Annotated in this window: 56 protein-coding genes and 1 pseudogene (2 of these 57 cut by a window edge); 32 read left to right on the top strand and 25 right to left on the bottom strand. The window is 60.6% G+C overall.

What is annotated here, in order from left to right; translation table 11 throughout:
- The 3 genes from ACQUTP_RS03645 to ACQUTP_RS03635 all read left to right on the top strand — a co-directional run.
- Positions 1-855 carry the 3' portion of an ABC transporter substrate-binding protein gene (locus ACQUTP_RS03645; RefSeq protein WP_004203017.1) on the top strand. Its footprint begins 234 nt before the window's first position, so only the last 855 of its 1,089 coding nucleotides appear in the window; its start codon lies off the left edge, out of view; its stop codon occupies positions 853-855.
- A gap of 74 nt (positions 856-929) precedes the next feature.
- On the top strand, positions 930-2,699 hold the full coding sequence (locus ACQUTP_RS03640; protein WP_049115566.1) for an ABC transporter permease: 1,770 nt from the start codon (positions 930-932) through the stop codon (positions 2,697-2,699).
- Entirely contained in the window at positions 2,692-3,762 is a 1,071-nt protein-coding gene (locus tag ACQUTP_RS03635; protein WP_049115564.1) for an ABC transporter ATP-binding protein, read from the top strand. The genes ACQUTP_RS03640 and ACQUTP_RS03635 overlap by 8 nt, the downstream gene beginning before the upstream one ends.
- A 7-nt stretch (positions 3,763-3,769) precedes the next feature.
- Here ACQUTP_RS03635 and ACQUTP_RS03630 read toward each other — a convergent pair whose 3' ends face one another.
- Positions 3,770-4,141, bottom strand: a complete 372-nt coding sequence (locus ACQUTP_RS03630; RefSeq protein WP_017899590.1) for a VOC family protein — start codon at positions 4,139-4,141, stop codon at positions 3,770-3,772.
- Positions 4,142-4,642: 501 nt separating this feature from the next.
- Here ACQUTP_RS03630 and ACQUTP_RS03625 point away from each other — a divergent pair.
- From ACQUTP_RS03625 to ACQUTP_RS03560, 14 genes are all read left to right on the top strand, one after another.
- Positions 4,643-5,398: a gluconate 2-dehydrogenase subunit 3 family protein gene (locus tag ACQUTP_RS03625; protein ID WP_017899589.1), complete on the top strand. Its 756-nt coding sequence runs from the start codon at positions 4,643-4,645 to the stop codon at positions 5,396-5,398.
- Positions 5,399-5,400: 2 nt separating this feature from the next.
- Positions 5,401-7,185: a GMC family oxidoreductase gene (locus tag ACQUTP_RS03620; protein ID WP_428902348.1), complete on the top strand. Its 1,785-nt coding sequence runs from the start codon at positions 5,401-5,403 to the stop codon at positions 7,183-7,185.
- A 10-nt stretch (positions 7,186-7,195) separates the two neighbouring features.
- Entirely contained in the window at positions 7,196-8,536 is a 1,341-nt protein-coding gene (locus ACQUTP_RS03615) for a c-type cytochrome (RefSeq protein WP_004184337.1), read from the top strand.
- 83 nt (positions 8,537-8,619) lie between these two features.
- Entirely contained in the window at positions 8,620-9,243 is a 624-nt protein-coding gene (ccmA, locus tag ACQUTP_RS03610; protein WP_135711920.1) for a cytochrome c biogenesis heme-transporting ATPase CcmA, read from the top strand.
- Complete coding sequence (gene ccmB, locus ACQUTP_RS03605; protein WP_017899585.1) at positions 9,240-9,899, top strand: heme exporter protein CcmB; 660 nt, start codon at positions 9,240-9,242, stop codon at positions 9,897-9,899. The genes ccmA and ccmB overlap by 4 nt, the downstream gene beginning before the upstream one ends.
- Positions 9,900-9,948: 49 nt before the next feature.
- Entirely contained in the window at positions 9,949-10,686 is a 738-nt protein-coding gene (locus ACQUTP_RS03600) for a heme ABC transporter permease (protein ID WP_060655971.1), read from the top strand.
- On the top strand, positions 10,683-10,913 hold the full coding sequence (gene ccmD / locus ACQUTP_RS03595) for a heme exporter protein CcmD (RefSeq protein WP_004203001.1): 231 nt from the start codon (positions 10,683-10,685) through the stop codon (positions 10,911-10,913). Before ACQUTP_RS03600 ends, ccmD begins: the two co-directional genes overlap by 4 nt.
- The gene (gene ccmE / locus ACQUTP_RS03590; protein WP_285754915.1) at positions 10,897-11,355 is read left to right on the top strand and encodes a cytochrome c maturation protein CcmE; all 459 of its coding nucleotides are present in this window, start codon (positions 10,897-10,899) and stop codon (positions 11,353-11,355) included. Before ccmD ends, ccmE begins: the two co-directional genes overlap by 17 nt.
- Positions 11,352-13,304 (top strand): heme lyase CcmF/NrfE family subunit, encoded by a 1,953-nt coding sequence (locus tag ACQUTP_RS03585; protein ID WP_114465611.1) that lies wholly within the window; start codon positions 11,352-11,354, stop codon positions 13,302-13,304. The genes ccmE and ACQUTP_RS03585 overlap by 4 nt, the downstream gene beginning before the upstream one ends.
- A complete protein-coding gene (locus ACQUTP_RS03580) occupies positions 13,301-13,855 on the top strand; it encodes a DsbE family thiol:disulfide interchange protein (protein ID WP_004202997.1) in 555 nt (184 codons plus the stop codon). Before ACQUTP_RS03585 ends, ACQUTP_RS03580 begins: the two co-directional genes overlap by 4 nt.
- A gap of 11 nt (positions 13,856-13,866) precedes the next feature.
- Positions 13,867-14,313, top strand: coding sequence for a cytochrome c-type biogenesis protein (locus ACQUTP_RS03575; RefSeq protein WP_074377610.1), 447 nt, complete (start codon positions 13,867-13,869; stop codon positions 14,311-14,313).
- Complete coding sequence (gene ccmI / locus ACQUTP_RS03570) at positions 14,310-15,152, top strand: c-type cytochrome biogenesis protein CcmI (RefSeq protein WP_285754911.1); 843 nt, start codon at positions 14,310-14,312, stop codon at positions 15,150-15,152. Before ACQUTP_RS03575 ends, ccmI begins: the two co-directional genes overlap by 4 nt.
- Positions 15,153-16,375: 1,223 nt before the next feature.
- A complete protein-coding gene (locus tag ACQUTP_RS03565; protein WP_043519868.1) occupies positions 16,376-16,849 on the top strand; it encodes a GNAT family N-acetyltransferase in 474 nt (157 codons plus the stop codon).
- A gap of 339 nt (positions 16,850-17,188) precedes the next feature.
- The gene (locus tag ACQUTP_RS03560; protein WP_043519870.1) at positions 17,189-17,578 is read left to right on the top strand and encodes a hypothetical protein; all 390 of its coding nucleotides are present in this window, start codon (positions 17,189-17,191) and stop codon (positions 17,576-17,578) included.
- Between the two features lie 504 nt (positions 17,579-18,082).
- Here the strand turns inward: ACQUTP_RS03560 and ACQUTP_RS03555 are convergent.
- On the bottom strand, positions 18,083-18,268 hold the full coding sequence (locus tag ACQUTP_RS03555; RefSeq protein WP_126065640.1) for a hypothetical protein: 186 nt from the start codon (positions 18,266-18,268) through the stop codon (positions 18,083-18,085).
- Between the two features lie 74 nt (positions 18,269-18,342).
- Here ACQUTP_RS03555 and ACQUTP_RS03550 point away from each other — a divergent pair, with 74 nt between their 5' ends.
- Positions 18,343-18,705 carry a TonB family protein gene (locus ACQUTP_RS03550; protein WP_130944646.1) on the top strand — a complete coding sequence of 121 codons (363 nt, stop codon included), beginning with the start codon at positions 18,343-18,345 and terminating at the stop codon, positions 18,703-18,705.
- Between the two features lie 174 nt (positions 18,706-18,879).
- On the opposite strand, the gene ACQUTP_RS03545 is transcribed toward ACQUTP_RS03550, so the two are convergent.
- Genes ACQUTP_RS03545 through budA form a run of 3 tightly spaced genes read right to left on the bottom strand, consistent with a single transcriptional unit; the run spans position 18,880 to position 22,142 of the window.
- Positions 18,880-19,650 carry a (S)-acetoin forming diacetyl reductase gene (locus ACQUTP_RS03545; RefSeq protein ID WP_004151179.1) on the bottom strand — a complete coding sequence of 257 codons (771 nt, stop codon included), beginning with the start codon at positions 19,648-19,650 and terminating at the stop codon, positions 18,880-18,882.
- Between the two features lie 23 nt (positions 19,651-19,673).
- Positions 19,674-21,353, bottom strand: a complete 1,680-nt coding sequence (gene alsS, locus ACQUTP_RS03540; RefSeq protein WP_004202990.1) for an acetolactate synthase AlsS — start codon at positions 21,351-21,353, stop codon at positions 19,674-19,676.
- 9 nt (positions 21,354-21,362) lie between these two features.
- Complete coding sequence (gene budA / locus ACQUTP_RS03535; protein WP_002908205.1) at positions 21,363-22,142, bottom strand: acetolactate decarboxylase; 780 nt, start codon at positions 22,140-22,142, stop codon at positions 21,363-21,365.
- 106 nt (positions 22,143-22,248) lie between these two features.
- On the opposite strand from budA, the gene ACQUTP_RS03530 reads away from it, so the two are divergent.
- The gene (locus ACQUTP_RS03530) at positions 22,249-23,121 is read left to right on the top strand and encodes a LysR family transcriptional regulator (protein WP_004145376.1); all 873 of its coding nucleotides are present in this window, start codon (positions 22,249-22,251) and stop codon (positions 23,119-23,121) included.
- Positions 23,122-23,140: 19 nt separating this feature from the next.
- Here the strand turns inward: ACQUTP_RS03530 and ACQUTP_RS03525 are convergent, their stop codons facing one another.
- Genes ACQUTP_RS03525 through ACQUTP_RS03500 form a run of 6 tightly spaced genes read right to left on the bottom strand, consistent with a single transcriptional unit; the run spans position 23,141 to position 28,886 of the window.
- Positions 23,141-23,911 (bottom strand): 3-hydroxybutyrate dehydrogenase, encoded by a 771-nt coding sequence (locus tag ACQUTP_RS03525; protein ID WP_004202988.1) that lies wholly within the window; start codon positions 23,909-23,911, stop codon positions 23,141-23,143.
- Positions 23,912-23,934: 23 nt separating this feature from the next.
- Positions 23,935-25,329, bottom strand: a complete 1,395-nt coding sequence (locus tag ACQUTP_RS03520) for a GntP family permease (RefSeq protein ID WP_196531944.1) — start codon at positions 25,327-25,329, stop codon at positions 23,935-23,937.
- Between the two features lie 44 nt (positions 25,330-25,373).
- The gene (locus ACQUTP_RS03515) at positions 25,374-26,318 is read right to left on the bottom strand and encodes a 3-hydroxyacyl-CoA dehydrogenase family protein (protein ID WP_306738562.1); all 945 of its coding nucleotides are present in this window, start codon (positions 26,316-26,318) and stop codon (positions 25,374-25,376) included.
- Positions 26,319-26,329: 11 nt separating this feature from the next.
- Complete coding sequence (locus ACQUTP_RS03510) at positions 26,330-27,511, bottom strand: acetyl-CoA C-acetyltransferase (protein WP_017899572.1); 1,182 nt, start codon at positions 27,509-27,511, stop codon at positions 26,330-26,332.
- A gap of 9 nt (positions 27,512-27,520) precedes the next feature.
- Positions 27,521-28,177, bottom strand: a complete 657-nt coding sequence (locus tag ACQUTP_RS03505) for a CoA transferase subunit B (RefSeq protein WP_064183301.1) — start codon at positions 28,175-28,177, stop codon at positions 27,521-27,523.
- 1 nt (position 28,178) lies between these two features.
- Positions 28,179-28,886 (bottom strand): CoA transferase subunit A, encoded by a 708-nt coding sequence (locus ACQUTP_RS03500; protein WP_004202983.1) that lies wholly within the window; start codon positions 28,884-28,886, stop codon positions 28,179-28,181.
- A 140-nt stretch (positions 28,887-29,026) separates the two neighbouring features.
- Here ACQUTP_RS03500 and ACQUTP_RS03495 point away from each other — a divergent pair, with 140 nt between their 5' ends.
- A complete protein-coding gene (locus ACQUTP_RS03495; RefSeq protein ID WP_048295005.1) occupies positions 29,027-29,917 on the top strand; it encodes a LysR family transcriptional regulator in 891 nt (296 codons plus the stop codon).
- Positions 29,918-29,960: 43 nt separating this feature from the next.
- On the opposite strand, the gene ACQUTP_RS03490 is transcribed toward ACQUTP_RS03495, so the two are convergent.
- The gene (locus ACQUTP_RS03490) at positions 29,961-30,101 is read right to left on the bottom strand and encodes a hypothetical protein (RefSeq protein WP_002908189.1); all 141 of its coding nucleotides are present in this window, start codon (positions 30,099-30,101) and stop codon (positions 29,961-29,963) included.
- 289 nt (positions 30,102-30,390) lie between these two features.
- Here ACQUTP_RS03490 and ACQUTP_RS03485 point away from each other — a divergent pair, with 289 nt between their 5' ends.
- Entirely contained in the window at positions 30,391-31,299 is a 909-nt protein-coding gene (locus ACQUTP_RS03485; protein ID WP_004202981.1) for a DUF535 family protein, read from the top strand.
- 60 nt (positions 31,300-31,359) lie between these two features.
- Here the strand turns inward: ACQUTP_RS03485 and ACQUTP_RS03480 are convergent, their stop codons facing one another.
- Both ACQUTP_RS03480 and ACQUTP_RS03475 read right to left on the bottom strand, forming a co-directional pair.
- Positions 31,360-32,577, bottom strand: a complete 1,218-nt coding sequence (locus ACQUTP_RS03480; RefSeq protein ID WP_285754900.1) for an MFS transporter — start codon at positions 32,575-32,577, stop codon at positions 31,360-31,362.
- 236 nt (positions 32,578-32,813) lie between these two features.
- On the bottom strand, positions 32,814-33,275 hold the full coding sequence (locus ACQUTP_RS03475) for a winged helix-turn-helix transcriptional regulator (protein ID WP_135721873.1): 462 nt from the start codon (positions 33,273-33,275) through the stop codon (positions 32,814-32,816).
- Between the two features lie 60 nt (positions 33,276-33,335).
- Between ACQUTP_RS03475 and ACQUTP_RS03470 the strand changes: the two genes are divergently transcribed.
- From ACQUTP_RS03470 to chrA, 4 genes are all read left to right on the top strand, one after another.
- Positions 33,336-33,572 (top strand): tautomerase family protein, encoded by a 237-nt coding sequence (locus tag ACQUTP_RS03470; RefSeq protein ID WP_004202976.1) that lies wholly within the window; start codon positions 33,336-33,338, stop codon positions 33,570-33,572.
- A gap of 197 nt (positions 33,573-33,769) precedes the next feature.
- A complete protein-coding gene (locus ACQUTP_RS03465; protein WP_227667259.1) occupies positions 33,770-34,963 on the top strand; it encodes an MFS transporter in 1,194 nt (397 codons plus the stop codon).
- Positions 34,964-35,092: 129 nt separating this feature from the next.
- A complete protein-coding gene (locus tag ACQUTP_RS03460) occupies positions 35,093-36,052 on the top strand; it encodes a chromate resistance protein ChrB domain-containing protein (RefSeq protein ID WP_306738563.1) in 960 nt (319 codons plus the stop codon).
- Positions 36,021-37,388, top strand: coding sequence for a chromate efflux transporter (gene chrA, locus ACQUTP_RS03455; RefSeq protein ID WP_094311864.1), 1,368 nt, complete (start codon positions 36,021-36,023; stop codon positions 37,386-37,388). The genes ACQUTP_RS03460 and chrA overlap by 32 nt, the downstream gene beginning before the upstream one ends.
- A 136-nt stretch (positions 37,389-37,524) precedes the next feature.
- Here the strand turns inward: chrA and ACQUTP_RS03450 are convergent, their stop codons facing one another.
- The 10 genes from ACQUTP_RS03450 to ACQUTP_RS03405 all read right to left on the bottom strand — a co-directional run bounded on the left by ACQUTP_RS03450 (position 37,525) and on the right by ACQUTP_RS03405 (position 47,440).
- Entirely contained in the window at positions 37,525-38,007 is a 483-nt protein-coding gene (locus ACQUTP_RS03450; protein WP_004202969.1) for a hypothetical protein, read from the bottom strand.
- 108 nt (positions 38,008-38,115) lie between these two features.
- Complete coding sequence (locus ACQUTP_RS03445; protein ID WP_428902347.1) at positions 38,116-39,480, bottom strand: patatin-like phospholipase family protein; 1,365 nt, start codon at positions 39,478-39,480, stop codon at positions 38,116-38,118.
- Between the two features lie 274 nt (positions 39,481-39,754).
- On the bottom strand, positions 39,755-41,176 hold the full coding sequence (locus tag ACQUTP_RS03440; RefSeq protein WP_285754892.1) for an FAD-binding oxidoreductase: 1,422 nt from the start codon (positions 41,174-41,176) through the stop codon (positions 39,755-39,757).
- A 26-nt stretch (positions 41,177-41,202) separates the two neighbouring features.
- Positions 41,203-42,018 (bottom strand): ABC transporter permease, encoded by an 816-nt coding sequence (locus ACQUTP_RS03435; protein ID WP_004202964.1) that lies wholly within the window; start codon positions 42,016-42,018, stop codon positions 41,203-41,205.
- Between the two features lies 1 nt (position 42,019).
- Complete coding sequence (locus ACQUTP_RS03430) at positions 42,020-42,850, bottom strand: ABC transporter ATP-binding protein (RefSeq protein ID WP_032431880.1); 831 nt, start codon at positions 42,848-42,850, stop codon at positions 42,020-42,022.
- Positions 42,847-43,830, bottom strand: coding sequence for an ABC transporter substrate-binding protein (locus tag ACQUTP_RS03425; protein WP_285754890.1), 984 nt, complete (start codon positions 43,828-43,830; stop codon positions 42,847-42,849). The genes ACQUTP_RS03430 and ACQUTP_RS03425 overlap by 4 nt, the downstream gene beginning before the upstream one ends.
- Complete coding sequence (locus ACQUTP_RS03420; protein ID WP_017899559.1) at positions 43,830-44,711, bottom strand: creatininase family protein; 882 nt, start codon at positions 44,709-44,711, stop codon at positions 43,830-43,832. The genes ACQUTP_RS03425 and ACQUTP_RS03420 overlap by 1 nt, the downstream gene beginning before the upstream one ends.
- Entirely contained in the window at positions 44,708-45,187 is a 480-nt protein-coding gene (locus ACQUTP_RS03415) for a RidA family protein (protein WP_285754889.1), read from the bottom strand. Before ACQUTP_RS03415 ends, ACQUTP_RS03420 begins: the two co-directional genes overlap by 4 nt.
- Entirely contained in the window at positions 45,177-46,460 is a 1,284-nt protein-coding gene (locus tag ACQUTP_RS03410; protein WP_285754887.1) for an amidohydrolase family protein, read from the bottom strand. Before ACQUTP_RS03410 ends, ACQUTP_RS03415 begins: the two co-directional genes overlap by 11 nt.
- Before the next feature lie 11 nt (positions 46,461-46,471).
- The gene (locus ACQUTP_RS03405) at positions 46,472-47,440 is read right to left on the bottom strand and encodes a PDR/VanB family oxidoreductase (RefSeq protein WP_004202954.1); all 969 of its coding nucleotides are present in this window, start codon (positions 47,438-47,440) and stop codon (positions 46,472-46,474) included.
- A gap of 207 nt (positions 47,441-47,647) precedes the next feature.
- On the opposite strand from ACQUTP_RS03405, the gene ACQUTP_RS03400 reads away from it, so the two are divergent.
- The 4 genes from ACQUTP_RS03400 to ACQUTP_RS03385 all read left to right on the top strand — a co-directional run bounded on the left by ACQUTP_RS03400 (position 47,648) and on the right by ACQUTP_RS03385 (position 52,271).
- The gene (locus ACQUTP_RS03400) at positions 47,648-48,547 is read left to right on the top strand and encodes a LysR family transcriptional regulator (protein WP_004202952.1); all 900 of its coding nucleotides are present in this window, start codon (positions 47,648-47,650) and stop codon (positions 48,545-48,547) included.
- 294 nt (positions 48,548-48,841) lie between these two features.
- Positions 48,842-49,831, top strand: coding sequence for an ABC transporter substrate-binding protein (locus ACQUTP_RS03395; protein ID WP_043519923.1), 990 nt, complete (start codon positions 48,842-48,844; stop codon positions 49,829-49,831).
- Between the two features lie 11 nt (positions 49,832-49,842).
- Positions 49,843-51,261 (top strand): amidohydrolase family protein, encoded by a 1,419-nt coding sequence (locus ACQUTP_RS03390; protein WP_285754886.1) that lies wholly within the window; start codon positions 49,843-49,845, stop codon positions 51,259-51,261.
- Between the two features lie 20 nt (positions 51,262-51,281).
- Positions 51,282-52,271: an isopenicillin N synthase family dioxygenase gene (locus ACQUTP_RS03385; protein WP_285754885.1), complete on the top strand. Its 990-nt coding sequence runs from the start codon at positions 51,282-51,284 to the stop codon at positions 52,269-52,271.
- Between the two features lie 73 nt (positions 52,272-52,344).
- Here the strand turns inward: ACQUTP_RS03385 and ACQUTP_RS03380 are convergent, their stop codons facing one another.
- On the bottom strand, positions 52,345-53,262 hold the full coding sequence (locus tag ACQUTP_RS03380; protein WP_285754884.1) for a LysR family transcriptional regulator: 918 nt from the start codon (positions 53,260-53,262) through the stop codon (positions 52,345-52,347).
- A 116-nt stretch (positions 53,263-53,378) separates the two neighbouring features.
- On the opposite strand from ACQUTP_RS03380, the gene ACQUTP_RS03375 reads away from it, so the two are divergent.
- From ACQUTP_RS03375 to ACQUTP_RS03365, 3 genes and pseudogenes are all read left to right on the top strand, one after another.
- Positions 53,379-54,911 carry an MFS transporter gene (locus ACQUTP_RS03375; protein ID WP_285754882.1) on the top strand — a complete coding sequence of 511 codons (1,533 nt, stop codon included), beginning with the start codon at positions 53,379-53,381 and terminating at the stop codon, positions 54,909-54,911.
- A gap of 159 nt (positions 54,912-55,070) precedes the next feature.
- Positions 55,071-55,184: pseudogene (locus tag ACQUTP_RS03370) on the top strand (helix-turn-helix transcriptional regulator); the annotation flags it as partial.
- 156 nt (positions 55,185-55,340) lie between these two features.
- Positions 55,341-55,565: the 5' portion of a helix-turn-helix transcriptional regulator gene (locus ACQUTP_RS03365; RefSeq protein ID WP_306235107.1), read on the top strand. 579 nt of this gene lie beyond the right edge of the window; 225 of the gene's 804 nt are visible here — the first part of the coding sequence; it begins with the start codon at positions 55,341-55,343; the stop codon falls past the right edge of the window.

The raw sequence follows: 55,565 nt of genomic DNA, 5'->3' as shown, positions 1-55,565 counted from the left end.
AGCACCGAGCTGTATAACCGCTATATCAGCGAGCAGGCCGCCGGGGGCGGCAGCGGGGACGTGGTGTGGAGCTCATCGATGGATACGGCGCTGAAATTAGCCACCGAATACGCGGAACAATATGCCTCGCCGGAGGTGAAGCAATTGCCCGACTGGGCGGTGTGGCAGCAGAAAGCCTATGGCACCACCTACGAGCCGGTGGTATTTATCTATAACAAACGGCTGATCCCGCAGAATGAGGTTCCGGATTCGCATACCGCGCTGGCAAAATTGATCGCCAGCCAGGCCGATAAATTTAAAGGCAAAGTCACCACCTACGATATCGAAAAATCGGGCCTCGGCTTTATGCTGGCGGTGCAGGACAGCCAGGCCGACGCGAACTATTTTACCGACCTGGCGAATATCGCCAAAGGCGGCCTGACGGTGCAGTCTTCCACCGGAACGATGATGGAGCGCGTCTCCTCTGGCGAAAACCTGATCGGCTATAACATCCTTGGCTCCTATGCGGAAGCGCGGGCGAAAAACGATCCCTCTTTAGGCATTGCCTATCCGAAAGATTACGTGCTGGTGCTCTCCCGCGTCTCGTTTATTAGCCAGGAGAGCGAACATCCCAATGCGGCAAAATTGTGGCTGGACTATGTCCTGTCGGAAAAAGGCCAGCAGATCCTCGCCAGCCAGGCGGATATTCCCTCTATTCGTCGCGATATTGAAGGCAAAAATGATATCGACGGCATGACCGCGCTGCTGGGCAAAGCGTTAAAACCGATCCCGGTCAACGAAACGCTGCTGGATTATTTACAGCCGCAAAAACGTCTGCAGTTTATTAAACAATGGCGCAGCGCCGCCGCGAAATAATCCTCCCCCGGGGCATCGCCGATGCCCCTTATTCACACCCGGCGGGTTTATTCACCTGACCAAAGGGATGAACCATGAATGTATTACGCAGAAAGTGGCAGGGGCTGCCGCGCGGCGTGGTGGTGTGCATCACGGCGCTGGTGATTTATGTCCCGCTGTTATTTATTGTGGTGCAGAGTTTTCTCTCCGCGCCGTTCTTTTCCCGCTCCAAATCCTGGAGCCTGGAAGCGTTCACCTTTATTTTTACCGACCCGGATTTTTATCTGGCGTTAAGGTCAGGCTTTATTCTGGCCTTTGGCCTGGTGATTATCGCCATTCCACTGGGCGGTATTTTGGCCTTTCTGATGGTACGCACCGATTTACCCGGCCGGCGTTTCATTGAGCCGCTGATCCTGGTGCCGATCTTCGTCTCGCCGATGGTGCTGGGCTTTGGCTACGTGGTGGCCGCCGGGCCGGTAGGCTTCTTTTCCCAGTGGGCGCAGCAGCTGATCGGCTTTGTGCCGTGGAATATCTACTCGATGTTCAGTATTGTGGTCATCGCCGGCTTAACCCACGTGCCGCACGCCTATCTCTATATCTCCTCGGCGCTGCGCAGCGTCGGCTCGGACGTGGAAGAGGCGGCGCGCACCGTCGGCGCCACGCCGCTGCAGGTGATGACCTCGGTGAGTCTGCCGATGGTGCGGCCGTCCATCCTTTACGCCTGCGTGCTGCTCTTTTTCCTCGGTCTGGAAGTCTTCGGTCTGATGCTGGTGCTGGGCGACCCCGAGGGCAACATGGTGCTGGCGACCTATCTCTACAAGCTGACCAATAAGCTCGGCACCCCCTCCTACCATCTGATGGCGGCGGTGGCGGTGGTGCTGATCTGCATCACCATCCCGCTGGTGATGCTCCAGCGGCGGCTGATGCGCACCGCCAACCGCTTTGTCACCATGAAGGGCAAGGCGTCGCAGGCGCGGGCGCTGCCGCTGGGCAAATGGCGCTGGGTGGCCGGGGCGGTGGTGGTGGCCTGGCTGACGGTGACCATCGGCGTGCCGCTGCTCGGCGTGGCGCTGCGCGCCTTTATCTCCAACTGGGGCGTCGGGGTGTCGCTGTGGGATGAGCTGTCGCTGGCGACGTTCCACAATATCTGGCAGCAGCCCAACCTGCTGCGGGCGATCGTCAACTCGATGGCTATCGGCATCGTCGGCGGCGCGCTGGCGGTGATCTGCTATCTGTTTGTCGGTATCGCCATGCACCGCAAAGCGGACAACGTCACCCGCTTTCTTGACTACAGCGTGCTGGTCCCGCGCGCGGTCCCGGGGCTGCTGGCCGGTCTGGCCTTTCTGTGGGTGTTCCTGTTTGTGCCGATGTGGCTCGATCAGTCGCTGAAGCACGGCTGGCTCTCGGCGCTGCCGGTGGCCGACTGGCTGCGGGAGCACCTTATCGTGCAGCTGCGCGCGCTGCGCAACACCATCTTCAGCGTCTGGTTGGCCTACACCGTGGTATGGATGGCTTATGGCCTGCGGCTCATCTCTTCGACGCTGCTGCAGGTGGGCCCGGAGCTGGAGGAGGCGGCGCGCAGCACCGGCGCCTCGCGGGGGCAGATCACCCGCCACGTCACCGTCCCGCTGTCGCGCTATGGGCTGATTGGCTCCTGGCTGCTGATGTTCCTGATCTTTGAGCGCGAATATTCCACTGGCGTCTATCTGCTGTCGCCGGGTACCGAAACCATCGGCTCGATGCTGGTGTCGCTGTGGGCGGCGGGGGCCATCGATATCGTCGCGGCGCTCTCCTTTATCAATATTCTGCTGGTGGTGATTGGCCTTGGCATCGCCCTGCGCTTTGGAGTGAAATTACATGATTGAGTTATCGGTAGAAAATCTGCATCTCACCTATGGCGACAACCCGGTGCTGAAAGGGGTGTCGATGACGCTCGGCCGGGGAGAGGTGGTGTCGCTGCTGGGGCCGTCGGGAAGCGGCAAAACCACGCTGCTGCGGGCGGTGGCCGGGCTGGAGAAGCCGACGAGCGGACGGATCGCCATCGGCAACCGCACGGTGTACGACGGCACGCCGCGCAGCGAAATCCCGGCCGAAGAGCGTAACCTCGGGCTGGTGTTCCAGTCCTATGCCCTGTGGCCGCACAAAACGGTGTTCGACAACGTGGCCTATCCGCTGAAGCTGCGTAAAGTGGCCGCCGGGGAGATAAAAGAGCGGGTGCAGCGCGTGCTGGATCAGCTGGGGCTCGGGCACCTTGGCAACCGCCATCCGCACCAGCTCTCCGGCGGCCAGCAGCAGCGGGTGGCCATCGGCCGGGCGTTGGTCTACAACCCGCCGGTGATCCTGCTGGATGAGCCGCTCTCCAACCTTGACGCCAAGCTGCGCGAAGAGGCGCGGGTGTTTCTGCGCGAGCTGATCGTCAAGCTGGGCCTGTCGGCGCTGATGGTCACCCACGATCAGAATGAGGCGATGGCCATCTCGGATCGTATTCTGCTGCTGAACAATGGCGTCATCGAGCAGCAGGGGACGCCGCAGGAGATGTACGGCAGCCCGGCGACGCTGTTCGCCGCCGAGTTTATGGGCAGCAATAACCGCCTGCACGGCAAGGTAATGGCGCTGGAGAACGGCAGGGCGCGGATCGAAGGCGCCAGCTGGAGCCTGTGGGGGCGAGCGGGCGAGGGGGTTAGCGTCGGCGAGCCAGCGACGGCGGTGATCCGCGTCGAGCGCCTGCGTCTGGACGGCGCGGCGCAGGATAACAGTCTCCAGCTACCGCTGCTGACCAGCATGTACCTCGGCGACCGCTGGGAGTACCTGTTCCGCACCGAAGGCGACGACTTCCCGCTGCGCGCCTACGGAACGGCGCTGCGCGATGCCGAACACTGTCATCTGACGCTCCCGGCGGAGGATGTGTGGGTTTTTCCGCAGCGGTAACCGCTGGTTAAGACGCCAGATGGCACACGGCTTCAATATTGTGCCCGTCTGGCGCAATCACAAAGGCGGCGTAGTAACTGGCGTGGTAGTTTGGCCGTAACCCCGGCGCGCCGTTGTCCTTTCCTCCGGCGGCCAGCGCCGCCTGCCAGAAGGCATCGACCTGCTCGCGGCTGTCGGCGCGAAAGGCAATGTGCAGCGGCGCCGGTTTTTCCGTACTTTGATAGAGGCATAGAGAGACATCGCCGCTGCCGGCCAGCTCTGCGCCGTAGGTCGGCTCGCCTTCGCCGACCAGCGTTACGCCAAGCGGGGCAAGGGCTTGTAAAAAGAACGCTTTGCTCGCGGCATAATCACTGACGCCGAATTTCACATGATCGAACATATCTTCTCTTCTCCTGCGGATGGGATATCGCCAGCCGAACGCGTTAGCCGAGAAATAGATGCAAAATAGTTAACAACGGTTATTAACTTTTTTAACAGCTCAAAATGTTTAATTATTCCTAATACGAGTATTTACAGACGTTTAATCTGCCATGTACCATAAACAAAAAATAACATTTGTGATACAAGTCACTCTTTTTTGGCGCATGGGTAAGCTCAGCGCGGTGTGAACGCCGCCGGTTTACCGCCTCAAGGTTATGGCAGCACCCTTCTCACGATGACATTCCGGTGAATTTCTCTCCGATTTCCCGCGTTTCGTTGAGAATCGTCTACTATCCAAACGATAACCCTATAAATGATATCGCCTCTGGCGATGTTTTATCCGACTTGCCGGGCCGGGCCAGACGCTAAGCGGTTTAAAAGCGCAATGGTATCGGTTCCAGCACGACATTCACTGGTTTTGTCAGCGACAAAAACAGTAATTTTCAATGACAGGAATGTGATGATGTCGAGCGAGAAAACTAACAATTCCAGGCGTGATTTCCTGGTGAAGTCGATGGCGCTGATCCCCACGGTGGTGATCGGCGGCGCGGGAGCAGGGGCCATTGGCGTGGCCACCAGCGCGACCGCGCAGGCGGCCCCCGCTTCAGAGCCAGCCTCCGGGAACACGGCGGCGGCCAGCGACTGGAAGCCGCAGTTCTTCAACGATCGTGAGTGGGCGTTTATCAACGCCGCCGTCGCGCGCCTGATCCCAGCGGATGAACTTGGCCCCGGCGCTAAAGAGGCCGGCGTGCCGGAGTTTATCGACCGCCAGCTTAATACCCCTTACGCCACCGGCTCCATCTGGTATATGCAGGGGCCCTTCAACCCCGACGTGCCGAAAGAGATGGGCTATCAGCTGCCGCTGGTGCCCAAACAGATCTATAACCTCGGGATCGCCGACGCCGAGGCCTGGTGTCAGGACAAGTATCACAAGACCTTCGCTGAACTGAGCAACGAGCAACAGGACGAGGCGCTCGGCCTGTGGGAATCCGGCAAAGCCGAGTTCAAACAGCTTCCGGCCTCGCTGTTCTTCACCTATCTGCTGCAGAACACCCGAGAAGGCTTCTTCAGCGACCCGATCCATGGCGGTAATAAAGGCATGGTCGGCTGGACGCTGATTAATTTTCCCGGCGCGCGCGCCGACTTTATGGACTGGGTTGAACGGGGCGAACGCTACCCCTTCCCGCCGGTATCAATTAATGGGGAGAGGGCGTAATCATGGCCACCGTATTGAAAAAAACCGATGTCGCGATCGTCGGCTTCGGCTGGGTTGGGGCGATCATGGCCAAAGAGCTGACCGAAGCCGGGCTCAACGTCGTGGCGCTGGAGCGTGGCCCGATGCGCGACACCTGGCCGGATGGCGCCTATCCGCAGGTGATTGATGAGCTGACCTACAACATCCGCCGCAAGCTGTTCCAGGATCTGTCGAAAAGCACCGTCACCATCCGCCATAACACCAGCCAGCAGGCGGTGCCGTATCGCCAGCTGGCGGCTTTCCTGCCGGGTACCGGCGTGGGTGGGGCCGGGCTGCACTGGTCCGGCGTCCATTTCCGCGTCGATCCCATCGAACTGCGGATGCGCAGCCACTATGAAGAGCGCTACGGCAAAAACTTCATTCCCCAGGATATGATCATCCAGGATTTCGGCGTCACCTACGACGAGCTGGAACCGTTCTTCGATAAAGCGGAGAAAGTGTTCGGCACCTCCGGGACTGCCTGGTCGATCAAGGGCAAGGTCGTCGGTAAAGGCCGCGGCGGCAACGCTTTCGCCCCGGACCGCTCAGACGACTTCCCGCTGCCGGCGCAGAAAAACACCTGGTCAGCGCAGCTGTTTGAAAAAGCGGCGCTCGAGGTGGGTTACCATCCCTACAACCTGCCGTCGGCCAACACCTCCGACTCCTATACCAACCCCTATGGCGCGCAGATGGGTCCGTGCAACTTCTGCGGTTTCTGCAGCGGCTACGCCTGCTACATGTACTCTAAAGCCTCGCCGAACGTGAACATCCTGCCGGCGCTGCGCCAGGAAAAACGCTTTGAGCTGCGGACCAACGCCAACGTGCTGAAGGTCAACCTGACCGACGACAAATCCCGCGCTACCGGCGTGACCTACGTCGACGGCCAGGGGCGCGAAATGGAGCAGCCGGCGGACCTGGTGATCATCGGCGCCTTCCAGTTCCATAACGTGCACCTGATGCTGCTCTCCGGGATCGGTAAACCGTACAATCCGGAGACCGGCGAAGGGGTGGTGGGGCGTAACTTCGCCTACCAGAACATGACCACCATCAAGGCCATTTTCGACAAAGACACCTATACCAACCCGTTTATCGGCGCGGGCGGCAACGGCGTCGGCGTCGATGACTTCAACGCCGACAACTTCGACCACGGCGCGGCCGGCTTTGTCGGCGGTTCGCCGTTCTGGGTCAACCAGGCCGGGACCAAGCCCATCTCCGGTTTCCCGGTACCGCCGGGCACCCCGGCGTGGGGCAGCAAGTGGAAAGCGGCGGTGGCCGATACCTACACCCATCACCTGTCGATGGATGCCCACGGCGCGCATCAGTCCTATCGGCAGAACTACCTCGATCTTGATCCGAACTACAAAAACGTCTTTGGCCAGCCGCTGCTGCGCATGACCTTTGACTGGCAGGAAAACGACATCAAGATGGCGCAGTTTATGTTCGATAAGTTGGCGCCGATCGCCAAAGCGATGAAGCCGAAATATATCCTCGGCAGCCCGAAAAACGCCAACAGCCACTTTGATACCACCACCTACCAGACCACCCATATGAACGGCGGGGCGGTGATGGGGGAGGATCCGAAAACCAGCGCCGTTAACCGTTATCTGCAAAGCTGGGACGTGCATAACGTCTTCGTCATCGGCGCCTCCGCTTTCCCGCAGGGGCTGGGCTATAACCCAACCGGCACGGTGGCCGCGCTGGCCTACTGGTCAGCGAAGGCGATCCGCGAGCAGTATCTGAAAAATCCGGGTCCCCTGGTGCAGGCATAAAGGAAGGCAGATGATGAAAATGCAATGGTTATCGGCCCTGGTGCTTGGGGCATTGAGCTGCGCGGCCTTCGCCGAAGAGGCGCCTGCGGACAGCAATCTGATTAAGCAAGGGGAGTATCTGGCGCGGGCGGGGGACTGTGTCGCCTGCCACACCAACGGCAAAGCGGGCAAGCCTTTCGCCGGCGGTCTGCCGATGGAGACGCCGATCGGCACCATCTACTCCACCAATATCACGCCGGATAAAGAACACGGCATTGGCGGGTACACCTTCGAAGAGTTCGACGACGCGGTGCGCAAGGGCGTGCGGAAAGATGGTTCCACACTCTATCCGGCGATGCCGTATCCCTCGTTCGCACGGATCAGCGAAGCGGACATGCGCGCCATGTACGCCTACTTTATGCACGGCGTGGAGCCGGTGAATGTCGCCAACAAGGACACCGACATCCCGTGGCCGCTGTCGATGCGCTGGCCGCTGGCGTTCTGGCGCGGCATCTTCGCGCCGACGCCGAGCGACTTTGTCGCCAACCCGCAGGTTGACCCGGTGTTGGAGCGTGGCCGCTATCTGGTGGAAGGCCTGGGCCACTGCGGCGCCTGTCATACCCCGCGTAGCCTGACGATGCAGGAAAAAGCGCTCAGCGAAAGCGAAGGCGATGATTACCTGGCGGGCAGCAATGCGCCGATTGACGGCTGGGTTGCCTCCAGCCTGCGCGGCGAAAACCGCGACGGTCTGGGGACCTGGAGCGAAGCCGAGCTGGCCGAGTTCCTGAAAACCGGACGTAACGATAAATCGGTGGTCTTCGGCGGCATGAGCGATGTGGTGGAGCACAGTCTGCAGTATCTTTCTGATGACGACATCACCGCCATCGCCCGCTATCTGAAGTCGCTCCCGCCGCGCGGCGGCAAACAGACCCCAGCCCCGGTGGAAGACAGCGTGGCGAAAGATCTGTGGAAGGGTAACGACAGCAAAACCGGCGCCGCGCTGTACGTCGATAACTGCGCCGCCTGCCACCGCACCGACGGCGTAGGCTATAAACGCGCCTTCCCGTCGCTGAAGGGCAATCCGGTGGTGCAGACCGAAGATGCCACTTCGCTTATCCATATCGTTCTGACCGGGAGCACCACGCCGGCGGTGAAAGACGCGGTCTCCAACCTGACCATGCCGTCGTTCGGCTGGCGTCTGGACGACCAGCAGGTGGCGGATGTGGTCAACTTCATCCGCACCAGCTGGGGCAACAACGCGCCGGCGGTCAGCGCCAGCGATGTGGCGAAGGTGCGTAAGGAGACCGCGGCGCACGATGAGAAGGCGTTAGGCAATGCTGATATCTCGAAGCTGCCGGGGGCCGGACAGTAACCGTCAGGGTTGCGTCGCCCACGCGGCGCAACCCATACTTAGCCAGGACGTAAAATACTGTCTGAATCAAGGAGTTTGCCTTCATGCTGCATGCAGAGCGACTGACCTGCATCGTTGACGATCGACCGCTGTTTGCGGAGCTGACGCTGTCCCTTGCTGCCGGTGAGCTGCTGCAGGTCGCCGGTGATAACGGCGCGGGGAAAACCTCGCTGCTGCGGATCCTCTGCGGCCTGGCGCGCCCGGAAAGCGGCGGGGTGAGCTGGCAGGGCCAGCCGCTGGCGAAGGTCCGGGAGTCATTTCATCGTCAGCTGCTGTGGCTGGGCCATAAGCCCGGCGTCAACGCGGTGCTGACCGCCGATGAAAATCTGCGTTTCTTCTTTCCGGGCAGCCGCCTTCAGCAGCGGGAACGCGCCCTCGCCGCCGTCGGCCTGGCGGGCTATGAAGATCTCCCCTTGAACCAGCTCTCTGCCGGGCAGCAGCGCCGGGTGGCGCTGACCCGCCTGTGGTTAACCGACGCGCCGCTGTGGATCCTCGATGAGCCGTTCACCGCCCTCGACGCCACGGCGATGGAAACCCTGACCTGCCGCCTGGAGCAGCACGCCCGGCAGGGGGGAAGCGCGATCCTCACTACCCACCAGCCGCTGCGGCCGCTGCGCTGCCCGTTGCGCACCCTGCGCCTCGGCGGCGACGCTGGAGGCGGGCAATGATGCGAGCGCTGTTGGCCCGGGAACTGCGCCTGGCATGGCGCAGCGGGGCGGAGATCCTCAATCCGCTCTGGTTCTTTCTGATCGTCATCACCCTGTTTCCGTTCGGCGTCGGCGCCGCGCCGCAGCTGCTGGCGCAGATTGCGCCGGGCGTGGTATGGGTCGCCGCGCTGCTGGCGGCGCTGCTGGTGATGGATCGGTTGTTTCGTGACGACTGGCAGGACGGCTCCCTGGAGCAGCTGTTGCTTCTGCCGACGCCGCTGGTGGCGGTGGTGCTGGTGAAGGTGGTCGCCCACTGGATGATGAGCGGCCTGCCGCTGCTGATCGTCTCTCCGTTGGCGGCGCTGCTGCTGGGGATGAGCGTGCATGACGCCGGCGTGCTGGCGCTGACCTTGCTGCTCGGCACCCCGACGCTCAGTTTTCTTGGCGCGGTGGGGGTTGGCCTGACCGTCGGCCTGAAGCGCGGCGGCGTCCTGCTGAGCCTGCTGGTGCTGCCGCTGGCGGTGCCGCTGCTGATTTTCGCCACCGCGGCCTGCCAGGCCGCCGCCGCCGGGCTCCCGGTCGGCGGCTATCTGGCGATGCTGGCGGCGTTCTTAACCGCCAGCGCCACCCTGTGTCCGTTCGCCACCGCCGCCGCGCTGCGGCTGACCGTGCAATAATTCGCTGCGCCTGCGGGCGCGGCCATCATAACCGTGTGAGTAAGCGTCTATGTGGAAAGCGTTACATCAACTGGCGATCCCCGAGCGGCTGTACCGCCTGTGCGGATGCTGGATCCCCTGGCTGGCGGCGTTGAGCGCGCTGTTGCTGGTCATCGGCTTGGGATGGGGCTTTGGCTTCGCCCCGGCGGACTATCAGCAGGGGGAGAGCTACCGGATCATGTATCTTCATGTCCCGGCGGCGATGTGGTCGATGGGGCTGTACCTGGCGATGGCCGTCGCGGCCTTCGTCGGGGTGGTCTGGCAGATCAAAATGGCCGATCTGGCGATTGCCGCCCTGGCACCGGTGGGGGCGGTCTGCACCCTGGTGGCGCTGGTCAGCGGCGCGGCGTGGGGCAAGCCAATGTGGGGAACCTGGTGGATCTGGGACGCCCGCCTGACCTCGGAGCTGGTGCTGCTGTTTCTGTATGCCGGGATCATCGCCCTGTGGCACGCCTTTGACGACCGGCGGCTGGCCGGGCGCGCGGCGGGGATCCTCGTGCTGGTCGGGGTGGTCAATCTGCCCATCATTCATTACTCGGTCTACTGGTGGAATACCCTGCACCAGGGTTCGACCAACCTGCAGCAAACCATCGACCCGAGCATGCGTCTGCCGCTGCGGATCTGCATCTTTGCCTTCCTCACGCTGTCGGTCACCCTGACCCTGATGCGCCTGCGTAACCTGATCCTGCAGCTGGAGCGTCGTCGACCGTGGGTGGTGGCGCTGGCTAATAAAGGAGCCGTCCGATGAGCCCCGCTTTTTCTTCGTTCGCCGCCTTCCTGAATATGGGCGGCTATGCCCTGTACGTCTGGCTGGCGGTGGCGGTGGCCGTCGCCGCCTTTGGCCTGCTGACGGTGCACACCCTGTGGGCGCGGCGGGCGCTATTCCATGAAGTGCGACGCCAGCAGGCGCGCGAGCGGCGGATCGCTGCTGCCCGCGAACATGACAAGGAGGCCGCGGATGCAAGCGCGTCGTAAAACCCGGCTGTATATCGTGCTGGCGGTGCTCGCCGGACTTGGGCTCACCGTCAGCCTGGCGCTGTACGCCCTGAGCAGCAATATCGATCTGTTCTACACCCCGGGGGAAATTATCTACGGCAAAACGGAAACCCGGGCGCTACCCCATACCGGGCAGCGCCTTCGGGTGGGAGGCTACGTTCAGCCGGGCTCCCTGCAGCGCGACCCGCAAACTCTCGACGTGCGCTTTAAGCTGTATGACGCCCGCGGGGTGGTGGACGTTAGCTATAAGGGCATTCTGCCGGACCTGTTCCGTGAGGGGCAGGGCGTGGTGGCCCAGGGCGTGCTGGACGGCGAGCGGCATATTACCGCCCAGCAGGTGCTGGCCAAACATGATGAAAATTACACCCCGCCGGAGGTGAAAAACGCCATGATGCCGGAGAAAACGGGGGCGCAGCCATGATGCCGGAGCTGGGCAACTTTTTACTGTGTCTGGCGGCGGGGCTGGCGCTGCTCCTGAGCGTCTATCCCCTGTGGGGCGCGGCGCGGCAGGACCGGCGGCTGATGGTCCTGGCCCGGCCGCTGGCCTGCGGGCTGTTCGCCTGTATCGGGGGCGCCTTCCTGCTGCTGGTGCACGCCTTCGTGGTCAACGACTTTACCGTCCGCTACGTGGCGGAAAACTCCAACAGCGCGCTGCCGGTGTGGTATCGGGTGGCGGCGACCTGGGGGGCGCATGAGGGCTCGCTGCTGCTGTGGGTTCTGCTGCTCAGCGTCTGGACCTTCGCCGTCGCCCTCTTCAGCCGCCGGATGCCGCTCGACGCCGTCGCCCGGGTGCTGGCTGTGATGGGGATGATCGCCTTGGGGTTCCTGCTGTTCATCCTCTTTACCTCCAACCCGTTCAGCCGCGGCCTGCCGCAGTACCCCATTGACGGCCGCGACCTTAATCCGCTGCTGCAGGATATCGGCATGATTTTCCATCCGCCGATCCTCTATATGGGGTACGTCGGCTTCTCGGTGGCTTTCGCCTTCGCCATCGCCTCGCTGCTGGCGGGCCGGCTGGATACTGCCTGGGCGCGCTGGTCGCGTCCCTGGACCCAGGCGGCATGGATGTTCCTCACTCTCGGCATCGTGCTGGGCTCGGCGTGGGCCTATTACGAACTGGGCTGGGGCGGCTGGTGGTTCTGGGACCCGGTGGAAAACGCCTCGTTTATGCCGTGGCTGGTGGGCACCGCGCTGCTGCACTCCCTGGCGGTGACCGAGAAGCGTGGCAGCTTCCGCGCCTGGACGGTGCTGCTGGCCATCGCCGCCTTCTCCCTGTGCCTGCTGGGCACCTTCCTGGTGCGCTCCGGGGTGCTGGTCTCGGTGCATGCCTTCGCCTCGGATCCGTCGCGCGGGCTGTTTATTCTGGCGCTGCTGATTGTCGCCATCGGCGGGTCGCTGCTGCTGTACGCCCTGAAGGGCGGCCGGGTGCGGGCGCGGGTGGAACATACCCTGTGGTCGCGCGAGTCGTTCCTGCTTGGCAACAATATTTTGCTGATGGCCGCGATGCTGGTGGTGCTCCTCGGAACGCTGCTGCCGCTGGTGCATAAGGAGCTGGGCCTCGGCAGCATCTCCATCGGCGAGCCGTTCTTTAACACCATGTTCACCGCCCTGATGGCGCCGTTTGCGCTGCTGCTGGGGCTGGGGCCGCTGATCCGCTGGCGGCGCGATGACATCGCCAGGCAGATTAAGCGCCTGATTATCGCCCTGGTTGTGACGTTGTCACTTTCTCTGGCGCTGCCGTGGCTGCTGCAGGATCGTATCACCGCCATGGCGGTCATTGGCCTGATGATGGCCCTGTGGGTGCTGATCTTCGCCCTGCTGGAGGTTCACGAACGGGCCACTCATCGCCACGGCTTCTGGCGCGGCCTGCGGACGCTGACCCGCAGCCAGTGGGGGATGGTGCTCGGTCACGTCGGCGTGGCGGTGACCGTTATCGGCATCACTTTTAGCCAGAACTACAGCGTGGAGCGCGATGTACGGATGCGCCCCGGCGACAGTATCGATATCCACCGCTATCACTTTGTGTTTAACGGCGTGCGCAATATCGTCGGCCCCAACTGGACCGGCGGCGAAGGAATTATCACCGTGACCCGCAGCGGACGCCCGGAAGCGACGCTGTATGCTGAGAAGCGCTTTTACACCGCCAGCCGGATGATGATGACCGAGGCGGCGATCAGCGGCGGGCTGACCCGCGATCTTTACGCCGCGCTGGGGGAAGAGCTGAGCGACGGCAGCTGGGCGGTGCGTCTGTACTACAAACCGTTCGTTCGCTGGATCTGGTACGGCGGGGTGCTGATGGCCCTCGGCGGTCTGTGCTGCATGCTCGACCCACGCTATCGGATGCGTAAGAAACTGCAGGAGGCCTCATGAACCGGAAGCTGCTGTTTATCCCGCTGGCGCTGTTTCTGGCGCTGGCCGCCGCGCTGTTCTGGCAGCTGATGCGCAATGCCGATGGCGACGACCCGACGACCCTTGAGTCGGCGCTGATTGGCAAACCGCTGCCGGAGTTTCGCCTTGAAGCGCTAAATACCCCCGGTCAGACGCTGGACCGGCGGACGCTGATTGACGGCAAGCCGCTGCTGCTCAACGTCTGGGCCACCTGGTGCCCAACCTGTCGCGCCGAGCATCAGTTTCTCAACGGTCTGGCGCAGCAGGGCGTGCGGGTGGTGGGGATGAACTACAAAGACGATCGCCAGAAGGCGATGAGCTGGCTGCAGCGCCTGGGTAATCCGTACAGGCTGAGCCTGTACGACGGCAACGGCATGCTCGGCCTGGATCTGGGGGTTTATGGCGCGCCGGAGACGTTTCTTATCGACGGTCAGGGCATCATCCGCTGGCGGCACGCCGGCGACCTGAACGAACGGGTGTGGCGCGAGGAGCTCCAGCCGCTGTGGAATCAATACAACCGGGGGGCGGGCTGATGAGAGGGGTAATGGGCATCCTGCTGGCGCTGATGCTGACCGGCCAGGCGTGGGCCGCCATCGATACCTGGCAGTTTAAGGATGAGGCCCAGGAGCAGGCCTTTCGCGAGATCACCTCCCAGCTGCGCTGCCCGAAATGCCAGAACAACAGCATCGCCGACTCGAATGCGATGATTGCTGCCGATATGCGGCAGAAGGTGTACGAACTGATGCAGCAGGGGAAAACGAAAGGGCAGATCGTTGACTATATGGTGGCCCGCTACGGCAATTTTGTCAGCTACGAGCCGCCGCTGACCGCGGGCACGGTGCTGCTGTGGCTGGGGCCGGGGCTGTTCGTGCTGGCGGGCGCCGGGATGATTATCGCCCGCGCGCGTCGTCGCGACATCCCTGACGCGGCGCTCAGCGCTGAAGAGCGCCAGCGGCTGGCGGAATTATTAAAAGAAGGAAAAGAACGATGAGCCTGTTGGTGGTTATCGCCGGGCTGTTGCTGGCTGGCGCGCTGGGACTGCTTTATTACCCATGGACGGGCAACGGGGCGGTGGACCGCGATACCCTCAACCGCGCCCTGTATCAGTCGCGCCTGCAGGAGCTGACGCAGGAGCGCGGCGAGGACAACCCGGCGCTGGTCGTCGAGCTGCAGCGCACGCTGCTGACCGATATCCCGCCCCAGGCACAGCCTGGCGAACGGCCGCTACGCCGCTGGGCGCTGCTTCCGGGGGCGCTGCTGCTGGTGGTCCTGAGTCTGGGCCTGTATCTGAAAACCAGCGATATTGGGCAGGTGCTGCTCTGGCAGCAGGCTGAACGGCATTATCCTGCGCTGTTGCAGCAGGTTAAGGACCCGACGGCGGCGCCGCTGCGAATGGATGAGCTGGCGGAGCTGCGGCTTGGCCTGCGCAGCCACCTGCAGGATACCCCGAATGACCTCCCCGGCTGGCAGCTGCTTGGACGGCTGGGCCTGTTGTTAAACGATGGCGAGACGGCGATCGGCGCCTTTGGCCGGGCGCATGCTCTGGCGGCGGATGACCCGGCGGCGGCTTTCGATTACGCCAGCGCGCTGGTGCGGGCGGGAGATAGCGGTCAGGTTCGGATGGGCGAGCTGCTGCTGCGTGACCTGCATCAGCGACAGCCGAACAGCCTGCCGGTGCTAGAGATGCTGGCCCTGAGCGCGGTGCGTAATGAAGATTACCCCGAAGCCGTGGCCGCCCTGCAGGCGCTGCTGGCCCGGCTGCCGGAAGGGGATGCGCGGCGCGAGGCGATCGTCCGCCAGCTGGCGCAGGCGCAGCAGCTGGCGCAGTAACTGCCCGGCGGTGCTGCGTTAGCGTGGGCCTGGGGATATGAGCTGACGGGAGGCCTTTGTAGGCCGGGTAAGGCGCAGCCGCCACCCGGCAACATGGGGGGCACGGTGCGATATCTTGCCCGGCGGCGGGGGAGACTGTTATCGGTTTTACAGGTTCTCAGCCCGGGGAAAGCGTTTATCACGCGTGACTTCAGCGTAGTTTGCGCTCCCGGTTAGTCTTCTGCGTTATGTCAATCATGGCGCAGGGAGCGCACAGGGGGCGGCCAGTCGCCGCCGCCCCCTGTACCCCCGGGCTCCGGCCAGCAAAATCGCCGCTACGCGGTCCCTTCGACTTATCCCTGCAGGCTTCGGGTCGGGCCGAGGCAGCGTCCGTGCAAAACACGGCCCTCAGCCCGCATCCATGCGGGCTGCCCCGGCCTTCCGGGAACGTCTCAGCGATTTTGAGGCCGCCAACACCGGCAGTTTCAGCAACCATGGTGAATATATTAACGACAGGTCGCACGAACCCTGTAGGCCGGGTAAGGCGCAGCCGCCACCCGGCACAAAATCGGCTCCGTGCCCGCTGTCCTTGCCCGGCGGCGCTACGCTTGCGCGGGCCTACGAAGGGCGCGAATAGAGCACCAAATCGCGGGCCGGGTAAGGTGTAGCTGTCACCCGGCAAAAATACGGCACAAGAGCGGCACAAATACCGCCTAACAGCGTAGCCGGGATAAGGCGTCACGCATCGCTATCCGGGATTCTCCCTGCTGGCGCTATGATCAGCTGCTTCCGTGTTAAGTTTCAGGTGTCGCAGGAATGACTAAAGAATCTCCCCCTAAGCATCAGCAGCAGGCTGTCGCTTAGGCCCCGGAGATCACTCCCTTAAGGTTGCAAGCGCGGTAGAACTCGATCAACGAGGTTAAAAGGGGCTTCAGCGCGGAACGCGAGTTAAGGCTAATCAGGGCAGGGGAACCGGCAGCATTTATAATCCGACAACCGGCTGCGCCGGGCCTTCGGCGCCATTTGGCTGGACTGCCACATGCACATCATCTGGCGCTGTCATGCCGCTGACGCGGCATTCTGAAGCTACTCGATGTTGTATGGTACGAATGCTATTGCAGAATTTCACGTCTGCTGTGTGCCAAGAGCGGACATTGTCGCCTCACTCAAATTTGATGGGTATGCTTTAGAACTTTTATGGTAGATGTAAATAGCTCGCAGAATAAAACGTACAAGGAAAAGCTATGAAGATCAGACTTGCTGTGCCTGTAGAGGCAGAAGAATGCTGGAACATTCGAAATCAGGCTATACGTTACGGCTGTAAGAATAGTTATGATGATGCGGTTATTGCAGCCTGGACACCGGAAAAAATGCCTGAAAGCTACAGGAATGTCATTGTAGCGAATCCTTTTTTCGTTATTGCTGCTGATGGCAGACTATTAGCTACAGGCTATCTTGATCTATCTACAGGAAGTATTGAGGCTGTATTTACGTTACCTCGTTATACAGGTAAAGGGTTAGGTAGTCAGATTATTGAAGCCATCAAAGGTGAAGCTCGTGAACGTGGATTTGAGCAATTGACTTTGTCCTCAACACCTAATGCCCAGACTTTTTATGAGAAGCATGGTTTCAAACTTATGCAGGAAAGCATGTATCCCTCTGCCTTGGCGCAGGCTGAACTGCGCTGCATGGAAATGTCTATAAATCTCCTGGGATAGTAGTTCGCTGTCTAATCGCAATGATCACTATACCCAGTAACCACTGCAGATAGATCTTAAAAGCTTCAAAATTAACGTCCGCTCTTTGCACCGTCCGGACCTTGCTTAGCATGAATTTCTTCCGTGCCCAAGTGCGGAAGTAGTTAACAACATTCTGTGTGGTGCAACGGGGAGCGCGTCAAAGTAGTCAAGCTGGCAATCAGGTAGAGCTTGAGATTACGCTAGGGACTAAAATCAGTCCTGCAATCGCAACACTAAATTAGCGTCAAGAAACGCTTTAGATTGCCGACATATACATTTAACGTTATCCCTGAAAATAAACAAAATGGATTGAGCCGTATGAAAAAACTTTTACTTCTTTTTCCGCTGGTGTTTACTGCGCCGGTACAGGCTTCTGAAGTCACGGTAGGTCAGATTTGCAAGGCTACTTCTGCTGCGATGTTTGGCCGTGACCATAAGATCATGCAACTGGATAAAGTTGAATCAGGTATTGCCTACGTACATTATATCCGACAGAACGATGGCACCCGTTGGGCAATAAAGTGCAAACTTATAGGTGATCAGGTTATGTGGGCATCTGATAACCCTGACAGCACCGGTCGCTGGCGGGATGATCCTGCGGACAGTACAGTCAAATATTCTATTGATGGTAAAAAAATAATTATTACCGAGCTCTATAGTGACGGTTCCAGTACCACGAACTCTTATCCCTTGAAGCAGCTAAAATGACTTTGACCTGCTCTCCGTTGATTACGACACCTCAATATTAGTAACGTAGTTGTGAGAGTTGCAAACTTCCGCTCCTCACTCAATGCGGACCTTTAGCTCAGCTGGTTTGTTCGCTCTATGCCAGGAGCGGAAAGCGCTGACATCACAAGGTACCACTCAACGCGGCGCAAGCCAGTCAGTTAGCGAGTTTATGTAGGCCGGGTAAGGCGCAGCCGCCACCCGGCAAAAATACGGCACAAGAGAGGCACAACAGCGTAGCCGGGATAAGTTCTCACGCATCGCTCTCCGGGATTCTCTACTGGCGCTATGCTCAGCCGCTTCCGTGTTTAGCTCCCAGGTGTCGCAGGAATGACTGAAGAATCTCCCCCTTAGCATCAGCAGCAAGCCCGCGGAGAACACCCTCATAACGTTGCAAGCGCTGGAGATCCCGAGCACCGAAGTTAAAAAGGATTAGCTAATGGTCTTCAGCGCGGGACGCGAATAAATGCTAATCACTTGGGGGTGTTAGCTCGGCCATGTTCCCTGGCGAACCGGATAGTGCTGCTGACAGCTGGCATAAGAATCGTTGATATAGTCGCTCAGCGCCCCCTTGTCCTGATAGGGAAACGTCATCGGGAATGGATGTAGTACGAAGCGCCTGGTCAGGAGGTCAACGTGATTGCTACTGAAGACGCGGTATTCACTGATCATCTCATCTGGTAACCTGTCACTCGCGCCGTTGGTAACGTGAAGATTCATGGTTAATTTTTGAATTCGGACGATTTATGAAAGCTATCAGACTATTCACTCTGATTCTGCCATTGTTCCTGGCACTCTGCGCCGGCACACAGGTCAGCGCCAGCACACCTTCAGGCAGCATTTCCTCTGCCAACACATCAATTACCACTCGTGATAAGAACGGAAACCTACTGCCGAGTTTCCTGCGGCTTCAGTACGATGTGGATTCAGATGGCAGAGTTCAGAATGTAAAGATACTTGAATCGACAACGACTCCGGAGTTGGAACATCAAATCATTGAAAAAATGATGAAAAAATGGCGTTTTGAAAAGGGGAAACCAGGAAAAGCGCAAAGATTAGTCGTCAAGATCCAACCCAAATCAGACGGCGGTCCCGCTAATAAGCAGTAAGAACTTATAACGACAAGTTCCCTGACGCATCGTCTACGTCGTTAAAGTCCCCTGAGCGCCAGGAGCGGACTCTATCTATCAATAGAGGGTTCGTTTCACCGGAATGCTTACACTCAAACCCAAAAAAGCCCCCGCGCGAAAGCAGGGGCAAGCCATGTCAGAGCTTATTATTTATTAGTTAAACACCATCCCGCCGTCGATCAGCAATGACTGACCGGTCATATAATCAGAATCCGGGCTGGCAAGATAGGAGACGCAGGCGGCGACATCTTCCGGCTCGGACAGCCGACCGAGAGTGATGCGTTTGGCGAACTCGGCGGTACCGTAGCCCAGCGGTTTACCGGCGGCTTCTGACACCTGGCGGTCAATTTCGGCCCACATCGGCGTTTTGACAATCCCCGGGCAGTAGCCGTTGACCGTGATGCCCAGCGGCGCGAGGTCGCGAGCGGCGGTCTGGGTTAAGCCGCGCACCGCGAATTTACTGGAGCTATACACCGCCAGCTCCGGGTTGCCGACGTGGCCGGCCTGGGAACAGGCGTTGATGATTTTCCCGCCGTGCCCCTCTTTCTTAAAGGCTTCGACCGCCGCCTGAATGCCCCAGATCACCCCTTTGACGTTGATGTTGTAGACTTTATCGACAATTTCCGGGGTAATGGACTCGATCGGCGTGGACGGCGCCACGCCGGCGTTGTTGACGATGACGTCGAAGCCGCCCAGCGTTTTGCGCGCCTGTTCGACGGCGGCGAACACCTGATCGCGGTCGGAGACATCCACTTTCACCGCCATGGCGCGGCCGCCGGCCTGGTTGATTTCCGAGGCGACCGCTTTGGCGGTGGCGTCGTTATAATCGGCAATGGCCACGGCAAATCCATCCTTCACCAGACGAAGGGCGATAGCTTTACCAATCCCCTGGCCGGCGCCGGTAACAAGTGCGACTTTTTTCATTTTCCTTTCCTTATTGTGATGACTTACAGAATCTGACTCAGATGCAGCTGGCCCATCAGCAGCGGGTTATCGCGATAATCTACCGGGATGGCCACTACCGCCGGGCCGTCGACGTCCATCGCCGCGCGCAGGGTCGGCTCCAGCGCCTCGGCGCTTTCCACGGCAAACCCTTTGGCGCCGAAGGACTCGGCATAGGCTTTAAAATCCATCGGCCCGAACTCGACGCCGGACAGGCGCTGATATTTTTTCTCTTCCTGGATGGCCACCATGTTGTAGCCGTTATCGACCCAGATCAGGTGCAGCACGTTGGCTTTCAGGCGGACGGCGGTCTCCAGCTCCATGCTCGACTGCAGGAAGCCGCCGTCGCCGGAGACGGAGACCACTTTGCGCTCAGGATTGACCAGCCATGCGCCGATGGCCCAGGGCAGGGCGACGCCCATGGTCTGCTGGCCGTTGGAGATCATCACCTGACGGGCGCGGAAGCTGTACAGGTAGCGGGCAATCCAGATATGGAAGCTGCCCATGTCCACGGTCAGCGTGACGTCGCTGTTGACGATATCCTGCATGGCGCGAACGATGCGCAGCGGATGCAGAGCAAACTGATTCAGCTGCGCGCCGCGGCGGTCCAGCAGTTCGCGCTGGTGCTGGCGGTCGCGGAGGATCTCCGCCGCCTGCGGGGAGAGCACCAGCCGGCGATCGATATTTTGCGCCAGCTTGTTGAGGGTGCCGGCGATATCGCCCACCAGCTCGACGTCCGGGGTGTAGTTGCGCTCTTCATAGGCGGGCAGGACGTCGATATGCACCAGCGTCGCGTTGCCGCTGTTCCACATCGCCGGTTCATATTCCACCGGGCTGTAGCCGATGCAGATCACCAGGTCGGCGAGCTGCAGCAGACGGTCCCCGGCCTGGTTGTTAAACAGCCCGACCCGGCCGGCGAAGCGAGAGAAGTTATCCTGATTCACCGCCCCGGCGGCCTGATAGGTGCTGGTGACCGGAATATGGCTGGCCTCCAGCAAACGGCGCAGCGCCGCGCTGTTCTCCGGCTGGCTGGCCATCAGGCCGAGCAGGAAGATCGGGTTTTTCGCCTGAGCGATAAGCTTCGCCACCTGGTCGATGGCGGCATCCGGCGCGGCGCCCATCTGCGGGGCCCCGCTGGCCGGCAGTACTTTGCCGCTGACCGGGCCATCGACCACATCCTGCGGCAGGCTGACGAACGCGCTGCCCGGGCGGCCCTGCTCGGCGGCGCGGAAGGCGTTGGAGACCACTTCCGCCAGCGCGTCCGGCGCGGTCACCTCGACGGCGTATTTCGTCACCGGGCTGAACATCGCCACCGTATCCATACTCTGGTGGACCTGTTTGGCTTTATCGGCGCGTTTCACCGCGCCGCCCAGGGCCACCACCGGGTCGCCTTCGCTGTTGGCGGTGGCCATACCGGTGATCAGGTTGGAGCAGCCCGGGCCGGAGGTGACCAGCGCCACGCCGGCTTTACCGGTAATGCGCCCGACGGCGGCGGCCATAAACGCGGCGTTGGCTTCGTGGCGTACCGGAATAATGCGAATGGAGGAATCCAGCAGTGAGTCGAATACCTTGTCGATTTTGGCGCCAGGGATGCCGAACACCTGACGTACCCCCTGGGCTTCCAGCTGGCTGACGACGAGATCGGCGCCGTGCGCCCACTGGCGTACCGGATACTGTTTGTCCATGTGACCCCCTTAACTTTCTACGGAACGGATGGCGGCATCGAGATTATCGGGATGCAGATTGGCCTGCAGGAACGCGCTGTCGGCGGGCAGGTCGATCATCAGCTTGTGAATTTCGCCGAAGGTCAACACTCCGTGGTCGAGCTGGTAATCCAGCAGGTGACCGCCGCCTTTGCGGTCATCGGTAATAAAGTGCTCGTGATACCCGGCGACGTTGATCCCCTGCATATGCTGCGGGGTACGGAAGCCGACCAGTACCCCTTCGCGCTGGTTAAAGCGGAACACCGGCTGATCGTCGAGGACGTCGGTCATCGCCCGGTACGGCGGCGTCTGGCGCGGTACGGTGCGGGTATGGGCATGGCGGAAATGGCCATCGATGCGCAGGGCGCAGAACAGGTTGTCAGAGGGAATTTGCTGGTCGATCACCTCGTGCAGCTGCTGGCGGCTCACCGGGTGGTCGAAAGTTTTCCGGTACTGCGGCTGAAACCAGGTCATCACCGCGAACGGCGTTTTCTGCTCCGGCTGCGCTTTGCGCGCGCTGCCGTCGGCCCGCAGCTGATAGACCTGACTGCTGAAGGCGATCAGCTCCCCGTCCAGCTCATTAAAGGTGCCGAGACCGAAATCGCCGTGCTTCAGCAGGTCGGCGATGGTGGTGCTCCCTTCGTAAACCCCGCTCAGCAGGGCGCTCATAAGCGATGTCTGATAGAGCACGCTCTCGGGATGCTGCGCGGAAAACGCCCGCAGGGTTTCGCATAGACTCTCTTCGCAGGTGCATTCAGCAGAATGATTCATATACCACTTCCTCGTTCAACAAATATAAGAAAGGTTAAATAAATGTTGACCCGATTCAGCTCACAGTTCCAATATAGAAACCATGCTGGTTTGAGACGTTTTCGATATGGAACTTCGTTATCTTCGCTATTTTGTCGCCGTCGCCAGGACGCGGCACTTCACCCAGGCCGCCAAGGAGCTGGGTATTTCACAGCCTCCGTTAAGTCAGCAAATTCAGCGGCTTGAGCGCGAGGTGGGGACCCCGCTGTTTCGGCGTTTGACCCGCGGGGTGGAGCTCACCGAGGCCGGTGAGTCGTTCTATGAGGATGCCCGTCAGATCCTCGCCATGAGCGATGCGGCGCTGGAGAAGGCCAAGGGCATTGCCCGCGGGATGAACGGCAGCCTGTCGCTAGGCATTACCAGTTCTGATGCTTTCCACCCGCAAATCTTCACGCTGCTGCACCGTTTTCAGCTCGACCACCCCGGGGTGACCCTGCACCAGATGGAAGACAACATGGCCAATCTGATGACCGCCCTGAGCGAGGCCGAGCTGGATATTGCCTTCGTCCGTCTGCCGTGCGAGAGCAGTAAGGCCTTTAATCTGCGGATTATCGATGAGGAGCCGATGGTTATCGCGCTGCCGCGCGATAACCCGCTGGCGACGCAGCCGACCCTGGCCCTGGAGCAGCTGCGCGACGTGGCGCCGATCCTCTTCCCGCGGGAAGTGGCTCCGGGGCTGTATGAGCTGGTGTACAACAGCTGCCTGCGCGCCGGCATCGATATGGAGCGCGCCTGGCAGTCGTCGCAGATTTCGTCGTCGCTGAGCATGGTCAATGCCGGGTTCGGCTTCGCGCTGGTCCCGCAGTCAATGACCTGCATCCAGCAGCCGAACGTCAGCTATCACCCGCTCAGCGGGGCGCCGCTGAAGACCGATATCGCCATCGCCTGGCGGCGCTTCGAGCGCTCGCGCACGGTGAAACGCTTTCTGGCGATGTTCTGATCTTCGCGACGCCTGCGGCTTACTGCGCCACCCAGCCGCCGTCCATGTTCCACGCCGCGCCGCGCACCTGGGCGGCGGCGTCGCTGCACAGAAACAGCGCCATTTCGCCCAGTTGCTGCGGGGTGACAAACTCCCCGGAGGGCTGCTTTTCCGCCAGCAGCTGGGCGCTGGCCTGCTCCGGGTCGACCCCCTCGGCGATGCGCTTATCGATCTGCTGCTGCACCAGCGGGGTCAGCACCCAGCCGGGGCAGATGGCGTTGCAGGTGATGCCGCTGCGCGCGGTTTCCAGGGCCACGGTTTTGGTCAGGCCGACCACCGCGTGCTTGGCGGCGACATAGGCCGATTTCTCTTTCGACGCCACCAGGCCATGCACTGAGGCAATGTTGATGATGCGCCCCCAGTTGCGCTGGCGCATGCCCGGCAGCGCCAGGCGGGTGGTATGGAAGACACTGGAGAGATTGATCGCGATGATGTCGTTCCATTTGTCCACCGGGAACTGCTCCACCGGGGCCACGTGCTGGATGCCGGCGTTATTGATCACGATATCGACGCCGCCGAAGGTGCTTTCGGCATAGCGCATCATCGCCTCGATCTGCCCGACGTCGCGGAGGTCGGCGTCGTGATAGCCGGGGATCTTGCCCAGCGCGGCGACTTCAGCCCGGGCGTGGCTGCTGTCGCCGAAGCCATTGAGCACCAGCTGGGCGCCTGCCTGCGCCAGCACTTTGGCGATCCCTAAGCCGATGCCGCTGGTGGAGCCGGTGACCAGCGCTGTTTTACCGTTTAAATTCATCATATTTCTCCTTCAGTCGGGTCTCAGACAATGCCGGTCACATAGAACGTGGCAATGACAAACAGTACCGCAAGGCTTTTGATCACCGTGATGGCGAAAATGCCGCCGTAGGCCTGGCGATGGCTCAGGCCGGTGATCGCCAGCAGGGTGATCACCGCCCCGTTATGCGGCAGGGTATCCATGCCGCCGCTGGCCATGGCGGCGACGCGGTGCAGGACCTCCAGCGGAATATTGGCGGCGTGGGCGGCGGCGACAAAGGTCTCGGACATCGCCGCCAGGGCAATGCTCATTCCCCCGGAGGCCGAGCCGGTGATCCCGGCCAGCACCGTGACGCTGATCGCCTCGTTTAACAGCGGATTGGGAATAGCCGCGAGGGCTTTCGACAGCACCAGGAAACCCGGCAGGGCGGCGATAACCGCGCCGAAGCCATACTCAGAGGCGGTGTTCATCGCCGCGAGAATAGCCCCGCCCACCGCCGTCCGGCTTCCTTCTGCCAGCCGGCCGCGAATATTGCGGTAGCCGCAGACCAGTACCAGCACAATGCCGGAGAGCAGCGCCGCCTGTACCGCCCAGATGGCGGTGATTTTCCCCACCTCGGTGACCACAGGCTTCGCCAGACCCGGGAGGGTGAGCTCATGGCTGGCGCCGTACCACTGCGGGATCCAGTGGGTAAACAGCAGATTCAGCACCCCCACCAGCAGCAGCGGGGCGATAGCGATCAGCGGATGCGGCAGGTTGATATCATCCGGGGTCTCCGGCTCATTTTGCAGGTCGGTCCCATAGCCTTCGCCGCTGGCCTGCGCTTTGCGGCGCTGGCGCTCCAGCCACAGCAAACCGAAGAGGATAATGAACAGCGAGCCGATAAGCCCCAGCCACGGGGCCGCCCAGGCGTTGGTGCCGAAGAAGCTGGTGGGAATAATATTCTGGATCTGCGGCGTGCCGGGCAGGGCGTCCATGGTAAACGAGAAGGCCCCGAGGGCGACGGTGGCCGGGATCAGCCGTTTGGGGATCCCGCTCTGGCGAAACAGCTCGGCGGCGAAAGGGTAGACGGCAAAGGCCACCACAAACAGCGACACCCCGCCGTAGGTCAGCAGGGCGCACACCAGCACGATCACCGGGATCGCATGGCGGCGTCCAAGGATGCGGATGGCGGCGGCGACAATCGACCGCGAGAATCCCGACAGCTCAATCAGCTTGCCGAATACCGCGCCCAGCAGAAACACCGGGAAATAGAGCTTCACAAAGCCGACCATTTTTTCCATAAACAGGCCGGTAAAGGCCGGGCCGACCGCGCCCGGGTCGGTGAGCAGCACCGCGCCGAGGGCGGCGATCGGCGCAAAGAGGATCACGCTGTATCCACGGTAGGCTGCCAGCATCAGTAATGCCAGCGCGGCCAGGGCTATTATCACACTCATCACGACGTCTCACTCTCATTGTTATTGTAGGGGTACAGAACGAGATACTAGGGTTTCAGGGCGAAGCGCAGCTGGTGTTCCCGGCGCGACTGGATGCGCTGGCGCCGGGCCTCGTCCCAGCGGTAAAAGCCTTGCCCGCTGCGGGCGCCGGTGTCGCCTCGCGCTACTTTCTCCTCCACCAGCGACATCATCTCGGTGCCGCTGGCCAGCTCCGGCAGCAAGTGCTGGCAGATATCCTGGACCGTCGCCAGGCCGGTCATGTCCGCTGCCTCCAGCGGGCCGACCATCGCATAGCGGCGGCCCAGCGAGGCGCGCATCACCTGGTCCACCACCTCCGGGGACGCGATGCCGCTGTGGACGATATGCAGCGCTTCGCGCAGCAGGGCGAACTGCAGCCGGTTGCCGACAAAGCCCGGCGCGGCGCGGTTGAGCACCACCGCTTCCAGCGCGCAGGCGGCGCAAAAGTCGCTCACCTGGTGCGCCAGATGAGGCAGGGTGGCGCTCCCGGGCACCACTTCCACCAGCGGGATCAGGTGCGGCGGATGCCAGAAATGGGCGATCAGTAGCCGTTCCGGGAGGCGCATGCCCTGCGCCAGCCGATCCGGCGGCAGGCCGCTGGTGTTGCTGGCGATAATCGCCTCGTCGGCGATCAGCGTTTCCAGTTCGGCATACAGGGCGTGCTTCAGCCCCAGCCGTTCGGGGATCGCTTCAATCAGCAGCGTGGCGTCCGCCAGCGCTTGCAGCGCCGGGGTAGGGGTTAAACGGCTCAGCACGGCGTCACGGTCGGCGGGAGCCTGCTGACCGCTCGCCTCCAGCTGCTGACCGCTCGCCTCCAGCTCGCGCAGGATCGCCCCTGCTACTGTGGGTACCTCGGCGAGACGTTGCGGATCGGTGTCATACAGGCGGACGGCGTGACCGTGACGGGCGAAATGGCAGGCAATGCCGACGCCCATCAGTCCGGCGCCGAGTACCGCCAGGCGTGGTGTAAACATAGTGGCTCCTGTTAACGTTGAAGGGTCATGGCGATGCCCTGTCCGCCGCCGACGCACAGGGTGGCCAGCCCTTTGCTGGCGCCCCGGCGCTGCATCTCATGCACCAGGCTGACGAGGATCCGGCAGCCGGAGGCGCCGATGGGATGGCCCAGGGCGATGGCGCCGCCGTTAACGTTGACCTTCTCGCTGTCCCATTCGAGCAGCTGGCCGACGGCCAGCGCCTGGACGGCAAAGGCCTCGTTGGCTTCGATCAGATCCACCTCGTCCAGCGTCCAGCCGGCGCGCTGCAGCGCCTGGCGGCAGGCGCTCACCGGGCCGATGCCCATCACCGACGGGTCGACCCCGGCGACCGCCGCGCTGACAATGCGCGCCAGCACCGGCAGCCCAAGCTCGTGCGCTTTATCGACGCTCATCAGCAGGACCGCCGCAGCGCCGTCGTTCAGCGATGAGGCATTCCCGGCGGTGACGCTGCCGTCAGCCGGGCGAAACGCCGGGCGCAGCTGGGCCAGCTGCTGCTCGCTGGTCTCCGGGCGCGGTTGCTCATCGTCGGTCACGACACGCGGCGGCTTTTTGCCCTGCGGGACGCTGACCGGGACGATCTCCTCGCGAAAGCGTCCGGCGGCGATAGCGGCCGCCGCTTTGCGCTGGGAGCTGGCGGCGAAGGCGTCCTGGCGCTCGCGGCTGATGTCGAAGGCGTCGGCAAGGTTCTCGGCGGTAATGCCCATGTGGTAGTCGTTAAAAGCGTCCCATAGGCCGTCCTGGATCATGCTGTCCTGCAGGCTGGCATGGCCGAAACGCAGGCCGTCGCGGGCGCCATTCATCAGATAGGGAGCATTGCTCATGCTCTCCTGGCCGCCGGCGATAACGATCTCGGCGTCGCCGCAGCGGATCGCCTGCACCGCCTGCTGAACCGCTTTCAGCCCTGAGCCGCACACCAGATTGACGGTGACCGCTGGAGTGTCCACCGGCAGGCCGGCCCGCAGCGCGGTCTGGCGCGCCGGGTTCTGCCCGCAGCCGGCGGTGAGCACCTGGCCGAAAATCAGTTCATCGACCGCTGCGGCGGGCAGCTGGCAGCGTTCAAGCAGGCTGCGCACCACTGCCGCGCCGAGGTCGACGGCGGAAAGCGGGGCGAAGGCGCCGCGAAAGCTGCCGACCGGGGTGCGTACGGCAGCAACTATGGCAATATCGGTCATGGTCTCTCCTTAGCTGAAGCGCATTTCGCGCACGTCTTCGGCGACGATCAGCCGTCCCGCCGTTTTACGCATCACTTCGTCGGGGCTGACCCCCGGGGCCACTTCGCGCAGGACAAACGCCCCGTCGACAATGTCCAGCAGGGCCAGGTCGGTGAGCACCCGGCGAATGCAGCCCACGCCGGTGAGCGGCAGGGTGCACTGCGGCAGCAGTTTGGATTCGCCGTTCTTTGAGGCGTGGGTCATCACCACGATGATGTTCTGCGCGCCGGCCACCAGGTCCATGGCGCCGCCCATCCCCTTGACCATTTTTCCAGGGATCATCCACGAGGCGATATTCCCTGCGACGTCGACCTCAAAGGCGCCAAGAACCGTAAGATCGACGTGGCCGCCGCGGATCATGGCGAACGACTGGGCCGAATCGAAGATCGCCGCCCCGGTTTGCGCGGTGACGGTCTGTTTGCCGGCGTTGATCATGTCGGCGTCGAGAGTTTGCTCATCGGGAAACTCGCCCATCCCCAGCAGGCCGTTCTCCGACTGGAGCATCACTTCAATGCCGGCGGGAATGTAATTGGCCACCAGCGTCGGGATACCGATCCCGAGGTTGACGTAGTCGCCGTCGCGCAGCTCCTGGGCGACGCGCATCGCCATTTGTTCGCGGGTTAACATCTCAGTGCCCTCCGGCGCGCAGGGTGCGCTGTTCAATGCGTTTTTCGAATTGCCCGACGATCAGCCGGTCGACATAGATCCCCGGGGTGTGAATGGCGGAGGGCGGCAGTTCGCCCGGCGGCACAATCTCTTCCACCTCCACCACCGTAATGCGCCCGGCGGTGGCCATCAGCGGGTTGAAATTCTGTGCGGTATGGCGATAAACCACATTGCCATACCAGTCAGCCTTCCAGCCCTTCACGAGGGCGAAATCGCCGCGAATAGCTTGTTCAAGAATGTAATTTTTACCGTCGAACTGGCGCACCTCTTTGCCTTCGGCGACCGGCGTGCCATAGCCGGTGGCGGTGTAAAAGCCGGGGATCCCGGCGCCGCCGGCGCGGATTTTTTCCGCCAGCGTTCCCTGCGGGGTGAGCTCTACCGCCAGCTCGCCGCTCAGCACCAGCTGTTCAAACAGCGCGTTTTCCCCGACGTAAGAGGCCACTACCTTGCTGACCTGGCGCGACTCCAACAGCATGCCGAGACCGAAGCCATCGACGCCGCAGTTGTTGGAAACCACCGTCAGCCCCTTCACCTGGCGACGCTTCACCTCGGCGATCAAATTCTCGGGTATACCGCACAGGCCGAAGCCGCCGGCGAGCAGCGTCATGCCGTCCGTTAACCCTTCCAGCGCCGCTTCGTAGCTGGCGACGCGTTTATCCAGTCCTGCCATCTTGTCTCTCCTGCCTTGCGATACCCTTATCATTGGCGCGGGCGACTGATTTGATAATTTTGAATTTGTGACTCACTCATTTGGAAATTTAATTAATTTCCTGTTAACTAATTTCTTTCAATTAGTTAACAGGATGAAAAATGAGAATGAGTGTCAAACAGTTACGCGCGTTTTTAGCGGTAGCTCACACTCTCAATTTCGCCCACGCCAGCGAAAGGCTGAATCTGTCGCAGCCAGCGCTCAGCCTGACCATCAAAGGGTTGGAGGAGGCGCTGGGGGGCGCGCTGCTGCAGCGCAGCACCCGCAAAGTGACCCTCACCCAGGAGGGGGAACTCTTTCTGCCGATGGCCCGTCAACTGCTGGCCGACTGGGATAACGTTGAGGAGGCGATGCGCCAGAGCTTTACCCTGCAGCGCGGCAAAATCTCGGTCGCCGCGATGCCGTCGTTCGCCGCCAACGTTCTGCCGGAGGCGCTGAAAGCCTTCCGCGACCGCTATGCCGGGGTGAACGTCACGGTGCATGATGTGATCAATGAGCAGGTAATCGAGATGGTGCGTGAGGGGCGGGTAGAGATGGGCATCGCTTTCGAGCCATCGCCCAACCACAACCTGCTGTTTACCCCGCTGGCGGTGGACCGCTTCGTGGCGATCGTTCCCCGGCAATCGCCGCTGGCGAAGAAAAAAAAGCTCACCTGGCAGGAGCTGTTAACTCTCGACTTTATCACCCTCCAGCGTCCCTCGGCGGTGCGCCTGATGCTGGAGGAGGCGCTGGCGCGCAGCGGGCGTCAGCTGGAAGTGGCGCTGGAGAGCCACCAACTGGTGACGGTGGGGAGGATGGTAGCCAGCGGTCTGGGAGGCAGCGCGGTGCCGGCGCTATGCAAAACGCAGATGACCTCGCTGGGGGCAGTGTGCATTCCGCTCAGCGATCCGCCGATTGAAAAGTGCGTTGGGGCGATCCATGCCGGACATCTGCCGCTGTCGAAGGCGGCGCAGGCGCTGCTGGATACGTTGAAAGGGTATTTACCCACCTGAGGGGGCGTGGGGAAAAAAAACGGCCCGCAGGCCGGTTTGATAATCAAATTTTGCAGGCGTCGCCGCAATCGTCATCGGCAACGATCGCCTGGGCTTTTTTGTCCGCTTCTTCCAGACGCTCCGCGTTGCGCTCTTCCGCTTCATCCAGGCCGCTGAAGACCAGGTTGTCGAGATCAATTTCCATAAGTTACCTATCGTTGCTGGTTTTGAATCAGCGTCAAGTATAGGGCATAACCGCCTGCGGAGGTAACCGCTCTTCGCGCCGAACGCACAGAGCGTTAAGTCCGCCGGCAGCAGATAAAACCCACCATAAATAACCGTTGACAGGATGGCGTTAGCTTTAAATATCTCCACCAGAATAATTTCCTGCCTAAATATTAAATGAAAGGACAACGAAGGTGTAATTAAGCATTGACGAATGGCTTTTATGTTAATATGGCCGCGATTATGGATGAATCTATGGATCTTAATCAATGGAACATACTGTTACAGGCGCCATCAAAGAATGGCGTAAACATAATAAAGTGATCGGTCAGGTCAAAATAAGCTATAAAAAATTCTTACGAAAATGCAGAGAGCTCTCGCTCGCAGGAGGTAAATACAGAGAATATCAAGGACTTTGCGCCAAATATCAGTGCGCACGATTGACCGCCGTGACCCAGGGACTGGTGCCTTTCGAGGATAAACCCTTTAAGGCCTATCTTAATAAACGGATGTCAAAACGGCGCAAGCTGGATATTGCCCACGGTTCGCTGAATTTTATCGAGAAAACGTTTCAGCCCGATGTGCTGCCGCAGCTCTATAACGTGGCGGATTTTGGCCGGACGATGTTTGCTATTCCTCTGAAAAATGGCGAAAAGCTTGACGTTAAGCTGCTGGCATCGCCGTTTCAGGAGGAGGGTGAGCTGATGCTGCAGCTGTTTCTCGGCGACCGGCGCGTTTATAGCGTCTGTTTTTCCTGTACCGACGATGGCCGCGCTTATATCGGCGGAATACAGGGCGGGAAAGATATCACCAATGATGAGGTGAAGGTGCTGACCAAAGAGCTGCATGGCGCGCGGCCGAAAAATATCATCATGAGCGTGCTGTATGGTTTCCTGCGTTATTTCGGCATCACTACGGTCTACGCGATCGATTCCGATTACCACGTGAAAAGCGATCTGGTGAAAGCCAGTTATTCATCGCTGTGGCTGGAAATGGGCGGAGAGAAACAGGCTCGCGGCTGGTATAAACTGCCGGCGCAGGAGATCAAAAAAAGTCTTGAAGAGGTAAAAAGTAAACACCGCAGCCAGTTTATTAAGCGCGAAGGTGTCAAAGAGCTGATTCAGCTCGAAATGGCGAACGCTCTGCGGCAAATAACCTTGAATCCGCAGATGAATTAACGCCTTTCCCACGTCAGGCAGGCAGCAGGGGGCTGTTGTCCGCCTGACGATATCCTTTCTTTACTGGCCGCTCTCGCCGATCGGCGGCGACACCGAGTTGGTGAGCAGCGGGGCGCTGCGCCACCACACTATCAGCGCGACCAGCGCGATAACGCTCAGCACGCCGAAGGCGGTAGCAAAAGAGTAGCGCCCGGCGATAGCGCCGGTTAACGCCGGACTCATCGCCGCCCCGGCGCCCTGCATTAGCATCACCACGCTCTGTCCGGCGTTGACGTGCCCGCTGCCGCGCAGCAGCGAGACGATAAAGCTGGGCACCGCCACCCCCAAAATCCCTGCCGCCAGACCATCAAGAATTTGCACCGGGACCATCATCGCCGGGGCGTCGCTGGAGGCCGCCAGCGCCGCGCGGATGGGCATGATCAGCAGCGCCAGCAGAATGCATCGCCAGTAACCATATTTGTCGATGCTGCCGGCGACCCGGATGGCCACCGGGATCATCACCACCTGCGAAATAATCACCGTGGCGGCGGCAAACAGCCCCGGATTGAGGTGTCCCGGCGCGGCGGCGATCCGCATGCTGAGCATCGGCAACAGCGCGGCGTTGGCGAGATGGAACAGCATCAGGGTCACGCCGGCGATCAGCAGCGGCGAATGGCGGAACAGGATGGCAAACCCAGGCACAGCGGGCGTGATTGCCGACTCGAGGCCGCGGGCGGCGTCATCGTCAATATCGCTGCTGCGGATTGCCAGCAGGGCGATCAGGGTAAACAGGGTGGTACAGGCCATCAGGATGAAAATGCCGCCGATGCCCCAGTACCAGGCGATGGCCCCGGCAATCAGCGCAGTGAAGAAATTCCCCGCATGGTTGAAGGCTTCGTTTTTTCCCATCTGAGCGCTAAAGCCGCGCTGTCGGGTCAGCCCAAGGGTGATCCCGGCGATTAACGGTCCGACAAAGGCCGCGCAGATCCCGCTGGCAACCTGTGAAAGGGCCACCACGCTGGTCTTCTGACTGAACCAGAGCAGGAGGGTGGTCAGGGTGATCGCCAGGCAGACCCCGGCCAACAGCACGCGCTTATGCCGCGAGGTGTCGGTGATGAAGCCCGCGGGCAGGGTCGCCAGCAGGCCGGCCACGCCGCCGACGGTCATCAACAGGCCGATGTCCTCCGCCTGCCAGTGACGCTGGGTGAGAAAGATCCCCAGAAACGGGCCGAGGCCGTCGCGAACGTCGGCGATAAAGAAGCTGGTCAAACATAAAGCCCGCAGTGAACGAAGCGACATTTTCTTCCTTTAGCATGAACGATCCGCGGATCAGCGGCGGACCAGGGCGGTCATGGCGTGCGCCACGAATAATAGCCGGGATCGGACCCGGCAGAGAGCCTCATTCTTTATCGCACCGTTCGATGAAACCAAAATGTCACCCAGTCGTCGGGTAACGTGGCAATGCAACATACCTGCTCGTCGCGGCTTCCGCCAGAGGCCTACGAAAGTTCTGTATCAGGGCAACCGCGCCGCTCTCAGCGTTCGTCTGCCTTAACGATCTGCAGCACGGCGGGATTCGCCACGCTGCCGCTGGCGGTGACGAACCCGGGATGGACGGCCTCGCCGCTGGCGCTGTCCACCAGCGCAATATGCGGCGTGCTGTGCAGCACCTGCTGGTGGCCCCATTCCATCAGGGCGAACAGCACCAGCGCCAGGCTACGGCTTTTTTCGGTGAGAACATATTCATAGCGCTCGCGAGCCCCCGCTTCCCGATAGGGGACTTTGCGAAGCAAGCCCATTTCGGTCATGGTTTTCAACCGGATGGTGAGCGTCTGGCGGGTAATATGGGTATGCGCCTGCATCGTTTCAAAGCGCGTCACGCCGTAAAACGCCTCGCGGAGGATCAGCAGCACCCAGCGGTCGCCCAGTATTTTGGCTCCTTCCGCCAAGCCGCACAGCTCAGGATCGAGGTAGGGCAATGATTTATTTTTTGACATCGTGAGATTGGCCTTTTACTCTGAGTTTGAAATTTAGACTTAGATGCTAAGGAGCATAGCGTGCCATTTGTTAACGTGCAAACCATTAAAGGGATCATGACCGCGGAACAGAAAAGTGAGCTGCTGCGGCGGATGACCGATCTGCTGGTGGAGATTGAGGGGCAGGGCGATCCGCAGTTCCGCCAGTCGGTGTGGATCCGCATTGATGAACATGACCCGGAGCAGTGGAGCCTGGGGGGCGTCCAGCCGACGGCCGCGATGATTGCGGCTAAATTCGCCGCGGCGCGGCGCGACTGATTCCCTGAAAAAAGCGGGCGGCGAAGCCCGGCCCGGCTATCTGGCGCAGAAGAGGGCCAGGTCGCCGGGGAATATTGCTATTCGCTATGGTGCAAAAGCGTATTTTGCGGCTAAGGTAACGGTCAGGGAACCCAACAAACAGGGCGCGATGCCAGACGACCCGCCTGGCGCCACTCTCAAACTGGTGAAAACAACGGATGTCTAGCGAACAGATGCTGCCGCTGGCGGCGCAGAACAACAATATCATCCGCCTGGCCGTCGCTCAGGCGCTGGCCGGCGCCAACTCGGTGGTGTTCTACGCCACCGGCGCTATCGTCGGCAATACTATCGCCCCCAGCCCGTCGCTGGCCACGCTGCCTATCACGCTGTTTGTGCTGGGGATGGCGGCCTCGATTCTGCCTTTCGGCGCGCTGGCGCGTAAGCGGGGCCGCAAAGCCGCGTTTATGGCCGGTACCGGCGCCGGGGTGGTTACCGGTCTGGCGGCCGCTCTGGCGGTGGTGCTGGGCTCTTTTCTGCTGTTTTGTTTCGCCGCGATGCTTGGCGGCGCCTATGCCGCGGTTGCGCTCAGTTTTCGCTTTGCCGCCACCGACGGCGTCGCTCCGGAACGTCGCGCCCGCGCGCTGTCGCTGGTGATGGGCGGCGGCGTGGCCGCCGGGATCATTGGCCCGATGTTGGTCACCGGCACCATGCACCTCTGGCCGACTCATACCTTCGCCTTCACCTTCCTCGCTCAGGCGCTGGTGGCGGCGCTCGCCGCCATTCTGCTGGCAGGCGTGACGCCAGCAGAGCCCGCGGCGGCCAGCGTTCGCGGAGGGCGGCCGCTGCGCGAGATTGTCTGCCAGCCGGGCTTTGCCACCACGGTGTTCAGCGGCGCGGTGGCCTATATGGTAATGAATTTTCTGATGACCGCCGCGCCGCTCTCCATGCATATGCACGGCCTTTCCCAGCAGGCCGCCAACCTCGGGATCCAGTGGCATGTGATGGCGATGTACGGTCCGGGATTTGTCACCGGCCGGCTGATCCAGCGCTTCGGCGCAGCGCGCATGGCGGCGGCGGGATTGCTGATCACCGGCGCGTCGGTGGCGGTCGGTCTCAGCGGCGTCGGGGTGTATCATTACTGGCTGTCGCTGATTTTGCTCGGCATCGGCTGGAACTTTGGCTTCACCGGCGCCTCGGCGAAAATCATCGATTTCCACCGCCCGGAAGAGAAGACCCAGGTTCAGTCGCTCAACGATTTTCTGGTCTTCGGCGTGATGATCGTGGGTTCGTTTTCGTCCGGCGTTCTGCTCAACGCCTTCGGCTGGAACGCGGTGCTGTGGGGCTCCCTGGCGCCGGTGGGGCTGGCGCTGTTCACCCTGCTGCTGCGCCCTTTATCGCCGCCCCGCGCTTAGCGCCTGGCCTGCCGCTGCGCGGGCCCTCGTTTTGTGCTTTTTAGCTATGCATTGCTGAAATTCATCTTAACCTGCGCGCGAATAAACGTCACACACGCTACATGCTGTAGTAATCTCTACATCATGACAATGCATCTCTTGATCCTTAACCTGACGACGTCTCAAGCCACGCTGCGCATGCGTGTCTGGCGAACCCTGAAGCAGAGCGGGGCGGCGGTCCTGCGCGACGGGGTCTATCTGCTGCCCGACGTGCGCCAGGGCTATGACATTTTCCTCAGCACCTGCCAGGCGATCCGCGCGGAGGGCGGGGCCGGGTATGTGTTTACGATTGAGTCGGCGGAAGAGGAGGCGCTCAGGCCGCTATTCGATCGTCGCGAACAGTATGATGCGCTGTTGCAGGATCTGCTGGCGCTGCAGGAGACGTTATCCGCCGACGGACTGGCGGCTCAGCTCAAACAGCTGCGTAAAATTCAGCGCGACTACCAGCGGATCGCGGCTATCGATTTTTTCCCGGGGGCCGCCCGGGAGCAGGCCGCTGAGCGACTGGCCACCCTCGAGCAGGCGATTAATCAGCGGCTATCGCCGGACGAGCCGCAGGCGGTTGCGGGCGAACTGAGCCTGCTGGATAGAAAGGCCTTTCGCGGCCGTTTGTGGGCCACCCGCCGACGCCCGTGGGTCGATCGTCTGGCCAGCGCCTGGCTAATTCAGCGCTTTATCGACCCTGAGGCGCGATTCCTGTGGCTGGCCGCGCCTGAGGACTGTCCGGCGACGGCGGTTGGTTTTGATTATGACGGGGCGCCGTTCAGCCATGTTGGCACGCGGGTGACCTTCGAGGTTCTGGTCCGGCGCTTTGCTCTGGAGGCCGCGATCCCCGACGCTCTGGGCCGGCTGATCCACTTCCTGGACGTCGGTGGGGTATCCACCCCGGAGGCGGCGGGGGTGGAAAGCATTCTTGCAGGGCTGCGGGAAACCATTACGGACGATGACCAACTGCTGGCGGCAGCCTGCTCGCTGTTCGACGGCTTACTGAAGTCCTGTGAAATGAGGTCTGGTAATCATGAGCAAAACGGTGGTTCTTCCGCAGACTGACAGCCCTTCCGTCGTCGCTTCCGTATCCTTCTGGCAGGCATTTCGCTTCTGGCTGAAGCTCGGCTTCATCAGCTTCGGCGGGCCTGCCGGGCAGATCGCCATGATGCACCAGGAGCTGGTGGATAACCGACGCTGGATCTCGGAAGGGCGATTCCTGCACGCGCTCAACTTTTGTATGGTCCTGCCGGGCCCGGAGGCCCAGCAGCTGGCGACCTATATCGGCTGGCTGATGCATAAAACCTGGGGAGGCATCATCGCCGGGGTGCTGTTTATTTTGCCCTCGCTGGTGTTGCTCATCGCGCTGGCGTGGATCTACCTCGTCTGGGGAGATGTCGCGGTGGTGGCGGGAATTTTTTATGGCATCAAACCCGCCGTGGCGGCGATCGTGCTGCAGGCGGCGCACCGCATCGGCTCGCGGGCGCTGAAAAATGGCGCCTACTGGGCCATTGCCGCCGCAGCCTTTGTCGCTATTTTTGCGCTGAACGTACCTTTTCCGCTGATCGTCCTGACCGCGGCGATCGTCGGGTTTATCGGCGGACGGGTGGCGCCGGCGACCTTCGGCAAAGCCGACGCCCATCGCGCGCAGAGTCAGCCTGGCGGGGCCGCCATCATTGATGACGCGACGCCGATCCCAGCCCACGCCCTGTTCAGCTGGCGGCGCACTGCCCGGGTGCTGATCGCCGGGATACTGCTGTGGCTGGTGCCGATGGCCACCCTGGCGCTAATGCTGGGCTGGGCGCACCCGCTGACCCAGATGAGCTGGTTCTTTACCAAAGCCGCGTTGATGACTTTCGGCGGGGCGTATGCCGTCTTGCCTTACGTTTACCAGGGGGCGGTGACCCACTATGGCTGGCTGACCGCAGGGCAGATGATGGACGGCCTCGCCCTGGGGGAATCCACCCCCGGACCGTTGATCATGGTGGTGACCTTTGTCGGGTTTGTCGGCGGCTACACCAAAGCGGTGTTGGGCGTGGATGATGTGCTGCTGGGGGGCATCGCGGCGGCGTGCCTGGTGACATGGTTTACCTTTTTACCCTCGTTTATCTTTATTCTCGCCGGCGGGCCGTTTATTGAAACCACGCATAATAAAGTGGGATTTACCGCGCCGTTGACCGCCATTACCGCCGCGGTGGTGGGCGTTATCCTGAATCTGGCGCTGTTTTTTATCTGGCATAGCGTCTGGGGACCATCCGGTTTCGACCCATGGTCTGCGGCCATTGCTCTCGCCGCCGCCGGGCTGCTGTTTCGCTATAAGTGGAAGCTGACCTGGGTACTGGCCGCCGCCGCCGCGGTGGGGCTTATCGTCCATATGGCGGGACTGTCCGGCGCAGGGTGAGGTCGGCTTCGGGCTGAAAAGGCGGGAGGCAGGGACGGTATGGGGAAAGGGGCCGATGCCTGCTGAAACAGTCGTCGGCCGGAAGGTGTGGTAATAGCAATGTCTCTATTTCTCAAAGCATCTATAAGACTTCGCGTTACCAAAAGCGAGCTGCGTAATTAAAATGCTTCATCTGATGTTCATCAACATATGAGCTAGTTTCATCGGTGACTACAGGATTTGTGGAGACGGTGTTACCTGAGATATATAACGGGATGCCTGCCTTATTTTTACCTGTGTAAATCCCAGCGTGATCTCCTGGCTTTTTGCCGTTAGACTGGGCGGGATAATCTACTCTTAAAACAATATCGCCAACGGCAATGTCGGAAATATTTATTATTTTTCCGTGCGCTAATGACTCCTGATAGAATTTCGCTACGCTGGCGGTTTTAGGCAGGCCGGGAATACCAGCCTGACAGCTACACCAATAGACGAAAGCCATACACCATGGCGAGCCGGAGGGGCTACCCACGTAGTCGAGATAGGTATTTACCATCGGGCCAGAGTTGCTGTTAAGTGGTTCCTCTTTAACATTAAGCTGACTTCTTGCTGCGTTTATTAAGTCATTACCATTAGGCATGTTCTTATCCTCATCAGGTAGATTGTTAAATTGTGGATGGCAGAGAATGATTTTTTCGAGTTTCGCTCCTTATCTGGCTGAACTTTTCTGTTTTTATCTTTGAAGTATTTATTTGTTCTTGAAGTATCTATTTAATTTTGTAAGGGGAAGGCTTGTCTGATAAGCGGAAGTAATATCTCGCCTGATTTTTTTGTAATTATGCCAATCAAAATTAATAAGAAATTGATAAGCGGTTTCTGCGCCAAGTCTAAACAGTTTAAGTTTGTTGGCATCGCACATACTGAAGTCTAACCAGCCAATGTCTCCAGTGTCTATGAATGATACTAGCTTATTGTAATCAGGGTTTTTTTTAATGAAATCGTAATTCATGGCATGTCTGGCGGTGTTGAACGATTGAGCAAATATATCAAGGATGCTATTAATTTCATGACTGTGATCGTCAAGTTGCAGTTTGACACCAAATGTGGGTCTTGCTGGAATTTTTGTGGGGTTGTGAAAAACATCAATCGGAAAGTTTGACATGATGCCGCCATCAACAAGACAAGCGATAGGTGGCGGAAATCGAGTCGCTAATCTGCTTTGAAAACTAATGCCGGTATATTTTTGCCATTTCAATTGTAGATTATTATCCATATGAGGTATTTTTACCGTGTAGGGCTGAAAAACAAAAGGGATAGACATAGAGCAGCGGCAGAACACCGCGGGATTTACATCGTTCGTTTTTTCCCAGTATAGTTCTGCCATGACAGGAAGTTCAACTTTATATTCGGTGGCTAAATCTGCTGTTATCAGGCATAAATAGTCATGATTTACATCCAGTTCATCAAGGGATTGTTTACCTTCAAGTTGGGATGATTTATCAATGCTGGTGCTTCTAAGCTTCCATCCGTATGGAGTCGTCGCCATTCTTTTTCTAAGATCGTTTACTGTATAAATATTAAAAGATGATAGCTGTTTTTTAAGCCAGGACTCAAATTCATCGCCTCTATTAAGTCCTTGCATTATTTTTAAGTTGTCCGTTGTCGTAAGAAACCTTAAAAATGCACTAAAATATTTAAACCCTGACTTGTTTTTAGAGTTCATTAAGCCTGTGGCGGTATCCATAAATTTCTTTGGGTCATAATCTCCGTCCTTTTTCCCATCAATAAATGTATTTATTGGCATGTTGGCGATCATATCTATTAGGCGTTCGCTTTTTTCTTTTTCAGGTACATCTATGGCAGATAATAACAAGGCGGCAATTGAACCGGCTGACGTGCCTGCGATACCAATGAATCTTATCCCTGCTTGCTCTAAAATATATATGTAACCTACAAGGGCTAATCCGAGGACGCCGCCACCCTCCATTACCAGATCAACGTATTGATGGCCATTTTCATCAATAGTGTCACTGAATTCTTTATTGGACAGGGCGGTGGCTTTATTTTTTATTTCTTCAACTTCTTTTAGGTAGCTATTCACGGATAATGACATTTTAATTTCCTTAGCAACGGATCTGATCATTGTTGATCATACAAGGGAATTTATTGGCCGTTATCAGAAGACCTCTTTTTTGCTCAAAGAGAAAATTGAGAAAATGCTGTGAACAATTTTTAACGGCCGTCTCGTCAACTACAGAAAAGTATAACGGAGGAAACAGAGACACCACTCATTCATATGAATGAGTGACGTAAAAAAACTCGCCGTGCGGGCAGGGGGAAGAGAGACGGGCCCGCTCCGCGTTAGCCCGCACGCGGAGCGGGGGCGATCAGATCGCGGGGCTTTCGCGGGTGGCCCGCGCCAGCGGGTTGCTGTCCAGTTCCAGCTGGTCGCGCAGCGCCCAGCCGCGCAGCTTGCCGGGGTTAAGCAATCCCGCCGGGTCGAGAGATTGTTTAACCGCCACCACGTCAGGGCGAATAACCCCCTGTTTGCCGTCCTCAACCTGCAGCACGTGGGGATTGTTAATTTTGACGTCGTTATCGCGAAATATCTGCATGATCGCGTTGAGACGTTCGGGCGTGGTATAGCGCACCAGCTGCAGACCGCTGGCGGTGAGGTTGCCTTCGATATCGCGCAGAAATTCAATATGGGAGATCACCTCCCCGGCGAAATGCTGCTCCATCTGTAAAATTTGCTGCGGATAGCGCAGCGGATCAAACGCCGTCTGTAGATAGGTCAGCGTATTGTCCACCTTGAGCGCATGCAGGGTGGTGTGGTTCCAGCAGTATTCCATTAACGAGGCGTTTTGCGCCCGGGCCTCGTCGCTGGTCTGACGGATGGCGTTACTCCCGCGATGGCGCGGTAACAGGCTGGCGCAGAGTCCTTCGCTCTCCTCGGCGATCAGGCTGATAACCGCATGCTGGCCGGCGCGGTAACGATCGTTCAGGTGGCTAAAATAATCGGCGATAGGCGTGGCCAGCAGCGCCACCTGGCGCTTCACCAGTCCCGGGGAGCGGACGCAGGCGTTGGCATAGTTCAGCGCATCGGCGAAATCGTCAAACACGTCCAGGCGTTCTATCCACTGGTGCGCGGGAGCCAGAGCCAGCTCAACCTCGAGAATGATGCCGTTGGTGCCGTAGGCGTGATGCAGCAGCAGCGCTTCGGGAGCCGGGACGGTCAGTACGCGAGGGACCGGCTCGACGGTCATCACTTTGACGCTGAGCACATTGCCGGGCGCCGCCAGCGGCCCATAGTTGATGGAGCCGATGCCGCCGAACCCGCCGCCGTAGAGGCCGCCCAGGCTCGCCAGGCGATAGGTCGACGGCATGCAGCGCAGCTCCCATCCCGTTGGGCGGGCGGCGGTTTCGATGTCTGCCAGACGAATGCCGGCCTGGGCGCGCACCGTGCCGTTGCCGAGGGCGACGATCTGGTTGAGTCCGGTCATATCGACCAGCAGCCCGCCTTCGAGGGGGACCAGTTGGCCATAGTTGCCGGTGGCGCTGCCGCGCAGCGTCAGCGGCAGCTGGTGCTGCGCGCAGGCGGCGACCAGCTGGCGCAGCTCCTCTTCGTCGCGTGGGCGAACCACCGCGTCCGCCTGTTTCCCCGCCAGTTGCTCAGTGAGTACCGGACTGAACCAGTGAAAATCGCGGGAAAGCCGTTTGATCTTCGCCGGCTGTAAGGTCCACTCCAGCGTTGGGAGTGCCTGCTGGATCGCCGCGACCGCGTGTTGACGCTGCTCATCAGTCATCATTTTTCTTCCTGTTCGTCAGCAAAATATTAATGAGATTGCACGGCTTCGCTTTCATGCCAGGCGCTGAGCGCCCGGCGCGAAACCCAGGACATCACGCCAAACAGCGCGATCCCGGCGAGAGAGATCAGCAGCAGCGCGGCAAACATCAGCGGAATATCCAGCTGGTAGCCAGCCTGCAGGATCTGATAGGCCAGACCGGTATTGGTCCCGCCGGTCCCGGCGACAAACTCCGCCACCACCGCGCCAATCAGCGACAGCCCGCTGGAAATACGCAGCGCGCCGAAGAAATAGGGCAGCGCCGAGGGGATACGCAGTCGCACCAGCGTTTGCCAGCGGCTGGCGTGATTGAGGCGGAAATAGCTCAGCAGGCCGGGAGAGACGCTGCGCAGTCCCTGGGTGGTATTGGAGATGATGGGGAAGACCGCCATCAGGGTGGCGCACACCACCAGCGAGAGGGTGGCGTCCTTCACCCAGATGATGATCAGCGGGGCGATGGCGACGATCGGCGTCACCTGCAAAAACACGATGTAGGGAAACAGGGCGGTTTCCACAAACCGGTTCTGCACCAGGATAAACGCCACGGCGGCGCCGATGACAATCGACAGCAGAAACGAGATCAGGGTGATCTTAAGGGTAAACAGCAGCGCCAGCAGCAGCGGCGTGAGATGCGTCCACAGGCTGTCCAGCATCACCAGCGGCGACGGCACCAGAAAGGCCGGGATGCGGAAATAGCTTACCGCGCCCTGCCACAGGAGCACCACCGCCACCGCGACGAGGGTCGGATAGAGAATTTTGAGAAAACGCGGATGCTGGATCCACGGCGTTGCGGTTGTGGTTTTCATATTATGGCTCCATACCAGACTGGCTGGCCTGCAACAGACTGTCCTGCAGCTGACGGGCATACAGGGAAAAGGCCGGACTGACGCGGAACGCCTCGCTGCGCGGGAACGGCTCCCGGATGGCAATATCTTCCACCACCCGTCCGGGGCGGGCCGCCATCATGATCACCCGCTGCGAGAGAAACACCGCTTCGTGGATCGAGTGGGTGACGAAGACCACCGTCAGGTTCTGCTCCTGCCACAGACGCAGCAGATCGCTGTCGAGCTTGTTGCGCGTAATTTCATCCAGCGCGCCGAAGGGCTCATCCATCAGCAGCAGCTTTGGTCGGGTGACCAGGCCGCGGGCGATGGAGACGCGCATTTGCATGCCGCCGGAGAGTTCGCGCGGCAGGACGTCGGCGAACTTGCCCAGCCCCACCAGCTCAAGGACTTCACTTACCCGGGTATTACCTTCCGCCCGCGGCACGCCGGCCAGATCCAGCGGCAGCCTGACGTTATTGCGCACGCTGCTCCACGGCATCAGGGTGGCTTCCTGGAAGACGAACGAGAGCGGATGCTGGGCCTTTTCCCGGCTGTCGCGCCGCCACAGCATCAGCTTGCCGTCGCTGGGCTCCACCAGGCCGGCGACCATCTTCAGCAGCGTACTTTTACCGCAGCCGGACGGACCGAGCAGGGTAATGAACTCCCCCTGATTGATGGTCAGGTTGACGGGCAGCAGCGCCCGGGTGCCGTTGCTGTAGATCTTCTCCGCCGACAGCACCTCAATGGCCGGCGTGGCGGAGGCGGGCGTAAAGCGGGTGTCGCTCATCACGGTCAGTTTCGGGGCGGTATTCATGGCATCACTCCGGCGTCTTTGACCATATCCAGGGTGTAAGTCTGCTCAAACGGCACCTTGCTGGCGTCGATCAGTTTGTTTTTCACCAGCATGTCCCAGGTTTTCTTCAGCCGCGGCTCGGTGATGATGCCGATACCGCCGGTCTTAGCATCGCCGCCGGTCACCAGCTGGTAGTGCTTCATCTGGGCAATGCCAAAGGCGATCTGCTCGGCGCCCATTTGCGGATTCGCTTTGCCGATCAGATTGTTGCCGGGGGTGGGATTCTGCAGGTAGCTTTTCCAGCCCTCCATGGAGGCTTTGACGAAGGCCGCCACCGCCGCCGGACGTTTGCGGATGGTGTCCGCCATACAGATGATCGAGTTGCCGTAGGGCGGGTAGCCCCAGTCGCTGAGCGGATAGACATAGAACGGCAGCCCGCCTTTGGCGACGGAGAACGGCTCGGAGGTGACGTAGCCCTGCTGCACCAGATTTTTATCGGCGAGGAACGGCTGGACGTTAAAGGTATAGGGGCGCACTTTGCTGCCAGCCAGACCCAGCTCGCTCTTCGCCCACGGCCAGAAGGAGGTATAGGCCTCGGTGGCGAGCAGGAAGGTTTTGTCTTTAAGCTCAGCCGGGTTGCTTACTTTGTCATGGGTGATAAACACCGTCGGCGAGTGCTGGAACACGGTGGCGACGGTTACCGCATGCACCCCCGCCTGCCAGGTCTCCAGCGCCTGGCCGTTGTCGCCAAGGGTGCAGTCCGCCTGACCGGCCGCCATCAGCTGCATAACGTTGATCTGCGGGCCGCCCATTTTAATTTCGACATCGAGACCGGCGTGTTGGTACAGCCCGGTGGCCTGGGCCTGGTAAAACCCGCCGTGCTCCGCCTGGGCATACCAGTTGGTGAGAAACGTAAACTTCTCCGCCGCGAAGGAGGAGGCTGAGGCCGCGAGGGCGGCCACGGTCAGCAGGGTAAAAACTGGCGTCGATCTGGTATTCATCAGGGCTCCTTGGAATCAGCAGCGATAGAGGGAGGGAGGGACTGGACAAAGCCGTGCCAGTGCTGTTTGCCCCAGGTCGGTTCGCGACGTTCGACCCAGGCCATGCGGTGGATCTCGATGATTGCCTGCGCCCAGCTGGCGGCGAGGGAGTCGAGCAGCCCTTCGCCTTGCTCCCGCGTCGCCGGGGTCGGGTCGCCAATCACCCCGCTGGGGCCAAAGTCATACGCTGCCCATGCCGCCGCCGGGCGGCCTTTCGACAGGGTCGGGCAGGGGAATTCCGGCGGGAAGTTGGCGACCGCCCGCTCCATATGAACGCACTCCGGCGCCAGCGCCAGCATCAGCGCCGTTTCGCTATGGCCGGCGTGCATCGCCATCCGCTGTTCATGCGGGCTGAGAAACTGTTTTTCGCAGTTGGGCACGTTGAACACATCGTGCGGGATGGCGATAAAATCCCCGTGGCGCAGGCGCATTTCCCGGCAGGCGATCTGCAGGATCTGCGGCTGGCCGCCGTGGCCGTTGATCATTAGCAGCTTGCGAAAACCGGCTCGATAGAGAGATTCGGCGATCTCCAGCAGCGTATGCAGCAGCGTATCGCCGCTGAGGGTCAGGGTGCCGGGAAAATGCAGATGCTCCTCTGACTTACCGTAGACGATCGGCGGGATGGCATAGGCCGGGATCGCCGCCGGCAGCCGGGCGAGGGCATGGCCCGCCACGCCGGAAGATATCACGCTGTCCACCGAGCAGGGCAGATGCGGGCCGTGCTGTTCGATCGCCCCGGTAGGGAGGACGATAACCGTATTGCTTTTATCCGGCAGGGCGGCCACGTCCGTCCAGCTCAGAAAAGGGAGAAAGCGCGCTGCAGGAATGTAACCGTTAATCATCGCGGTGCCCCGGAGTGAATTGGCTGGGGTAACCAGACGGTTGCTTCGACTTCAATCAATACCGTGGCGTCGGGCAGCATTTCGCTGACCTGCACCACGGTGGAAACGGGCGGCTGGCCGGGATAAAACAGCTTCCTGACCCTGCTGTAATAGGGAAAATGGTCAAGGTTGCGAAAGTACTGCACCAGCTTGATAACGTCGCTCATCTGCCCTCCCGCGGACTCCACGGTGCGGCGGATGCTTTCCAGTACGTACCAGCTCTGGGCGAGGATCGGCCCCTGTTTCGCATCGGTTGAAAATTCGCCGGTCGCCCCCAGAAGCTCCCGCACCGGCTCAGGCACATCCTGAAAGCCGTTGACGATGGTGCCGGTCAGGGGATTGACCGGAATAATGCCGGAGAGAAAGATAAAATCGCCGGCTCTGCGCCAGGCGGCATACCGCGCCAGCGGCGCCCCCGCGCCTGCTTCAAGACTCATGTGCCATCTCCTCCTGCCACACGCGCCGGTGGGTTAACCTGCCGTGGTTAACCACCAGACGGGCGGCGCTGTTTAAAGGCCAGGTATAACGGTCGCTACCCGGGAAAATCACCACGCTGGCCGCCGCCCCGACGGCAAAGGGCGCCGCGTCTGCCGGCGAACCGGTTAGCGCCGCGCGATCGCAGATCAGCCGCGACTGCCGGTCGAACGGGTCGCTGAGCTGGGCGCTGAACAGGCCGCAGGCCAGGGTGTCCAGCGGGTCGTAGCTTCCCGCCGGACAAAAAGCATCCTGCACGTTGTCGCAGCCGAGCAGGGTGGCCACGCCGGCGGCCTGCGCCTCGTGCAGCAGGGTGATCCCCCGCTGGCGCGGCGTGCGGCCGAACGTCGCATCCTGCAGCAGCAGGTTGGTCATCGGCAGAGCGATAAGGGTGACGCCGTGCGCCGCCAGCTGGCGCAGGATCGGCGCCGCCTGTTCGTCGCTGCCGGCGGCCAGCGCGCAGCCGTGGCTGCAGCAGATATGTCCGGGAAAAGGGTGGCGGGAGAGATGATCCGCCAGCCAGGTCAGCCCCTGAGACACTTCGCTGAGCTCCTCATCAATATGCAAATCCAGATCCAGATCCCAGCGGGCCGCGCTGCACAGCAGATTTTCCATGGCGGCGGCGTCCCAGTTGGAGGAGTGGATGAAGCCGCCCAGCAGGCAGCGCTCCCCGCTGTTGGCGACCGCGCGGGCAATGGCCTCGGCTTCCACCGGATCCTGAAACAGGGGCAGCGGGACCAGCGCCACCCGCTCCAGGGTGATGCCGCCGGTATCGAGGCGGGCGATCTCCTGCCAGGCGTCCGGCGCGTCGGCGTTAAACCAGTCGATATGGCTGCGCAAATGGGTCACGCCATTCGCTGCCGCCCGGGCCAGCGCGGTGGACGCTCGGCGTTGAATATCCGCCCTGGACCAGTGTCGGCGATCCTCATGCATGGCGTGGATCGCCGGCAGCAGCCCGGCCTGCGCTGGACGGCAGCGTTCAATGGTGAATGTCTTGTCCAGATGGGCATGGGGTTCCACCAGGCCGGGGAGCGTCAGGGCTCCCGCCAGGTCCCACAGGCCGGGAGTCGGCTGGTCGGTTGGGGTCAGTGCGGCGATCCGGCCGTCGCGAAAGGCCAGGTCCGCCAGCAGCGGCTCACCGTTGGCCCGCGTCGGCCAGCCGTCGGGCAGCGCCCAGGCCGGGAGTCGGGCGCGGCTGATCCCGACGAGCGGCGCGCAAGAGGAGGGGAACGTCATCGTCAGTCTCCTCACAGATCCAAAACCAGACCCGGCGATTTCGCCCGCGAACAGCAGAGCGTGATCTGGTCGTTGCCGGCTTTCTCTTCCGCCGTCAGCACGCTGTCCCGGTGCTCGGGGATCCCGTCGAGGACCCCGGTAATACAGGAGCCGCACATTCCCTGTTCGCAGGAGAGCATGACCTCGACCCCGGCGTGCTGTAATACCTGAGCAATGGTTTGATCCGCGGCGACCTGCAGACGCTGCCCGCTGGAGGCCAGCTCAATATAAAAAGCGTTTTTCGCCGCAGTATTATTTTCCGCCGCGGGAGTGAAGCGCTCGAATACAAATTGCGACGGCGACCAGCGATATTCATCCATGACCGACCGCAGTCGCTGAATAAAGCCCTCCGGGCCGCAGGCCACCACCGCGGTATCAGGATCGGGCGCGGTTAAGCATGGGGGGATCTGCTGGCGAAACGACTCGCCTTCCTCGCTGCAGTGAATCGCCACCGTGCCGCTCGCGGCCAGCTGAGCCAGGCGCGGGGAGAAGGCGGTCTGGCGCGAGCTGGCGACATAATAATGCAGCTCCAGCTCTCCCTTTCTGGCGGCAATCGCGTCAGCCATCGCCAGCAACGGCGTGATGCCGATACCGCCGGCAAACAGCAGGTAGCGCCCGGCTTGCGGCAGGGGGAAATGGTTGCGCGGCTGCGAAATGGAGAGCCGATCGCCGGCTTTGAGCTGCTGGTGCAAATAGCGTGAGCCGCCGGTGGAAGCGTCCGCCAGCCTGACGCAAACTTCATAGCGATTTCCGCGGTCAGGCATGCCGCACAGGGAATATTGCCGCGGGCCAACGCCGGGAATAATAATATCGATATGCGCCCCGGCGGAGTAGGCCGGTAATATTTCTCCGGCCGCTGCCTGCAATATTAAAGACAGATTTCCCTCTCCGTTAGGCCGTATTTCCCCGACCGAGACCGAAATAAAATCGTGGCTGTGCATTACCGTTTACTCTCCCTCATTCCGCTGTCTGCAGGGCGGCCAGGGTCGGCGAAGAGATAACTCCCCTTCGCGGTGAACTGTCCGGCGTGCAAGAAAATGGGTGAAACGATCGTTTCTCCGCTATGAATGCTACGGTATTGTGATAAAACTGTTGCGTCCAGAGCTTTGATTCGCACAACCCGTTGCAAAAAAGAGAGCACCCAAACGATGTTTGCCTTCTCCCGATTTCTGCTCTATTTCACTGAAGTGGCCCGTCAGGGGTCGTTTCGTAAAGCGTCAGAGGCGCTGCATGTCTCTGCGTCCTCTATCGACCGTCAGATTTTGCGCGTGGAACAGGAGCTGGCGATGCCGCTCTTCGAGCGCCATCCGACCGGGCTGCGGCTGACCGCCGCCGGGGAGCTGCTGCTGCATGCGGCCAATAACTGGAAAAAGGACTTTACCCGGGTCTGTGAGCAGCTGGATGACCTGCGCGGACTGCGGCGCGGGCATGTGCGCATCGCCACCATCGATGCCATTAACCGGCATTTCTTTTCGACGATGCTCAAAGAGGTGCATAAACATTATCCCAACATCTCTTTTACATTGACCACCATCAACAATATCCACATCCAGCAGGCGCTGATCTCCGGCGAGGCGGATTTCGGCATCATGCTCAATCCGCAGACCTCCCGTGAACTGCAGGTGAGGGCGTTTGCCGAAATGAATATGGGGATCGTGGTGCCGACCGGCCATCCGCTGGCCAGCCGCAGCGCTGTGCGCTTTAGCCAGTGCATCGACTACCCGTTTATCCTGCCCTCCGCCCCATTGATGATCAGCGAACCGGTAGAGGCGCTGGTGAACATCAGCGGCAACGAGGTGAAGGAGGTGGCGGTGTCGAATAACATCCACATGATCCGCACCCTGATTAAAGAACAGATGGGTATCGGCATACTGTGCCGGCTGGATATTCTCGATGAGATCGAGTCCGGCCAGCTGGCGTTTGTGCCGCTTACCGATCCGCAGCTTAAGCCTTTCACGCTGGCGCTGTGCGTCTCGCCCGCCCGCCAGCTTTCACTTGCCGCCTCGATGATGTTGAACCAGCTGGAGATGCTCTTCAGCCAGCTGTGAGAGACCGACAGGCACTAAAATCATTCATTAGCGCACCATAATGGTGCGTTTTTTGTGTGCATGAATCAAAGGTTGCATGCCCCAGGGCGGCGGCGCAGGCGATTTTGCGCGGCCGCGCGCGGGCGATAAAATCTGGCATTGTTTTTGTATAGCTAAGTGTGAGTAGAAGCGGTCAGTACGGGTTATCCATACGGGACATTGCTCAGTCACCATGTCGCGGTTCAATGTTGACCGGGATGGGAGGCTGAGCCACATTCGCTCGCTCCCCCTCCCGGCGTAAAGAGGAGAGGGATAATGAAAACAGGCGCACGCCTTCCCCGGGGTTTACGCTGGCTGGGCCTGATGGCCCTCGGCGGTGTCTCGCTGGCCGTTCAGGCCGAGGAGAAAATCGTTCTGCTGACCTCCTGGTACGCTCAGGCGGAGCAGGGGGGGTATTATCAGGCTCAGGCCACTGGGCTGTATAAAAAATATGGTCTCGACGTCGAGATCCGCTCCGGTGGCCCCCAGGTCAACGGCATGCAGTTGCTGTTGTCGAAGCGGGCCGATGTGATCATCGGTTACGATCTGCAGCTACTGGAAGGCATTCAGCGCGGCTTCCAGGCGAAAGCCATTGCCGCGCCCTTTCAGTACGATCCCCAGGGGCTGCTGACCCATGCCGATGTCACCTCCCTGCAGGGGCTGAAAGATAAAACCATTCTGGTCTCCAGCTCCGGTCAGGCGACATGGTGGCCGTGGCTGAAGGCGCAATACCAGCTGAGCGACGCTCAGGTTCGCCCCTATACCTTCAATATTCAACCCTTTGTCGTCGACGACGCTGTCGCCCAGCAGGCCTATGTCAGCTCCGAGGTGTTCCAGGTGCAGAAGGCCGGGGTGAAGGCGAACTTCTTCCTCTTTTCTGAGCATGGTTACCCTCCCTATGGCGGCATTCTTATCGCCCGCCCGGACACCATCGCCGAGCGTAAAGCGGCGATGGCGAAGTTTGTCCGCGCCTCAATGGAGGGCTGGGTGAGCTATCTCAAGGATCCGGCGCCGGGCAATGCGCTGATTAAGCAGGACAATCCGAAAATGACCGACGATCTGCTCGCCTGGGGCGTGACCCAGATCCGTGAGCATCATCTGATCGACGGCGGGGATGCCGCCAGTCAGGGCTGGGGGACGATGACCGACGCGCGCTGGCAAAAGACGCGCGATTTTATGGTCAGCGCCGGTCTGCTGGCGGCGGCCACCGACTGGAAACAGGCCTACACTACCGAATTTGTTCAGGCCATGCAGGTTAAACCCTGAGGAGCGACGCCATGTCATTAATGATTAAAAATGCCCATGCCATCCTCAGCGGTCTGCCCGGAGAGGCGGCGCGGCTGGCCGGGCCAGATATTCGCATCCGCGACGGCAAGATTGCGGCCATCGGCAGCCTGACGCCGCTGCCGGAAGAGCGACAGATCGATGCCCGCGACTGTGTGATCTATCCGGCATGGGTGAACACGCACCACCATCTTTTTCAGTCGCTGCTGAAGGGCGAGCCGCAGGGGCTGAACCAGAGCCTGACGGCCTGGCTGAGCGCCACGCCGTACCGCTTTCGCGCGGCTTTCGATGAGCATACTTTTCGTCTGGCGGTGCGCATTGGCCTGGTGGAGCTTCTGCGCTCGGGCTGCGCCAGCGTGGCGGATCACAACTACCTGTACTGGCCGGATATGCCTTTCGATACCTCGGAGATTGTCTTCAGCGAAGGGGAAGCGCTGGGGATGCGCATCGTTCTGTGCCGGGGTGGGGCGACCCAGGGGCGGGCGGTGGAACAGGATCTGCCGGTGGCGCTGCGTCCGGAAACCTTCGACGGCTATATGGCGGATATCGAACGGCTGGTCAGCCGCTATCACGACCCCCGGCCCGATTCTCTGCGCCGGGTGGTGATGGCGCCCACAACCGTCCTGCACTCCGCGCCGGGCGCCCAGCTGCGGGAGATGGCGAAGCTGGCCCGCCAGCTGGGGATCCGGCTGCACAGCCATTTATCGGAAACCGTCGATTATCTTGACGCCGCGCGGCAGAAATTCGCCATGACGCCGGTGCAGTTCTGCGCGGAGCACGACTGGCTGGGAAATGACGTGTGGTTTGCCCATTTGGTGAAGCTGCTGCCGGAGGAGATTGCCCTGCTGGGCCGCACCGGAACCGGCATCGCCCATTGCCCGCAAAGCAACGGTCGGCTGGGCAGCGGCATCGCCGATCTGCTGGCGCTGGAGCAGGCCCGGGTCCCGGTCTCGCTGGGGGTGGATGGCGCTGCCTCCAATGAGGCGGCGGATATGCAAAGCGAAGCCCATGCCGCATGGCTGCTGCAGCGCGCGCGCAAGGGGATGCTGGCGCAGCCGCGCTACGCCGGAGGCACCTTCGAGGGCGGGGCCGATGCGGCCACGGTGGAGGATGTGGTGCGCTGGGGCAGCGCCGGCGGGGCGCAGATCCTCGGCTTAGCGCAGAGCGGCACTCTGCAGGTCGGCATGCAGGCGGACCTCGCCATTTACCGGCTGGACGATCCGCGCTACTTCGGCCTGCACGATATGGCCATTGGGCCGGTGGCCTGCGGCGGGCGCGCCGCGCTGAAGGCGCTGCTGCTCAATGGCCGACCCATCGTGGAAGATGACGCCATTCCCGGTCTCGACCTTGACGCGATGCGCCACGACGCGCTGGCGGCCGTCCGTACCCTCCAACAGCGCGCCGCTGTTTAACTGATAACAGGATAATGACGATGAACGCAACCACCCAGAATCAACGCTATGCCTTACAGGAACTGGAAAAAGAGGCGCTGATGGGCGCCGAGGGCGAAGAGACCTTCGCCCGCGAAGTGCGCTGTATCGACCTGTCGAACTTTGCCGAAAGAAAACATGATATTGCCGAACAACTGTGGGAGGCGGCGGTGGAGATCGGCTTCTTCCAGGTCAGCCACCATGGTATTCCGCTGGCGGAGATCCGCCAGGCGTTCAGCACGACCGAGGCGTTTTTCAACCTGCCCGACGAGGTGAAGCGCCAGTATCCGCTGGCCGGCAACGCCGGCTGGGAGAGCAAGGCGCAGGTTCGGCCATCGACCCGCACGCCGGATCAAAAAGAGTCCTATCAGATAACCCGTCCGCTGATGGATGGACGCTGGCCCAGCGATCGGGAGCTGCCAGGCTTCCGGCAGACGATGCTCGGGTTTGAATCGCAGTGCTGGCAGCTGGGGATGAAGATCCTCTCCTGCTTTGCGTTAAAGCTCGGTTTTCCGGAATCGTTTTTCACCACCGCGCACGATCCGCAGCGTGACACCTATCAGAGCACCTTGCGCATGCTGCACTACTATGCAACCGAGCAGTCGCAGCAGGGGATGTGGCGGGCCGGCGCGCATAGCGATTTTGACTGTCTGACGCTGCTGTTCCAGCGCCCCGGTCAGGGCGGCCTGCAGGTTTGTCCCGGTAAAGACCGCGAAAGCCAGCAGTGGACCAGCATTGAGCCGCGCGAGGAGGTGATCACCTGTAATATCGGCGATATGCTGATGCGCTGGAGCGACGACCAGCTGCCGTCTAACTTCCACCGGGTGAGAAACCCGCTGCCCCACGAATATCAGGGGCCGCGCTACAGCCTGGCGTTTTTCTGCCAGGCCAATAAAGATGTCGAGATCCTCGGGCCGCAGAGAAAGTACCCGCCCATCAGCGCCGAGGATTATCTGCAGCAGCGGATCCAGGCCAATTTTGCCAAAGGGTAAGATGCGCTCTTGAATGGTATACCTGCCGCCGGCTTTCGCTGGCCGCGCGGCAGGACATCCGGCGCTGAGCTTTTCAGGGGGTAGGGCTTGCCGATACGGGTGACAAGGGTATCTCTGCCGCAGCCATAAAATCGATAAAACAGCGTATTCGCGGTGACAGGTAGCGGCTGGCGGGCCACAGGACCGAGAAATGCCCATCCTTGACGCAACAGCCGGGCAACACCTCCTGCAGTTGTCCCTCGTTGATGGCCTCGCGCACGACAAAATCAGGCACATAAGCGATGCCCATCCCCGCCGCGCTTAAGCGAATGGCGGCCTCAATGTTATTGACTGTCATAATGGCAGCGGCCCTGAAATCTCCCGTCAGCCGCATATCGCGCAGTTCCCAGGGCTGGATCAGCCCTGTCGCGGGGAAGCGAAAAAAAATACACTTGTGCGCCGCTAATTCCGCTGGCGAGCCGGGAACGCCGTATTCCGCCAGATAGGCCGGACTGGCGCAGAGCACAAAATGAAAGCCCCCCAGCTTTCTGGCGATCAAGCGGGAATCCGCTAGTTCGCCGCTGCGGATAGCGACATCAAATCCTTCATCGATCAGATTGACCAGCCGGTCACTAAAGTCGAGATCCAGTTCAACCTGCGGATAAAGACGGCTAAAGGCGGTGAGGGCGGGGAGCAGCAGGCGGTAGCCGATGACAGGCAGTGAAATCCTCAGTTTACCGGTGGGCTGTGAAAGACTGCTGGTCAGCTCAGACTCGGCCTCCTGGATCTGCTCCAGGATACTCTGGCAGCGGGTCAGAAACGCGGCCCCCTCCGCCGTCAGGCTGACGTTTCTGGTGCTGCGGTTGAACAGCCGGACCCCCAGCTTATGCTCAAGCCGGGCGACATTCTTACCCACCGCCGAGGCAGATATCCCCAGCAGCCTGGCGGCCTGAACAAAGCTTAGCGTTTCGGCGGTGCGGACAAAGGACGTCAGCGAAGTGAGGCTGTCCATCGATTATAAACCTTTTGTCTCTTAAGAAGATATTTTCAGTCTATTTATCGGCAAGAACATCCGCAATAGGATGGCGATAGTTTATTCATTCCTTGCCGACTGATGAGGGCCGCCCGATGTTACTCACCGCCAGAACACCTTCCCGATACGCCAGCGCCCTGGCCGCGCTTTCTGTCTTTATGGCGGCCTTGCTGCTGCCGTTATGTTTTACCGGCGGCGTCATGACCACCCCGGCGATACAGCAGTCGCTGGGCGGCTCTCCCGCTGCGCTGTCGTGGCTGACCAACGGCTTTATGCTGACTTTCGGCAGCTTTTTGCTGGCCGCAGGGGTGATGGCGGATGCCATCGACAGAAAACGTATTTTTATCGCCGGCGCCGCGCTGTTTTGCCTGAGCAGCCTGCTGTTTTGTCTGACGCACAATCTCTTCCTGTCAGGCGTGTTGAGGGCTCTGCAGGGCCTGGCCGCGGCGATGATTTTAGCCAGCGGCAGTGCGGCGCTGGCCCAGCTGTATGACGGCACTCAGCGGACGCGGGCATTCAGCATCCTGGGCACGGTGTTCGGCGCCGGCCTGGCGTTCGGCCCGCTGCTGATCGGCTTCATGACCGACGCGGTGGGTTGGCGCGGGGTATACGCCCTGTTTGCACTGCTCTCGGCGATGGTTCTGCTTATCGGTCTGGCGTATCTGCCGGCGGCAGAACAAAGCCAGCCGCGGACACCCGACAACCTCGGCTTAACCCTGTTTACGCTGGCCCTGATGCTGTTTACTGCATCGCTTATGGTCATTCCGGCCCGCGGCTTTTTATCGCTGACCACGCTGGCCTTGTTCATCGCGTCGGCGGGACTGTTCGTGGCGTTTGCCGTGCGCTGCCGGAGGGTGAGCAACCCGGTGCTGGAACTCTCCCTGCTGCGCCATCCGCGTTTTGTCGGCGTACTGTTGCTGCCTGTCGCCACCTGCTGTTGCTACGTGGTCCTGCTGATTGTTGTTCCACTGCATTTTATGGGCGGAGAGGGGATGAGTGAGTCGCAGAGCGCGCTGTATCTGATGGCGCTGACCGCGCCGATGCTGATTTTCCCATCCGTTGCGGCCCTGCTCACCCGCTGGTTTTCACCGGGGCGGGTGTCCACGGGAGGGCTGATGATGGCCTCCGTCGGGTTGCTGTTGCTGGGCGATGCTTTTCACAGTAACCATCTTCCGCAACTGGTGCTGGCGCTGATCCTCTGTGGGGCGGGGGCGGCGCTTCCCTGGGGACTGATGGACGGCCTGGCGATATCCGCTGTGCCGGTGGCGAAAACCGGCATGGCGGCAGGCCTGTTCAACACCGTTCGCGTTGCCGGCGAGGGGATCGCCCTGGCGATAGTCTCCGCGGTATTAACGGCAAGCAATACCCTGACCCTGCACAGTCGCGTTCACGGGTATGCCCCCGAGGTGATTCACCGCGCCGCAGGCTGGCTGGGGGCCGGCAATATGCCGCAGGCGGCTGCGCTTTTGCCTGACTTTTCCCTCCGGGCGCTGCGCGAGAGCTATGACTCTGCTTATACGCTACTGTTTAGCGGGCTGGCGGTTGTCACCCTGGTGTGCGCCCTGATGGTCTGGCGGACGCTATGCCGGAAGGGGAGCGATTTCCAAACCCGCAACAGCGGATCCTGAGCCCCCTTGATAACGCACTGGCGTCACGCTCCCGGCAACCGTCTTTCCCGGTCCGCTCAGCGAACCGGGACTGTCATTGTTTCGCTGGCGGAACTATGCTGATCAGGGCGGCCACATGCGCCGCTCCGGCCGCGGAAACAGTGACTCACAGGTGGCGGTATGGCGAGTGATCCTGAACTGATTTATATCGAGATCCTGGAAACGGTGCTGATGGCCACCCTGGATCCCGATTTGTGGAAATCGGCATTGCAGAAACTGGCGTTCCTCACCGGCCATCAGTACGCGGCATTTCTGTTCTACGATAAAGGCAATGCGCACCTGTTGACCGATTCACTCCTGCTCGAGGAAAAAGTCTTTGCCGCCTATCGCGACGTGTTTCTGGCCATCGATCCCGCCGAAAAAATATTGACCGCGTTACCGGTCGGGCAAATGTACCGGGACCGCGAGTATTTAGGCGATAAATTTATTGCCGGCAGCGTCTATTACAATGAGTTTCATCACCCCAACGATCTGAATAATCTTACCAGCGTCAAGCTGTGCACCCTCAATGGCTATGCCACCTATCTGTCACTGATGACGGCGAATACGGCGGCTTATCCGCAGCCGGCGCAGTTTGAGCTGTTCAGGCGTTTGATCCCGGCGCTAAAAACCGCC

The organism is Klebsiella sp. 2-CIP_Kleb. (assembly GCF_050378715.1).
GTDB classification, from domain to species: Bacteria; Pseudomonadota; Gammaproteobacteria; order Enterobacterales; family Enterobacteriaceae; genus Klebsiella; species Klebsiella quasipneumoniae.
This window is presented reverse-complemented; position numbering and strand designations above follow the sequence as displayed.

Bases quoted from the DNA above. Each gene is read 5' to 3' on its own strand.
- ACQUTP_RS03420 (WP_017899559.1), bottom strand. From the start codon at position 44,711: ATGATTAACGGTTACATTCCTGCAGCGCGCTTTCTCCCTTTTCTGAGC.
- ccmI (WP_285754911.1), top strand. From the start codon at position 14,310: ATGAGCCTGTTGGTGGTTATCGCCGGGCTGTTGCTGGCTGGCGCGCTG.
- ACQUTP_RS03630 (WP_017899590.1), bottom strand. From the start codon at position 4,141: ATGTTCGATCATGTGAAATTCGGCGTCAGTGATTATGCCGCGAGCAAA.
- ACQUTP_RS03565 (WP_043519868.1), top strand. From the start codon at position 16,376: ATGAAGATCAGACTTGCTGTGCCTGTAGAGGCAGAAGAATGCTGGAAC.
- ACQUTP_RS03500 (WP_004202983.1), bottom strand. From the start codon at position 28,886: ATGGCAGGACTGGATAAACGCGTCGCCAGCTACGAAGCGGCGCTGGAA.
- ACQUTP_RS03465 (WP_227667259.1), top strand. From the start codon at position 33,770: ATGTCTAGCGAACAGATGCTGCCGCTGGCGGCGCAGAACAACAATATC.
- ACQUTP_RS03425 (WP_285754890.1), bottom strand. From the start codon at position 43,830: ATGAATACCAGATCGACGCCAGTTTTTACCCTGCTGACCGTGGCCGCC.
- chrA (WP_094311864.1), top strand. From the start codon at position 36,021: ATGAGCAAAACGGTGGTTCTTCCGCAGACTGACAGCCCTTCCGTCGTC.
- ACQUTP_RS03385 (WP_285754885.1), top strand. From the start codon at position 51,282: ATGAACGCAACCACCCAGAATCAACGCTATGCCTTACAGGAACTGGAA.
- ccmB (WP_017899585.1), top strand. From the start codon at position 9,240: ATGATGCGAGCGCTGTTGGCCCGGGAACTGCGCCTGGCATGGCGCAGC.
- ACQUTP_RS03620 (WP_428902348.1), top strand. From the start codon at position 5,401: ATGGCCACCGTATTGAAAAAAACCGATGTCGCGATCGTCGGCTTCGGC.
- ACQUTP_RS03395 (WP_043519923.1), top strand. From the start codon at position 48,842: ATGAAAACAGGCGCACGCCTTCCCCGGGGTTTACGCTGGCTGGGCCTG.
- ACQUTP_RS03510 (WP_017899572.1), bottom strand. From the start codon at position 27,511: ATGACCGATATTGCCATAGTTGCTGCCGTACGCACCCCGGTCGGCAGC.
- ACQUTP_RS03505 (WP_064183301.1), bottom strand. From the start codon at position 28,177: ATGTTAACCCGCGAACAAATGGCGATGCGCGTCGCCCAGGAGCTGCGC.
- ACQUTP_RS03460 (WP_306738563.1), top strand. From the start codon at position 35,093: ATGCATCTCTTGATCCTTAACCTGACGACGTCTCAAGCCACGCTGCGC.
- ACQUTP_RS03530 (WP_004145376.1), top strand. From the start codon at position 22,249: ATGGAACTTCGTTATCTTCGCTATTTTGTCGCCGTCGCCAGGACGCGG.
- ACQUTP_RS03585 (WP_114465611.1), top strand. From the start codon at position 11,352: ATGATGCCGGAGCTGGGCAACTTTTTACTGTGTCTGGCGGCGGGGCTG.
- ccmD (WP_004203001.1), top strand. From the start codon at position 10,683: ATGAGCCCCGCTTTTTCTTCGTTCGCCGCCTTCCTGAATATGGGCGGC.
- ACQUTP_RS03625 (WP_017899589.1), top strand. From the start codon at position 4,643: ATGATGTCGAGCGAGAAAACTAACAATTCCAGGCGTGATTTCCTGGTG.
- ACQUTP_RS03525 (WP_004202988.1), bottom strand. From the start codon at position 23,911: ATGAATTTAAACGGTAAAACAGCGCTGGTCACCGGCTCCACCAGCGGC.
- ACQUTP_RS03575 (WP_074377610.1), top strand. From the start codon at position 13,867: ATGGGCATCCTGCTGGCGCTGATGCTGACCGGCCAGGCGTGGGCCGCC.
- ACQUTP_RS03550 (WP_130944646.1), top strand. From the start codon at position 18,343: ATGAAAGCTATCAGACTATTCACTCTGATTCTGCCATTGTTCCTGGCA.
- ACQUTP_RS03375 (WP_285754882.1), top strand. From the start codon at position 53,379: ATGTTACTCACCGCCAGAACACCTTCCCGATACGCCAGCGCCCTGGCC.
- ACQUTP_RS03485 (WP_004202981.1), top strand. From the start codon at position 30,391: ATGGAACATACTGTTACAGGCGCCATCAAAGAATGGCGTAAACATAAT.
- ACQUTP_RS03490 (WP_002908189.1), bottom strand. From the start codon at position 30,101: ATGGAAATTGATCTCGACAACCTGGTCTTCAGCGGCCTGGATGAAGCG.
- ACQUTP_RS03640 (WP_049115566.1), top strand. From the start codon at position 930: ATGAATGTATTACGCAGAAAGTGGCAGGGGCTGCCGCGCGGCGTGGTG.
- ACQUTP_RS03445 (WP_428902347.1), bottom strand. From the start codon at position 39,480: ATGTCATTATCCGTGAATAGCTACCTAAAAGAAGTTGAAGAAATAAAA.
- ACQUTP_RS03635 (WP_049115564.1), top strand. From the start codon at position 2,692: ATGATTGAGTTATCGGTAGAAAATCTGCATCTCACCTATGGCGACAAC.
- ACQUTP_RS03555 (WP_126065640.1), bottom strand. From the start codon at position 18,268: ATGATCAGTGAATACCGCGTCTTCAGTAGCAATCACGTTGACCTCCTG.
- ACQUTP_RS03580 (WP_004202997.1), top strand. From the start codon at position 13,301: ATGAACCGGAAGCTGCTGTTTATCCCGCTGGCGCTGTTTCTGGCGCTG.
- ACQUTP_RS03600 (WP_060655971.1), top strand. From the start codon at position 9,949: ATGTGGAAAGCGTTACATCAACTGGCGATCCCCGAGCGGCTGTACCGC.
- ACQUTP_RS03515 (WP_306738562.1), bottom strand. From the start codon at position 26,318: ATGTTTACACCACGCCTGGCGGTACTCGGCGCCGGACTGATGGGCGTC.
- ACQUTP_RS03495 (WP_048295005.1), top strand. From the start codon at position 29,027: ATGAGAATGAGTGTCAAACAGTTACGCGCGTTTTTAGCGGTAGCTCAC.
- budA (WP_002908205.1), bottom strand. From the start codon at position 22,142: ATGAATCATTCTGCTGAATGCACCTGCGAAGAGAGTCTATGCGAAACC.
- ACQUTP_RS03545 (WP_004151179.1), bottom strand. From the start codon at position 19,650: ATGAAAAAAGTCGCACTTGTTACCGGCGCCGGCCAGGGGATTGGTAAA.
- ccmA (WP_135711920.1), top strand. From the start codon at position 8,620: ATGCTGCATGCAGAGCGACTGACCTGCATCGTTGACGATCGACCGCTG.
- ACQUTP_RS03380 (WP_285754884.1), bottom strand. From the start codon at position 53,262: ATGGACAGCCTCACTTCGCTGACGTCCTTTGTCCGCACCGCCGAAACG.
- ACQUTP_RS03415 (WP_285754889.1), bottom strand. From the start codon at position 45,187: ATGAGTCTTGAAGCAGGCGCGGGGGCGCCGCTGGCGCGGTATGCCGCC.
- ACQUTP_RS03560 (WP_043519870.1), top strand. From the start codon at position 17,189: ATGAAAAAACTTTTACTTCTTTTTCCGCTGGTGTTTACTGCGCCGGTA.
- ACQUTP_RS03405 (WP_004202954.1), bottom strand. From the start codon at position 47,440: ATGCACAGCCACGATTTTATTTCGGTCTCGGTCGGGGAAATACGGCCT.
- ACQUTP_RS03390 (WP_285754886.1), top strand. From the start codon at position 49,843: ATGTCATTAATGATTAAAAATGCCCATGCCATCCTCAGCGGTCTGCCC.
- ccmE (WP_285754915.1), top strand. From the start codon at position 10,897: ATGCAAGCGCGTCGTAAAACCCGGCTGTATATCGTGCTGGCGGTGCTC.
- ACQUTP_RS03440 (WP_285754892.1), bottom strand. From the start codon at position 41,176: ATGATGACTGATGAGCAGCGTCAACACGCGGTCGCGGCGATCCAGCAG.
- alsS (WP_004202990.1), bottom strand. From the start codon at position 21,353: ATGGACAAACAGTATCCGGTACGCCAGTGGGCGCACGGCGCCGATCTC.
- ACQUTP_RS03475 (WP_135721873.1), bottom strand. From the start codon at position 33,275: ATGTCAAAAAATAAATCATTGCCCTACCTCGATCCTGAGCTGTGCGGC.
- ACQUTP_RS03430 (WP_032431880.1), bottom strand. From the start codon at position 42,850: ATGAATACCGCCCCGAAACTGACCGTGATGAGCGACACCCGCTTTACG.
- ACQUTP_RS03450 (WP_004202969.1), bottom strand. From the start codon at position 38,007: ATGCCTAATGGTAATGACTTAATAAACGCAGCAAGAAGTCAGCTTAAT.
- ACQUTP_RS03480 (WP_285754900.1), bottom strand. From the start codon at position 32,577: ATGTCGCTTCGTTCACTGCGGGCTTTATGTTTGACCAGCTTCTTTATC.
- ACQUTP_RS03615 (WP_004184337.1), top strand. From the start codon at position 7,196: ATGATGAAAATGCAATGGTTATCGGCCCTGGTGCTTGGGGCATTGAGC.
- ACQUTP_RS03400 (WP_004202952.1), top strand. From the start codon at position 47,648: ATGTTTGCCTTCTCCCGATTTCTGCTCTATTTCACTGAAGTGGCCCGT.
- ACQUTP_RS03435 (WP_004202964.1), bottom strand. From the start codon at position 42,018: ATGAAAACCACAACCGCAACGCCGTGGATCCAGCATCCGCGTTTTCTC.
- ACQUTP_RS03410 (WP_285754887.1), bottom strand. From the start codon at position 46,460: ATGACGTTCCCCTCCTCTTGCGCGCCGCTCGTCGGGATCAGCCGCGCC.